This window comes from Mesorhizobium sp. WSM4841, assembly GCF_055811515.1.
On the sequence record NZ_JBVVQC010000008.1, the window covers coordinates 24,031 to 81,127 of the forward strand.

The following is a 57,097-nucleotide window of genomic DNA, read 5'->3' on the forward strand; positions in this document are numbered from 1 at the left end:
CGACGCGGAATCGGTGGAAGTGGGAGCCTCGGTCGTCACGGTCGAGGTCGGGCTCGACGCGGCTGTCTCCGTCGACGTGGAAGCCGTGGATGCCGTCGACGCGGAATCGGTGGAAGTGGGAGCCTCGGTCGTCACGGTCGAGGTCGGGCTCGACGCGGCTGTCTCCGTCGACGCGCGTGAGTTGTTCAACCTTTCCGAGTGTTTCCACTGCATTCCCTTGTCGGAATTCATCGACTTCATGTGTTTCTCCAGTTAAAATGTTAATCACTATAAGTATCTTGAAGGACACCCATCGACAATAAACGATAATTTATCGCCTTAACGAAACTCCGCTTATACAACCAGAAATTTCGTCTGGGGGTATAATGCTAACATTCATGACCAGAATACGGCGTGGATAGGGCTATACTGAGACTCTCCCGGGCGATCGGCCTGCGTTCAAACCTGCGCCTACGTCGGATTGCAAACGTCGCCTGGTATCTCGGATCACGCGTGACCTTACCCCCGAGCAGCAGGAGACAAGGTCATGCATGCTAGTCGGCCAACACAGCATGAGCGTTACCGACACAGTCCGGCACGGCTCGAAACAGGTGATCTACGAGGGCTATCCTGAACTCGGCTACAATTACCGCCTGACTGACCTGCAGGCTGCCATCGGCGTGAGCAACTGCAACGGCTTCTCGCACTCTTCACGCGGCGGAGGCAGCTTGCGGCGCAATATGGTGAGCGCCTTCGCGACATCGCCGAACTGGAAACGCCTGCCGAGCCTTGCTGGACTCGCAGCAACTGGCAAAGCTATTGTGTGAAATTCCCCCACTGGTTCGACCAGCGGGGCCATCTGCCCCCGGAAGGGAAAGGGCGCGGGCCTTGTCCTGCCCTATTGCGATACCGAGGCGATGCGGGAGCACCTCGCCGAGATCAGCCGGAGCGTCGACGACGGCGCGCATGCGGTGCTCATCCTCGATCAGGCCGGATGGCATGTGACTCCGAAACCGAAGGTGCCGGACAACATCACCCTGATGTTCCTGCCGCCGCGCTCACCGGAACTGAACCCAGTCGAAAACGTCTGGCAGTTCATGCGCGACAACTGGCTCTCCAACCGTATCTTCAAAGACTACGACGACATCGTCATCCATTGCTGCGCCGCAAGGAACAAGCTCGTCGACCAGCCGTGGAAGATCATGTCCATCGGACTCCGCGAATGGGCGCAACGGTCATGATCACCGCTCGTTGTGCTGCCCGCTTAGCAGCCCGAAGCCCGTCTCGAGAAACCATTTGCCTTTCGTCGAGTAGGCTTCCTCGTCGATCTGGGTGAGGACCGCCACCAGTTGGTCGCATTTCCACACCAGAACCCCGATTCTCCGCCCTCGACCGTTCCGATCCGCACTTCGCTGAACGAAAATCCAGAAGTAATTTTTGCTTTGCCCACTTTGATAAAGCCCTGAACTTCAAAATGGTAGTAACACTGGCGGGGTCCACCTCATGCGCCCCTGCGATGCCGTCTCCACCGCTCGCTACCATCGCCGGGGGATGATTTGAGCGTATGGTTCTTGATAGCGGAGCGTCATATCAGGGCGAAGCTTTGGCAAAAGCGAATCCACCAGCCCGAATGATGATATATTGTGAAACGGCTGAGTTGCCATCTTTTCGCTCCCCGACGGGGCATTGCCAGATGCGGGAGTAAGCATGCCATGGTTCATCGCCCAAACTGCAGCCTGTGTACGGTTGCGGACCCGGATCTTTCGGAGGATGGCCTTGACGTGTACCTTCACCGTAGCTTCGGCAATGTTGATCTCGCGCGCGATGGCTTTGTTAGACTCCCCTTCGATTAGGCGGCGTAGAATACAGTTTTCCCGATTTGACAAAATTGACGGTTCTTGATCCTCATGCTCCACGTTAATAACCACCTTTGTTAACTCATCAGCTGCCGCGTCAGGTTTCAGATCATGCCTTATTTCTTGAATAGCCGTTGAAGTTTCGGCAGGCAACACCGTCTGCCCTAGCATAACCAATTCGAGAGCTTTGATGAAGGTGTCGTAAGCAGCGACTTTTGTTAAATACCCGTCTGCCCCCGCACGAAAAGCTGAAACTATATCGGTCGATCGACAGTGATCGGCTAGCGCGACGGCATGGCTGGTCGGATAAATCGCTTTGAATTCTGCAATTTGTGCGAATTCAGTATCCGCATCAGTACCGCCGACATCTATGATGAGCAAGATGGACCGGTGCTGGGCTAGCGGCTTCTGCAGAAGATCGTGAACACAAGCCACAGAGAAAAGGACACGAAACTTTGCCGCATCCAGGATTCGACTAAGGCCTTCTCGGAGTAACTCGCTCGGCCCGACAAGTACTGTTACAAACGATTGTCTTGTCATCATTGCCTCTCGCTCCGGCGCGATTGAGGTACACGCGTCGAGTAGAGCACTCCACGCGCCAACCGCACTCGATGCCCTCGGTTTCCTCACTCCCTCCTTGGCGAGAACAGGGTGGGCAGTGTAACGTCTATTTATAAGCAGTCTCTAACATAGGTTGCTTTTTCGGTAAATTTCGCCGCAAACCGACGTCAAGCTAGAACCCCAGGGCGCGGCAATCTGCCTGAAGACGCAGGGATGGCACGGCTTAGCCATCTCAAACCGCTGGTAGTCGAACGACGATCCTGAGCTAGCGAGCCGCCGCCAGCCCGCGATTTGCCATCCCTGCTAGCTGCTAAATAATTCCCTGTTAGCGCGTACAGGGAATTTGGCGCTAAAGCATTGAATCTGCGCAGAGATTTCTTAGAGAAAATTGGGCCAGGCCCTCAAAAACCTAGAAATTCACTGTTTTTCGGCGCCTATCAGGGAAAATTGGACAGAGACTGGTTCGCCAGAGACTGCCACCACCACCATTGTCGCTCAATATCAATAATTTATGGCCGACGTCTATCTAAAGTGGGCCACTTGAGCTCCGCTATACCCGCCGTATTCAGATTGAATGTTGTCGCCTGACCACGATCCAAGGGCAGGAGAAGCGATCTTGTGCCTGTTTCTATCCTCTATTTTTGCTCCTGTTCGTCGGTCGGCCGACGACCCCAGCGGCGATCGGCTCGATGCGCTTTTCTGAGCGATCCAGACGGCCTGGGCGTGGACGATGCAAAGCGAGCGATACGGCGCGCCGGAACATCTCGATCCCCTCGAGGGATGGATCGCCGATCCATCCCTCCGCGAGATCCAGGAACCCGCCGGTCCGGCTTCAGCCTGAACCCGGCGCCTCATCGGCTCGGCGTCTACTCGGCTGCGCCGCTCTCGGAAGCCAGGGTCTGGCCGGCTTCAGGCCGCCTGCGCCGGAATGTCCTGCGCAGAGCAACGTAGAAGACCGGCGTCAGGAAGAGGCCGAACAACGTCACGCCCAGCATGCCGGAGAACACGGCCGTGCCGAGCGATTGGCGCATTTCCGCGCCAGGCCCGCTGGCGATCACTAGCGGCACCACGCCCAGGATGAAGGCGAATGCCGTCATCAGGATCGGCCGCAGCCGCAGCCGGCAGGCCTCGACAGCCGCCTCGACGGCGTCAAGGCCGCGCTCCTCACCTTGGCGCGCGAACTCGACGATCAGGATCGCGTTCTTCGCCGCCAGGCCGATGAGCACGATCAGCCCGATCTGCACGAGGATGTTGTTGTCGAGACCGCGGAAGGCGACGCCCAAGAGGGCGGCCAGCACGCTGAGCGGGACGATAAGCACGATGGCGAAGGGCGTAATCCAGCTTTCGTATAGCGCGGCGAGCACCAGAAAGACGAACAGAACCGACAGGCCGAAGATGAAGACCGCCGTGTTGCCGGTCTGCCGCTCCTGGAAGGCGAGTTCAGTCCATTCGAAGGAAGTGCCCTGCGGCAGCGATTCGGCTGCGATCCCCTCCATCAGGTCGAGCGCCGTGCCCGTGGCGACACCCGGCGCTGCATTGCCCTGAAGCGGCACGGAGACATACATGTTGTAGCGTTGCACGAGCGAGGGACCGGTGACGTCGCGGATCTCGATCAGTGTGCCGAGCGGCACCAGGTCGCCGGCCGCCGAGCGCACCTTCAGCTTCAATATGTCGTCGCGATCGATGCGGAAAGCCTGGTCGGCTTGCGCCCGCACTTGGTAGACGCGACCGAAGGCATTGAAATCGTTGACATAGGCGGTGCCTAGATTGATCGACAGCGTCTCGAAGATGTTGGGGATCGGCACGTTCAGCATGCGCGCCTTGTCGCGGTCGATCGCCAGGAAGAATTGCGGGCTGGAGGCCGAGAAGGTGGTGAAGACGCCCATCAACCCGGGCGTCTGGTTGGCCTTGCCGGCGATTTCGTTGGCCAGCGCCAGAATCGGCCGCATGTCGGCGCTGTTGCGCTCCTGGAGCATCATCTTGAAGCCGCCGGAGTTGCCGATGCCCCGCACTGGCGGCGGCGGCAGCGCGATGATGAAGGCCTCCTGGATGCTTTGCAGGCTGCCAAACAGCGTGCCGATGATCTTGTCGGAAGTATCGCCGCTCTCGAGCCGTTCCTCGAAGCTCTTGAATGGCGCGAAGATCACGCCGGAATTGCTGGCGTTGGTGAATGTCGCGCCGTTGAATCCTGCGAAGGCGACGGCGTTGGCGACACCCGGCGTCTCGCGGATGATATCCGACGCCTTCTGGATGACTGCGTCCGTTCGGGCGAGCGAAGAGCCCTCCGGCAATTGCACGACGACGATCGCATAACCCTGGTCCATGTTCGGGATGAAGCCGCGCGGCACCGTCTGCAGCATGTGATAGGTCGCGTAGAGCAGGCCTGCGAAGACGAGCAGCATGGCGGCAAGCGCCAGAGTCGTGCCGACCAGTCTGTGCACCAGCCACGCATAGCCGTCCGCCATCCTGTCGAACCCGTTGTTGAACCCGTTCGCCAGAGCGCGGCCGAACCTTGCCAGGAAGAAGTTCGAATGTTCCTCGATGTGCGGCTTGAAAAGCACGCCAGCGAGAGCCGGCGAAAGCGTCAGCGAGTTGAATGCGGAGATCGCGGTGGAGACCGCGATGGTGATGGCGAACTGCAGGTAGAACTGGCCGGAAATCCCGGGAATGAAAGCCGCCGGAACGAAGACGGAGATCAGCACCAGCGAGATCGCGAGGACCGCGTTTCCCACTTCATCCATGGTCTTGTGCGCAGCGGCGCGCGGAGCGAGCCCCAGCCGGATGTTCCGCTCGATATTTTCCACAACCACGATGGCGTCGTCGACAACGATGCCGACCGCCAGCACCAGCCCGAACAGAGTGAGCATGTTGAGCGAGAAGCCGAAGGCGAGCAGCACGGCAAGCGTGCCGATCAGCGAGACCGGTATCGCCACGATCGGCACGATCGCCATGCGCCACGACTGCAGGAACACGATGATGACGATCACCACCAGCAGGATCGCCTCGGCGATGGTGACATAGACCTCGTTGATAGATTCGGCGATGAACTCGGTCGGATTGTAGATGATCTCGTAGGCCAGCCCCTCCGGGAAATCCTCCGAAAGCTCCGCGATGGTCTCCTGGATTTCTTCCGCCGAGGCCAAGGCATTGGTGCCCGGCCGCTGGAAGATGCCGAGCGCCACCGCCGCCTTGTTGTTGAGATAGGAATTGGTGACGTAGTCCCTGGCGCCGAGCTCTATGCGCGCCACGTCCTGCAGGGAGATCAAGCGGCCGTCCTCAGTCGACTTGACGATGACGTAGCGGAAGTCGCGCGCGTCTTCGAAGCGCCCTTGCGTGGTGACCGTATACTGGAAGGCCGAGCCGTCGCCAATCGGCGGCGCGCCGATCGAGCCGCCCGACACCTGGACGTTCTGGTCGCGCAGCGCCTGGACTACGTCGCCTGCGGTCATGCCGTAGGCGGACAGCTTTTCCGGGTCGAGCCAGACGCGCAGCGAATATTCGCGCTCGCCGAAGATCTGCACGTCGCCGACGCCGTCCAGTCTCAGCAGGACGTCGCGCACGCGCGAACGCGCATAATTCGAGACGTAGAGCTGATCATATGTGTCGTCGGGCGACAGCATATGGATGACCATCATCAGGTCGGGCGAACTTTTCGCCGTGGTGATGCCGAGCCGGCGCACCTCTTCCGGCAGGCGCGCTTCGGCGATCGAGACGCGGTTCTGGACCAGCACCTGCGCCGCGTCGAGATCGGTGCCGGGGCGGAAGGTGATGGTGAGCGACATCGAGCCTTCGCCGGAGGAATAGGACGACATGTAGAGCATGTGCTCGACGCCGTTGATTTCCTGTTCGATCGGCGTCGCCACGGTCGCGGCGACCGTCTCGGCGTCGGCGCCCGGATAGGAGGCGCGCACCACGATGGTCGGTGGCGCGATTTCGGGATATTGCGCGACCGGAAGCTGCGTATAGGCGATGCCGCCGACGAGCACGAGCACGATCGACAGCACCACCGCGAAGATCGGGCGGTTGACGAAGAAATGGGCGAAGTTCATTGCGTCTGCCCTTCGGCTTCAACCTTGGGCGGCAACGTGGTCATCTCGGACTTGACGGTGACGCCCGGCCGCACTCGCACCAGCCCGTTGATTACCACGGTCTCTTCGCCGGTGAGGCCCTCGCGGATAACGCGATAGCCGTCGATGCGCGGGCCGGTGCGGACCGGCTTGGCCGAGATCAGGCCTGCCTCGTCGACAACGAAGACGATGCGGCGGTTCTGGTCGGCGCCGATCGCCTCGTCAGGCAGAAGCACGCCCGGATGCGGCAGCGAGCCGGGCACGTTGATGCGGCCGAACATGCCCGGCTGCAGCACGCCGTCCTTGTTGTCGAAGCGCGCCCTGGCCCGCATCGTGCCGGTAGCTTCGTCCAGACGGTTCTCGGCGAAGTCGAGCTTGCCCTTGAACGTCGCTTCATCACGGTCGGCGACACGGACGACAACATCGACGCCGCCGGCGCCCTCCTGCATGACGCCGCCGCGCTCGCGGGCGTCGCGCGCATAAGCGAAGTAGGTCCGCTCATCGATGTCGAAATAGAAGTCGATCGGGTCGATCGAGACGATGGTGGTCAGCACGGTCTGGTCGGCCTGCACCAGATTGCCCGGCGAGATGAGCCGGCGGTCGACCCGGCCGGAAAACGGCGCCTTGATCTCGGTGAATTCGAGATCGAGACTTGCGTTTTCAAGTGCCGCCTCCGCGCCGTCCAGTTGCGCTTGGGCGGCGAGATATTCGCGGCGGCGGTCGTCCAGTGTCGAAACCGGTATGTTGCCTTCGCGCGACAGGGTCTCGGCGCGCTCGAACTGCATCTTGCTGAATTCGACCAGGGTCTTGGCCGAGTCGACCTGCGCCTGCGCCTGGTTCAGCGCCGCCTTGAACGGCCGCTGGTCGATGGTGAACAGGAGGTCGCCCTGCTTGACCAGCGTACCGTCCTGGAAATGGACCTGGTCGAGATAGCCGCCGACGCGAGAGCGCAGCGAAACCTGGTCGACGGCTTCGAAACGGCCGACGAACTCATCGTCCTCGACGATATCGCGCACCAGCGGCTTGGCTACCGTGACGACGGGCGCGGGAGGCGCTTCCTGCGCCTGTGCGGCCGGGGCCGCGAGCAAGCCGATCGCCGCGAAGGCCGCGGCGGCGAGCCATTTTGCCGGGACGTTTCTGCTGGAGGGGGCGGCCAGAGAATCGTGGCGGAGGCGTGCAGTGTGAACCATGGTTACCCCTCGTAATCGGCCCTTCATGCGAAGTCCGTAACATCTAGGCAGCGGGTGTGCCGCACAAATCAATTTTTTGAACTGACCACCACAACCGACAGCTTGCTATAGAACAAACATCGAACATCATCAACCTTGACAAGGAAGCGGCTAACCGGGGAGCGCGAACGCACATCTCGCGTTTATCCGCTGCGTAGGCATCGCCATGCGCTCGAGCTAAAGCGGATCTGACGAGCCATTGCGCATCCCGACGTGCGGCGGTTCTGTCGGGAGGAACAGGGCCGCTCTCGCATAGAGGTCCGACCTGCTTCTCATTCTGCGGCTATAGGCGGCGATATAGGCTTCGATGAAATCGGCAGATTGGACATTTGCTACACTCCGAAAACGCTATTGCACCACCCGCATAGCACTGGGACGTGACAACCGCACGTCCGCACGTCTCTCCTGCAGTTTGGAAAAAAGATCGTCGATAAGCGGCGCATGTATGGCGCGAACGAGGGTGAGGTCGAACCGGTCAAGCACCTTATCGGAAGCGTGCTGCTGTGGCGTGACAATCGTGAAGGATGCACTCTGAAATTAGAGAAGTGACGCTACCGCGACCCCTCATGTGAGACTGAAACACCGGCAGGATTTCCTCGCTCACGCGTGAACCTGAGCGAGGCGTTCATCGCTATAGTGGGGCAGAAACATTAAAAAACATTGGAGCAGATTTGAACACTCGGCAGTCCCCCTGATTTCCAAGTACTTGATTTTTCATGGTTCCCAAACCTCCTCCGGGCCCACCAAAAGCTTTGATTCATTGATTTGCTAGATTTTCTTGTTTGCTTTGGCGCCACGATTTGGACTCGAACCCCTCGATCGACTCGGAGCTGCTGATCCGCATGCTGATCGTCGGCTACTGCTTCGGCATCCGCCCGGAGCGGCGGCTCGGTAGGAGGCGCATCTGAACCGGCCTTGCGGTGGCTTTTGCCAGCTCGGCCTGGAAGGCGATTTGCCGGACCATTCGACATTCTCGAAGGCGCATCATAGTCGCTTCCGCGATGCCGGCTGCGCGAGCTGCCAGAGGCCGTTGTCCGTCCATTGCGCCGCGGAAATTCTCTATCGTGGCCCTTCATTGGGCGCTCCACAGCGCTGCTGAGTCTGATATCCGAGTTTTGATGAACGAGAAGGGCCATTTCTCAGATAAAGCGCAACGACAAGTATCGGGTGTCTTTGCTGTGCAAATTTCTTGAGAGGCCGACGCGCCGGGTCTAGATAAGGTTTTCCATACGCTGTGTTCATTTTCCAGACTGTCGGGAGTACTCATGTCGTCGATCGCCGCCGCCCTGCCTGATTGCCTGCGCTCGGTCGAGCGCCCCGGCGACTTCTGCGTCGGTGGCCTGCGGGAAATCTTCATGCCGACGATCGACGTGGAGGGCGTGGGCAGGATCGCCTTCCCGCTTCCGGAGGCGCAGGCCGAGCGGCTGGTCGCCGTAGCCGAGGCCGCACCCCATGGACGCGGCGAGGAAGCGGTGCTCGATCGCGACGTGCGCAGAACCTGGCAGATCGACCCGCGCAGGATCCAGATCGGCGGGCGTAGTTGGGAGCCGACGCTGGCCGAGCTCGTCACCGACGCGGCCCGCGGCCTTGGCGTCGAAGAGCCGGTCGCGGCGGACTTCTACAAGCTTCTCGTCTATGACGCCGGCAGCTTCTTCCTTAATCACCGGGACACCGAAAAGACGCCCGGCATGTTCGCGACCCTGGTGATCGTGCTTCCCTCTGCTCATCGTGGCGGCGAGCTGGTCGTGCGGCACCTGGGTCGAGAGGTGATGTTCGATCTGCACCCCGAAGATCCGTCGGAAATTGGATTCGCCGCCTTCTATGCAGACTGCTTGCATGAAGTGCGCCCGGTCATCACCGGACATCGCCTGATCCTCGTCTATAATTTGCGCTTCCTCGGCAAGAGACGCTCGCTGCCGGCGCCCGACTATCGCGCGGTCGAGGCGCACGTCGCGGACCTGCTGCGCGGGTGGGCGGGCGTCGAGGACGAGCCCGACAAGCTGATCGTGCCGCTCGAGCATGCCTACACGCCGGCGGAGCTGTCGTTCGACGCCCTCAAGGGGGCCGATGCGGGCGTGGCGTCGGTGTTGATCGAGGCGGCAGCGGCGGCGGAGTGCGATCTCCATCTTGTCCTGGTATCGATCGAGGAGAGCGGCAGCGCCGAACACACCGGCAATTATCGCCGCAGGCGCTGGGATCGAGACGACGAGGGCGATGAAGAATTCGAAGTCGCCGAAGTTTTCGAGAGCTCGCTGACCCTGTCCGCATGGCGGCGTCCGGACGGCGGCGAGATCGGGTTTCAGGATTTTCCATTCGATGAGGAGGAGCTCTGTCCGCCCGATGCGTTCGAAGATCTTGCGCCGGACGAGCAGCATTTCCATGAGGCGACGGGCAACGAGGGCGCCTCTTTCGACCGTACGTATCGCCGCGCCGGTCTGGTGCTGTGGCCGCGCGCGCGGCGGCTCGCGGTGCTTAACCAAGCCGGCCTCGGGGCGACGCTGCCGTATCTCGAAGATCTGGCGAAGCACTGGGAGACGAGCGACATCGCCGTCAAGCGACAGGTGTGGGGGGAGGCTGATGAGCTTTCGGGACAGATGCTGCGCTCCTGGCCCCGTGAGACATGGCGCGGGGAGAGTGATACCGCCGCTGGTCGGATGCTCGACCTGCAGGTCCGGCTGGGCAACGCGGCGCGCATCGATGAGCTCCTTGCGGAGCTTTCTTCCAACGGCCATTACGCGGCGTCCGATAACGACGCCATCGTGCGAGCCGCCGCACTTCTTCCGCCACGGCGGGCCACGGACTTGCTGGTCGAGATCGTCAGACGCAATACCGCGGCCCATCTCGGCGCCTGCGGCGACTTGCTGCTGCGTTGCGTAGCGGCGCCGACCGAGTCCGTTGGCGACGCCGCGAAGATCGGCGCAGCTTTGATCGACGTCTTGCCGGGTGACCCGGCCAAACGTGCCAAGCTCGACCCCTGGACGCGACCTGCGTCCGTACGGCCTGGCTTCGTCGTCGATCTCCTGACGGCGACGAGCAAGATCGACGCCGGGCTCGCGGCGCGCGCGATCGAGAACTTGCTGGCCTGGCCCCGGACCTACACGCCGGACGCGGTGCTGGTCCCGGCGGCACTGGCCTTCGCCAAGCGGTCGCAGAGCATGGCATGGCCGGCCGTCGGCCGGCTGCGTGAGGCGGCTCTCGACCATCTGCGCGGTCGCATCGCGCTGCCGCTGGAGGCTCCACGGGACTGGTCGCGTACCAATCCGCTCAAATGCACATGCGACGACTGTCGCGCACTCGGCGCATTTCTGATTGCCCCTCATCAACAGCAATGGCGCCTAAGGGTGGCCCAGAACCGGCGGACCCACGTCGAGGAGAGCGTCCGAAACGCCGCGTGCGACCTTGACCTCGCCACCGAAAGGCGCGGCAGCCCGCACACGTTGATCGCGACCAAGAACCAGGCCAGTTACGAGCGACGCGCGAAACAGCGCCGGCAGGATCTGGAACATGTATCGGCGCTGGGGGGATGAAGGCTTACCTGCGTTTGCGGGAACAGCAAACCTGGCCACAGGGCGATGAGTCGGAAGAAACGGACTCCACTTGCAAGTCGAATCATCGAGGCTGCGGAGGCGGCGCTTGCCGCTCCGGATCAGTCTTCAGGGGAGGTTTCAAACCAGTCCGAACTGCTGCAGGCGCGGCGGTGAGCGCGGATCAACAGTCCGCATCTTGAATCTGTTGGCCAGAATCGCTATTTTGTTTGACAAGGAGATTTTTGATGCTGAAGTCGTCCCATGAAACTCAGCCGCCACCGGTTCAGGCAAATCTGCGGCGGCGAACGGTCATTGATACGGCGCGGCAGCTCGGGCTGCTTGAAGGCGAGAATGGCCGGATCGGCGGTCGGATTCGACGCGACCTCATAGCGGCTGCCAAGGAAAAGTCCGGCATTACCACCGATACAGAGCTACTGGAATACGCCTTGGCGAAGGTCGCGCTTGAGGACGACTTTGGGGTGAAGTTCGTCCGCCGGAAGGGCCGGGTCGCGAAAGAAATCGACCTTGAGTTTTGATCTGTCCCGTGCGCTGCGGCGGATCAAGCCGCAACGCACCACAGACACTATCCAACGCCGCTCGGCCGCCGATCTGCCTATTCTTCGGAAGCCGATTTCAGCTGGCCTTGAGCTGTTGCTCGATACCTGCGTCTATATCGACGTACTCCAAGGGCGCTCTCCCGTAAGCGTGGACGAACTGCTTGAGTCCCGGATTGTCAATCACTCCACCGTTTGCCTGGCTGAGCTGACGCACCTGTTCGGCCGCCTCGATCCGTTGCACCCGGCCACGAAGACCGTGTTACGCGAAATCCGGCGCACCCTAGAAGACATACCCGGCCACCGGCTCTTTTCCCCATCGGAGACCGCCATAGGCGAGGCCGGAATGCTAGCCGGCTTGGTGACGCGTCTGTCAGGCGCTGCCCGCGGCGAGAGCCCAGCCCTGCTGAACGATGCGAGCTTGTATCTCCAGGCGCTGGAACGCGGCTGCATCGTTCTCACACGCAATGTGCGCGACTTCGACTATTTCGATCAGCTTCTGCCAGTGGGTCGTGTTCTTTTCTACGAGCAGGGGTAGCCAATTTGACCCTATCGGTTGTCGATATGTGTTGCCAGCTGAGAAGTAGCTGAGAGTTTCGGTCTCGTGGCAAGCCGCGGAACTGTACGGCACAATACGGGAAGATTTCCAATTCTGGCCCACGAAAGTCAATGGAATCAATATTACGAGCACGTCCTCCGGGATCACGAAAATCTTTCAATATCAAGGCCTTATGGACAACTTCGCAACTTCGCCCTGAAGTGCGCCATTCGAAATTTAACTATGGCGTGAGCGGCTCGTGTTGCCTTGGCGGTGCAGCGAAACCGATCGACGCGACGCGCCCTTGCGGAACCGGAAGTCATGACCCGACGGCATGGCGAGCCTCTCGATCTTCGTGATGTCACTTCGTTGTGATGGCGTCTGGCGGGAACCGAGCGGTCCCCTAGCTTGGTTGTGATCCAAACAGAGCTTGATGGGACGATCACCATAGTTTGGTGACCACCATAGTAAAATCCGGAGGCATAGCATGGCGGAATCGAGCCGCAGTCACGGTACGGACGGATTCGCGAGATCGGGCATATCTCGTCGGACTTTCCTGAAGCACGGCGGCACGTCGGCCGTGGGGGCAGCGTTGATGGAAGCAGGGGCGGCGCAGGCAGCCGTTGATAGTTCCATGCAGGACGATGCCAACGAAGTGCTTGGCCCTGGTCCGATCCCAATCGATCTCACGATAAACGGACGACGAGTCCCGGTGCACGCGGAACCGGCCACCACGCTGGTTGATATCCTGCGCAATCACCTCGGCCTCACCGGCACCAAAATCGGCTGCGATCGTGGAGCCTGTTCTGCCTGCACGGTCTGGCTCGACGGTCAGCCCGCCAGCAGTTGCATGACGCTGGCGCTCGACGCCCGGGGCAGGAGCATCACCACGATCGAGGGACTGGCCGAGGGCGACAAGCTTCATCCGCTGCAGCAGGCGTTCGTTGAGCACGACGCCCTTCAATGCGGGTTCTGCACGCCCGGAATGGTTATGAGTTGCGCAGCGCTCATAAATCGCAAACCCGACGCCGGCATCGAAGACGTGAAGGCCGCGATAAGCGGCCACCTTTGCCGCTGCGGCACCTATCCGAACATCTTTGCGGCGGTGCTCGCGGTCGCAAACGAGAATCGAAGGAGGGGTACCTGATGGCTACCGACAACCAGGCACCGATCGATCAGCCTTCGTTGCGCCCCCAGTCCTTGCTCTACGGCATCGTCGGGCAGGAGACGAGGCAAGTCACCCGGCAGGTGCCTGCCGACGAACCGCCGCAGCTGCCGGTGAACGCTGAACTGCGCTCCATCGGCAAGCCGATCCGGCGGCTCGACGCGGTGCAGAAGGTGACAGGAACCGCGAAATATACATTCGATGTTCAGTTGCCGGGAATGCTGTATGCACGGCAGGTCGTCTGCCCTTGGCCGCATGCCAAGGTGATTTCGATCGATACCTCCGCCGCGGAGAGTTACCCCGGCGTCCGCGCGGTGCATGTGCTTGAGACTCTGTTGCAATCTGCCAGACTTCGCGATTCGGAAGCCGAGGCCAGCAACAAATATCCGATCGTCCGCTTCGCGGGCCAGACCGTTGCCGCCGTCGCGGCCGAGACGCAGCGGATCGCCGACCAAGCCGCGAAGCTCGTCAAGGTCGAATACGAGCGGTTGCCGCACGTAAGCGATCTCGTGGCTGCAATGGACGATGAGGCTCCGATTGTCTTTCCCGGACCGGTGGAGCAGCCGTCGACGGCCGGCGGCGGCGGTGCGCCGGAAGGCTTGCCGCAGAAGGGCAATGTGCGCGGCCCCAACTTCGGTATGCCTGGCATGACTCCCACGGGCGATATCGACCAGGGCCTGGCGGAGGCCGACGTCGTCATCGAGGCCGAATATCGCACTCAGGTTCAGACGCATGTGCCGATGGAAACACATGGCATCGTCGCGGATTGGCGGGACAACGAACTGACTATCTATGCCTCCACCCAGCACACGCACAGCGTGCGCGACGAGGCTGCGGAATATTTCGATCTGCCCAAGAGCAAGATCCGGGTGATCAGCGACTTCACCGGCGGCGGGTTCGGCGCCAAATATGGGATCAATAATTTCGGCCTCCTTGCCATTCATTTGTCGCAAAAGGCCGGCGCGCCGGTGCGCATGATGCTGGACCGCCGTGAAGAGCATGTTTCGGCGGGCAATCGTCCGAACAGCCTGCAGAGGGTGCGGATCGGCGCCAAACAAGATGGCACGCTCACGGCAATTGACGTCATAAGCTGGGGTACTGGTGGCATCGCGGGGGGTGCCGGCATTGGCTTCTGCTACAACGCGCTCTATCCGTGCCCGAACATGCGTACCGAGCAGTATGACGTATTCACGAACGCCGGTCCGTGCGCGGCTTTCCGGGCTCCTGGCCAGGTACAGGGAATCTTCTCGCTCGAGCAGGCGATGGACGAACTTGCGGATCGGCTGCAACTCGACCCGCTGATGCTGCGCGATCGCATCGACACAAAGCCCACCGACGACATGCTTGCCCGCGCACATGAACGCAAGATCGCGGCCGAGCGGTTCGGCTGGGACCGACGACGTCCGCCAAACTCCGACGCGGGCCCTGTCAAGCGCGGCATGGGAATGGCGCAGGCGCAGTGGGTGTATGTCGTCAGCCCTCCGACAACCGTCGAGGTAAGGATCGCCGATGACGGATCGGTTTCCGTCTACAACAGCGCACAGGATATCGGCACCGGGACCCGGACGGTGCTTGCCCAGGTCGTCGCCGAAGAGTTCGGCCTCGATGCCGAGAACATCGGTGTTTATATCGGCGACACGCGCTTTCCGTGGGGGCCGCCGTCCGGCGGCAGCCGGGTAACGGCGTCCGTGACTGCGCCGGCCCGCAATGCCGCATATGAGGCGGCACGCGATCTGGCGGCTCGCCTCGCGCCGCTTTTCGACGATGCCGATCCCGATGACATTTTTTTCGCTGACGGTAAAGTGGGCGTCCGCGGCAACGAGGGAGCCGCAAGGCCGCTCAAGGAAGCAGCCAAGGAAGCCAAGTTCGGCGAAATCTCAAAACTCGCCAAGCGCCACGACGATTATGAGGGTTTTGCGCTATCCGGCGAGACCTCCATCAGCCGCCACGGGCTGGGCGGCGTCCAGTTCGCCGAGGTGGCGGTCGACGTCGAGACCGGCGTCGTCAAGGTCGAGCGCGTCGTAGCTGCCAGCGATTGCGGCAGACCGATCAACCCGAAGCTGGTGGAGAGCCAGGTGATCGGCGGCATCATCCAGGGTGTCAGCTACGCGATTTACGAGGACCGCATCATGGACGCGGCGAGCGGCCATCAGCTCAACGCCAACGTTGATCAATACAAGATGGTCGGATCACGCGAGACTCCGGAGATCGAGGTGCTGCTCATCGAGCAGATCGGGGCGCAGTCGTCGACCGACGCGCGAGGCATCGCGGAGGCAAGCAATGTGGCGACCAGCGCCGCGATCGCCAATGCATTCTACAACGCCACCGGAAAGCGGATCCGCACTTTGCCGATGAATCCGGCAAATGTGCTGGCGGCGCTCAGCGCCTGAGATCGGCAAGAAGGAGTCCAGCATGGCCATGAACAGCTTCGAATGGGCCGATGCCACGACGGTCGAGCAGGCAGCCGATCTGCTTGCCGAAAGCACTGAGCAAAAACCCGTTATCGCCAAGGCAGGCGGGATTGACCTTCTCGACTTGATGAAGGAAGGGATTTTGGCGCCGGCGCGGCTTGTCAATCTGAAGACCATCCGCGGCCTCGACGAGATCGACACGGAAAACGGGCTGACGCTCGGTGCGCTGGTGACGCTCGATCGCATCGACAAGGATCCGCGGATCCACTCGCGCTACGTGGCGCTGTCGGACGCCGCCGCCCATGCGGCGACGCCGCAGGTCCGCAACGCCGCCACCATCGGCGGCAATCTGCTGCAGCGGCCGCGCTGCTGGTATTTTCGGCATGATCATTTCCATGGCGAAGGTGCCGATGAGATGGAGAGCAGCGGCGTTGACGAGAACCAGCATCATGCGATTTTCGACAATGACAAAAACGCGATGGTCCACGCCTCCACGCCGGCGACGGCGCTGGTCGCCTATAACGCGAGCGTCGAACTTGCCGGCGGCTCCAACGGCTCACGCGTCGTGAAGCTCTCGGATTTCTTGTTGCCACCCGAAATGCAACGCGCCAACGACACCAGGATCGAGTCTGGCGAAGTCATGACGCGCGTGACCATTCCGCCGTTGAGCGCCGGCGCGAAAGCCGCTTACCACAAGCAAACCGAGCGCGAGAGCTATGACTGGCCGATCTGCGATGTGGCAGTGGTTTTGACGACGGAGGGCCAGACCGTGCAAAATGCCTCGATCGTCATGGGATGGGTCGCGCCAACACCTCGTCGCGCGAGCGAAAGCGAACGTCTCCTCATTGGTAACAGGCTTACTGACGACTTGGCGCGACAGGCAGCCCATGCTGCCGTGGCGGATGCTACTCCGCTGCCTAAGAACGGCTACAAGGTGCCTGTCCTGGAGACCGTCGTTCGCCGCACGATCTTGGCTGCCGCCGCGGCGGGCTAGCTGTCTTGGGGTCGTCCAAAATGGGCTTGGAAACATCGCAGTTGCAGCACCCGGTGCCCATGGTCTGCCGACGGCTGCGCTCCAAGGGTGCGCCGGGAACGGGTTATGGGAGCGGCGTCAGCTTCGACGCAGGCTACAGTTCGACCGCGACGTTCTGGTGTACCGCCACCGCAGGCGTCGTCGGGCCCGATGATTCCTACGTCCATCCGCACGTATGCATAAGCGCCCGGATCTGCTTCCTGAGTCCATCGGAGCAGGATCAAGTTTCATGACATCAGCGGAGAAGGAAAGGCGACAACGAGCTGTCGTAGGCACACGCCGGCGACAAGCATTCCCAATATGCGGCGGCAGCCGCTAGATCTATTGGGTCACTCCCATCGACCATTCAGCATGGCGCCGCCAGAAAGTGAATTAACCACATTCGAAGAAGGCGAAGGGCGGCTGGGTTTGTCACCGATCCGTCTCGCGTACCATGTTACTGTTGGAATTGGGGGCATCCGCAGCACGTCCAGGCGCAAGGCAAGGAAGAGACAGGATGCCGACCTTAAGCAATGGCAGTGAGCTCATCGTATGGAATGAACCCGAGAATCCCAATCCGACCCCTGACTCGGTCCTTTTCAGCATCACGGAAACAGACGGCGACGTAATCGGACCGATAGGCGCAAAGCCGGATTTCCCTTTCGGTGGGATCGAACTGGCTTCGGTCGATGTCTTCGACGGCTTCTTCACCATCACCAGCTTCACCCATGAGGGCAGGACCGAAACCTGGACGACAGTGGAAACGCAGGTCTTCGACAACGAAGGCAATTTTCTTCGCACCGTGTCCGACCAGGCGGCCTTCCAGTCGGTCCAGATCGTCTCGATCAGCGCCGACAGCCCCGACGACCTCACGGTGACATGGATCGGGGCGAACGAATATTTCGGCGGCGAAAACACCCAATACGGTCAGCACCAGATCATCTTGAAAGGGGGCGTGCTTCAGTCCGACACCTTCGTTAATCACGCGCCCACCGTTGCCGACCTGGACTTGTCGATTTCGGAGGCGCAATCTCTCGATGACGTCAAGTTCAGCGCGACAGATGCCGACTACGATCTCTTGAACTTTATCGTCTTGGACGGGCCGGACAGCGGCACCCTGGAGCAGGAGACGAGTTTCGACGGTAACCACTACCCGTTTCACCAGGGTCATTATGGCACTACCCTGCACTATCATGCGGATTTTCTGAGCGGAAACCTGTTCGACTACACACCGAAGGCCGGCTTCATCGGCACCGACAGCTTTACGGTTTACGCTACGGACGGCCAGGGCAACAGCAATGTGGCGACGATTACGATCACCGCCACTCCGCCGGCCGAATCCATTACCCTGACCGACGCCAAAAACATCGCGAGCTACGCAAGCCATGATCATGCCGTGCTCGTCGCCGCGTTGGGCGGGGGCGATCGCATCAGCGGCACCCCGTTCAACGATACGCTCGACGGCGGTGCCGGCCACGATCAGCTGTTCGGCGGCGCCGGCGCGGACGACCTCATTGGAGGCGCGGGCACCGATTGGCTGAAGGGCGGCGCTGGCGATGACGAGATCAGCGGTGGTGAGGGCGCAGACGGCGTCCGCGGTGACACTGGCGACGACGTCCTCGACGGCGGCGCCGGCTCCGACGACATGCGAGGTGGTGCTGGCGACGACATCCTCAATGGCGGCGCCGGCCGCGACCGGCTGGCCGGCGAGGGGGGCAGGGATGTCTTCGTGTTCGACGCACTTGGGCCGGCGAACTACGACAGGATAGAAGAGTTCAATGCCCTCGACGATGTGTTCTGGCTGGACAGCTCCGCATTCGTCGGGCTGTCGGCCGGCTCGCTTTTCGCTGCGGTTTTCGTCGTCGGCAAGCACGCCATGGATGACAGCGACCACATCGTTTACGACGAGCAGACCGGCGATCTGCTGTTCGATGTGGACGGGGCAGGAGGAGCGGCGGCTGTCAAGTTTGCCGCCGTGGACCCGAGCACATTCCTCACAGTGGATGACTTCTTCGTGTTATAGGCGCGCATGGTGGGGCGCAGCTACACAGACCGGGCGTGATCGCGCCCATGCGAAGGATTTCCCTCCCCATCGCGCAGTAAGGGGCGTCAGGGCTCTTCCGAGCCCGTCATGACCCGACTGGCTGGTGTCTGCAACGGTGAGGCATGATTTCGACGAACGCGGCTATCTTTTCATCCGCATTGAGAAACCTTGCATTTGACGGATGCAGTGGTGCCACGCGGCAATCCATCGTCGTGAGCCAGCCGATGCTATTGTGCTAGTTTCGCCGCACTGCGGGTGGCTATATCATCCAAGACAGCATGAAGAAGCGTTCCGACTTCCTGTTCGGCCAGCCCGGGTGCAATTCCTGATTCGGATAGTTGAACGAGAATTGCCTTGGCGGTGTTGCGCCAGAAGGCGTTCGCGTCCTCCCCGTTCTTGGACTCCAGGACCAGGGCGATCCCTTCGACCAATTTCCGCCGCCGATGCAGCGGAAATGCGCTTATGTTTGAATCGCACATCGATCACCTCACCCCTTCAGTCGCGCGAATAAGCATTGGCGGGTTAGAAAATTTGGTTAACAGCGCTCTTTTTGACGGCGGTCAGCAATGGAACAAAGCGTCCGCTGGCCTCGATGGACGGTGCCGCGAATAGCGACTGGACGCAGCGGCATGGCGAGTTCGAGTCCCTGTTGAAGTATTACGGCCCAGGCCTGACGGCGCAGGAGTCCGGCATGAGTGCCAGCATGCGGCTCAGCTGGCGGCCGATCGACGCCTGAGGCTTACCGGATCGGCGTCTCGCCGCGAAACAGCGGCTGGTGCGCCCGCATCAAGGCGGCAATCCGGTCGGCGACTTTTCGTACCGGCGGCGAGTGACGTTCCTCGTGATGGGTGACGATCCATTGGTCGGTTTCCAGTTCGGGGATAGGCTGAGCGACGCGGACCAGCCGCGGATCGCTGTCACCGACGAAGCACGGAAAGATCGAAAGGCCGGCGCCGGCGGCCACAAGTTCGCGCACCGAATGGGTGTTGTTGCCGCGCACGGCGATGCGGTCGCCGTGATGGGCTTGCAGCCAGCGCGCCGAGGCAATGTCTGCTCCTTCGCCGGTGACGCCGACGAACAACCCGGCGGCGATGCCGTTGATCAGGTGGCGTCCGGAATAAATGGCGTGGGCGACCTTGCCGCTCTGACGGCCGGCCAGCCACTGCTCGGTCGGGCGCTCGCTGCGGATGCCGATGTCGGCGGCACGGCGGCCGATGTCGACGCGGTCGGTGGTGGTGACGAGCTCCACCCTTATGCCGTCATCGACCGTCCAGATCTCGCCGATATGGGCGGAAACGAAGGCTGAGGTCCATGGCCCGGCCGAGACGCGGACAATGCGGTCGGGCAGGTTTCCCTCGCGCCAGCGGGTCAGCGACTGCATTGCTGCCTCGACGTCTTCGGCGCGCCGCAGCAGTTCTTCACCGGCCGGGGTCAGCCGGTAGCCTGTCTGCTGACGCACGAACAGCGGTTCGCCGATCTGCTTTTCGAGCGCGGTGACGCGTCGTCCGAGGGTGGCTGCGCTGAGGCGCGTGGTTCCCGTCGCTGCGCTCAAGCCACCCAGCCGCGCAACATCGAGAAACAACCTCAGATCGTCCCAGTCGATATCCATTTTGCAGAAATGAAAAACTCCTTGCGACCGTGGCTGTAGCGCGAAGCGGGCATCACGCGCAAGCATGCAGGCATTGCAGGCGTTGGACAATCCTGCTTGGAGCGACAATGACAAGCGCCTCGGCTGGCCAAGATGCCAGCGCAATCCTTTCGATCGCGCAGCGCTTCGCGCAGATGCTTTGCGCTTTCGACCAACCCAAGCGCGGGCATTCTGCGCGCCAAAGGAGACGATCATGTTGTATAAACTTCGACACCGTTTCGCCCGCTGGCTTGCCTATCGCCAGACGCTTGCGAGCTTGAGGCAGGCCCCAGACAGCACACTGGCGGATGCTGGCATTTCTCGCGAAGAGATCCGCGAGCATGCCCGCCACGCCAGCCTGCGTCGTTGAGATAATGGAGGCCGGGCATGCAGATGATGGAGCTTTGGGATGGCCGCTCGGTACCGCGCATCGGGATCGGCACCTGGGCGGCAGGTGGCGCCGCGCGCTGGCGTGACGCCGCGACCATCTATGGCGAGGTCGACGACATCAGGTCGCAAGCCGCGCTGGCGACGGCCTATGACATCGGCGCGCGGTGTTCCGACACGGTTGCTGCCTATGGTGCCGGCAATGCCAAGCTGATCCTCGGGCCGGCGTTGAAGGGCAAGGACGAAGCCATCATCGTCACCAAGTCGGCTATTTTCGGCGATCCCGAAGAGTACTGATTTTGGCCCACGAGAAAGCCAATGAAATCAACGCTCCCGGCACACCCTCCGGCCCTACCAAATCCATCGATTAAATACTTGATTTTATTGTATCTTTTATCTCAAGCCCACGCATTGGGCTCGAATCCCTCTGAGGCATCGCCGAGATAAATGCGTCAGATGTTTTCCGGCGTGACTATTTCAAAAGGTATAGACCGCTGAAGGGTCGCGACCGGTGCTTGCGGTCCAATCACGTCAATCATCGTCTGCACAAGGAGGGCCGAGGTCGCCTCGAGTGGATGACAAAGCGCTGCGGTGATCATTCCCTCGGACAAGCCTTTTCGCGTCTCGGGGCCAATGTCACGGCAAACCAGCTTGATTCCCGCCCGCCTTTCGGCAGGGACCTCTCGCAGCGCACGGAGCACCCCGGTTATTCCACCACCGACGATCAGAATTCCTACAAGGTCATCAGTCGTCTTCAGGAGCTCGGCTACCATACGATAAGCTTCACTCGATTCCTCACGAGTAGGGCGACTTTCTTCCACTGCGAGCCGCGGAGCGTGTTCGCGCAAATACGAACGGAAGCTGGCGTCTGAGACGTCTTGGCATTGATACCGGTGATTGCCTATGAAAACCGCAATGCGCCCTGGACCTTGGGTGGTTTGCGCAACCAAGAATGCCGCTGTGCGTCCCAGCTTCCAGTTGTCCGTGCCCACGTACGCTGCCCGTTCCGGCGCGGATTGGTCAGTAATATAAGCAACAACGGGCTTCCCCATTTCCTTCAGTGAACGGATGGCCTGACCTATGATTGGGTGATCTGCGGCAACCACTGCGACTGCGTCGCAAGTGTCGCCAAGCGCGATGAGGCGGCTAGAGATAGTCTCCGGCGTCAGTAGATCGACAAACTCGACGACAGCCTCGACCACCTCGTCGCGACGATCGCGACAGGCTGCGATGATTTTCTTTCCGAACAGTTGGTAGAGTTCACGGGTAGATTGCTGCAGCAGGAAACCAAATCGGTGATGGGGCGACAGTTTCTTGGCCCGGTCGTCGATCGCCCCGATCCCATAGAACCCGATTTCTTCGGCTGCGCTTTGCACTCGTTGCACGGTTTTTGGGCGAACGGAGACAGTGCCGCTGAGGATTCTGTTCACGGTGGCCACTGATACGCCAGCGGCTTGAGCGAGGTCGCGAATCGTCGGTCGCCTCATAGAACCATCCCTCTTCTGTATCATCATGAGTGAGACATTATGATACAAATGCGACCTTAATACTATTTTTGTGTTCCGACGATATCAAGTCTCCGATATGAATCGCCTCCGCGTTGAGGCCAATCAGGTGAAGGCAGACCGGAATTGGTCGGCCAGGAGGCGCTGTTCAGATGGATGACCTTCAGTATGGAACGCGCGACAAACGCGGAAACTGGGTCCCGCACCGCCGCGCCGAGCCGGTGCCGATCTGGCATCGCCCGTTCAACGCCAAGAAGGTACTGGCTTGGATTCCCGAGTTTCTTTGGCCTTGGAATGCGTTCCACATGGCCACGGCAATCATCTGGGTCAACTTGCTCATTCCGAGCTGGGAGAACCTGGCAACCTTTTCGCTGCTCAACTACCTTTGGCTTTACGGCCTGAACGCAGGGGGCATTTTTCTCTTCTACGGGTTCTTTGAGCTGCGCTATTATTTCCAGCGCAAGCAAGAGAACCGCTTCAAGTATAATGCGAAATTCCCCTCCGAAGCGCCGTCCGACGTGTTCTGGTTTCAGAGCCAGAATATCGACAATTTCGGCCGATCGTTTTTCATCACCATACCGCTGTGGACCGTGGTCGAAATCGTGATGCTGTGGGCCTACGCCAATAGCTGGGCGGTCTGGCTGCCCTGGACGACGAATTGGCTTTACCTATCGTTCCTCGTCATCATCGCGCCGGCCGTGCACGAGATCTATTTCTTCTTCCTGCACCGCGCCATCCATTGGCCGCCGCTCTACAAATGGGTGCACTCGGTTCACCACAACTCGATCAACCCCAGTCCGTGGTCGTCGCTGTCCATGCATCCGGTGGAAGGGTTCCTCTACCATGCCGAAGCCTGGCTGCACCTGCTGATCCCATCCAACCCGGTCTGCGCGTATTTCACGCTGCATGGGGCCGGCTTCGGAGCGGTGAATGGCCATCTTGGGTTTGAGACCTTCGAACTCACCGACAAGGTCAAGCTCGATAGCCATTCCTACGTCCACTACCTGCACCACAAGTATTTCGAGGTGAACTACGGCGGTGACGGTCTGGTCCCTCTCGATAAGCTTTTCGGCACTTGGCACGACGGAAGCAAGGAGGCCGACGAGGCTATGAAGGCGCGCTTTCGCAAGAAGAAGGAAAAGCTCCGCGCCAAGCAGGAAGCTCCCGACGGCAGGGCCTCAGACATGCCGGCAGAGTAATCAACCGCCGCTGTTTCGCTTGCGTGCCCGGAGGAGGGGGAGCGGATCAGCCATGTTTTTTCAGACCCGCGGGGCGGGTCAATTTGGGAGGAAGACCATGAAACTTTTCAAGACGCTCGTGTCGGCAACGGTGCTTACCGCATTCAGCACCGGCGCGACGCTCGCCGCCGACATCTTCGTTATCGGCGGCAAGCCGGATGATCCATTCTGGTCAATCGTCAAGCGTGGTGCCGAAGACGCCGGTAAGGTGGTCGAAGCTCAAGGCGGTAAAGTCACCTGGCTCGGGCCGCAGAACTACGACAATCTGGGTGTGGACGCGGCCGAACTGATCCGCCAAGCCATCGACCAGAAGGCCGACGCCATTGTCGGTCCTGACTGGGTGCCGGAAGCCATGGATCCGGCGTTCAAGGCGGTTGTGGACGCTGGCATCCCGCTTGTCATCTACAATGCCGGCGGTTTGCAGGCGGCCGATCGCCTCGGCGCCATGAACTATGTCGGCTCGGACGACTACAAGGGCGGCGTCGCCGGCGGCGAGTATCTCGCCAAGGCCGGCAACAAGAAAGGCGTCTGCATCAACACACTGCCGGGTGCGGCCAATATCGAGGCCTATTGTGGTGGCTTCAAGGAGGGGATGAAGAATGGCGGCGGCGAGGCCGATGTGTTGCCGTTGCCAGCCACCTCTTTCGGCTCGGCAACAGCAGTAGCGCAGGCGGTGAAGGCCTATCTTCTGCAGCATCAAGACGTAACCGCTGTGTTCACCATCGGCAATGTCGACGCCAATTCGGCCATGAACGGCCTCACCCAGGCCGGCAAGGCCGGGCAGGTTCAGCTGTGCGGCATCAACTTTGACGAGACCATCCTGAACAACATCAGAGATGGGAAGCAGGCATGCGCGATCGACCAGCAGGGCTACTGGCAAGGCTATCTCGCCGTCTCGATCTTGAATGGCAAGGTAAACTACGGGTTGACCGTGCCGACGCGCGAGATCCTCACCGGTCCTGGTATCATCGACAAGAACACTGTCGAGCTGACCATTGCCGGCGTGAAGGCCGGCGCGCGCTAGGTGTCCTTACGGCCGCCAGCCTTGTGAGGCGGGCGGCCAGTTCATTCTACTTCCATAGCGACCGCCATCTTGGCGCTCGATAACTCGCGGATTACCCATGACGGCACATCCCGTGACATCAACCCCAACGCCGATGGCAAACCGCGGCCGTTCTGGACTGGCCCTAGGTCGTCTGGCGCGGCGGCCCGAGACGGGCTCGTTCCTGGGCATGGTCGCAGTCTTTCTGTTCTTCGCCATATTCGGAGGCAGTGGCTTTTTGTCAGCAGCCGGTACGGCCAGTTGGCTGAGCATCGCCTCCGAGATCGGCATCATCGCTCTGCCGATAGGGCTGCTGATGATCGCTGGTGAACTGGACATCTCGGTCGGCGCCGTGATTCCCGCGGCCTCTCTAACGGCCGCGATCGTATCCGGCTACTATGGCCTGCCTGATTGGCTCGGCATCACGGCCGCGCTTGGGCTCGGTCTCGCCATCGGCTTGATCAACGGCGTGTTCGTCACGCGAACCACGATCCCGTCCCTGATAATCACAATAGGAACGATGTTCGGCACAATGGGCCTGACGCTGGGCCTTACGGTGATGATCGCCGGCAGCACCGGTGTCTCGCTGGTACCCGACGAACTCACGAAGACGCTTCTCGGCCAATATCTCGGGGGCATGTTCCAAGTGACGATTCTCTGGTGGCTCGTCTACATCGCCGCCCTTCTCTGGCTCCTCCACATCTCGCCCGTGGGCAACTGGATCTATGCACTCGGGGGCGACAAGGAGAGCGCGCGCAACGCGGGCATCCCCACCAAGCGGCTTACCATCGGTCTATTCATGCTTTCGGGGTTTTCCGCCGCGTTCGTCGGAGTCAGCCAAGTGATGGTCTACCAGAGCGCTCAGGTTCTGGCTGGGCAGTCCTTCATCTTCAATTCGATCATGTGCGTGGTCATCGGGGGCGTTCTGCTTACCGGCGGGTTTGGGTCGGTCGTAGGTATCGTGTTCGGCACGATCACCTTCTCTATCGTAAACCAGGGCATCTACTTCACGAGTATCGATCCCAACATGGGAAGCGTCATCATCGGCGCGCTTCTCCTGATCGCCGTACTCACCAACGACACCTTTCGGCAGCTGGCGCTCAGCTACTCATCGAAGAAGGCTTGAGGGACCGCCATGACTGAGGCAATCAAATCCTTGTTGCGCCGCCCGGAAGCCGGCTCGATCCTCAGCCTGATCGGGGTGGTGCTGTTCTTCGTATTTTTCGGTGGCGTGGACCTGGGCACACTCCTTGGCGCGGCGAGCTGGGTGAATTTCGCCGCCAATCTCGGCATTGTCGCCATTCCGGTCGGTCTGCTGATGATCTCGGGTGAACTCGACATCTCCATCGGCGCATTGATCCCCGCGGGCTCTATGACCACCGCCATCCTTAGCGGCTACTATGACCTGCCCATCGCGGTGGGCATGGCCGGCGCCCTGGCGGTCGGTGTGGCGGTCGGCCTCGTCAATGGTTTGCTGACGATCCGCACCTCGGTGCCTTCGTTGATCATTACGCTCGCCACCCTGGTTGCGATGCAGGGCTTGGTGCTCAGTGGGTCCGTGTTGTTAACTGGCAACGCTAGCGTTGCCGTCACTGCTCCCGAATGGGCCAAATTCCTGTTCGGACAGCTTATCGGTGGAAGCCACCAGGTCATCATCGTCTGGTGGGTAGTGTTCGCTGTCATCATTGGCTTCGTGCTGCACAAGACCCGCTATGGCAACTGGCTGTTTGCAATGGGCGGCGATCGCGTCAGCGCCCGCAATGCAGGCATTCCGACAAACCGCATGACCATCGCACTGTTCGTGCTGTCCGCCGTCAGCGCCACATTCGTTGGCATGTGCCAAGCGATCCTGTTCAACTCGGCCCAGGTTTCCGGCGGAATGAACTTCATCTTCAACGCGATCGTGTCCGTGGTGGTCGGCGGCGTGCTGCTCACGGGAGGGTTCGGCTCGGTCATCGGCATCTTCGTCGGTACCATCACGTTCGCCATTGTCAGCCAGGGCATCTACTTCACCCAGATCGACCGGAACTGGTCGAACCTGATCATCGGCGTGATGCTTTTGACGGCGGTGCTGATGAATCAGGCATTCCGGGAACTGGCTCTGTCTTACTGGCGAGGTTCAAAACAAAGCGTGCCGAGGACACCCATACAGCACTGAGCAATGCGGTTGCAGTTGCGATCAGCGACTGCTTGGAAGAACGAAAGATGCGACAATTATGAGCGAAAAACCTGCCATTCTCGAACTGAAAAATGTCAACAAGTCTTTCGGCCCGATCGACGTGTTGCATAACATCTCGCTGCAAATTCGCCGGGGTGAGGTCTTGTGTCTCCTCGGCGACAACGGCGCCGGGAAGTCCACTCTCATCAAGGTGTTGGCAGGCGTCCATAAGCCGACCAGCGGCGAGATTCTGATGGACGGAAAGGCGGTCAGCTTCGACCGTCCGAGCGCTGCCCAGGAGCGGGGCATTGCCACCGTGCACCAGTTCGGCGGAACGTTCCCCTTGATGAGCATCGGCCGCTCCTTCTTCGTTGGGTTGGAGCCGACAAAGGGTTGGGGTCCGTTCAAGATCTACGACCGCAAGCGCGCCAACGAGATCGCGGTGAAAGCGGTGCGGGATTTCGGCATCACGCGTATCGACGACGGTGACCGGCTTGTTGGTGGCCTGTCAGGCGGGGAACGCCAGTCTTTGGCCATTGCCCGCGCCGTGCATTTCGGCGCTCGCGTTCTGATCCTCGATGAGCCGACAGCAGCGCTCGGCGTCAAGCAGGCAGCTCACGTGCTGCGCATCGTCAATGAAGCCAAGCGGCGCGGTCTCGCGGTCGTCTTCATCACCCACCAGGTGATGCACGCGATGGCGGTGGGAGACCATTTCGCCGTCCTCATTCGCGGTGCGATCGCCGCCGATTTCCGGAAGCGCGAGAAAACCCGCGAGGAGATCACCGACCTGATGGCCGGCGGTGAAACCATGGCTGACCTCGAGGCGGAAATCGAGCATGAATTGCATGCATGATCACAATGAGAATGCGCCGCCTCTCGAGCTGGGTGGACGGACGGCTCGATCGTTTTCCTCGGGAAACCTCTGCCTTCGACCGGCCCTGATGACCCTTGGCGCCACTAGCCATTTCACGTCAAACAAAGCAGAAGAAATATGACAATACGGATTGCGGTGATCGGTGCCGGTGTGATGGGCGCCGACCACGCCAGGATAGTGGCGGAAGACCTTCCCGGAGCAAGCCTTCAGCTGGTGTGCGACATGGATGAGGCGCGTGCCCGCACTGTTGCCGACACCTTTGGTGCGCTCGACATCTCCACCGATCCAGAAGGCGTTGCCGCGCGGAAGGACGTGGACGCAATCATCGTGGCGAGTCCCGATGCCACACATGCGCCGCTGTCGAAGGCCTGTATTGCCGCCGGCAAGCGTGTGTTGTGCGAAAAGCCCCTCTCGCAAGCGTCGGCTGACTGTATCGCGGTGATGGAGGCCGAACAGAAGTCGGGCGCGAAATTCGTCCAGCTTGGTTTCATGCGGCGCTACGATCGCTCATACGAAGAGATCAAGCGGGCGCTCGCAGTCGGCCGGCTTGGCCGGCCCCTGATGATGCACAATTTTCACCGCAATGTCGAAACGCCGGCTGCAGATTTCACCGGCGCTATGGCTATCACCAATTCGGCTCCACACGAGTTCGATGTCGTGCGCTATGTGCTCTCGACGGAATATGCGTCGATCTCGGCCTTCCAGCCGAAGCGCTCAGATGCCCAGGTCGCGCCTGTCTTCATGGTGCTGGAGACGGTCGATGGCCAACTCGTCAACATCGAGATCAACAACAATGCCGCCTATGGTTACGACGTCCGTGCCGAGCTGATCGGCGAGCGGGGGACCGTTGCGATGAACAACGTCGCCTACACTCGCATCGATTCTGCGCTTGCACAGAGCACGAGCTACGACGCCGACTGGCGGACCCGCTATGCCGATGCCTACCGTCGGCAGAACCGCGACTTCCTACGCTTCGCCATGACTGGTGAGTTCCCGGCAACCGCTGCGAATTGCTGGGACGGTTATTGCGCCGCCGTCGTTGCCGAGGCGGGCGTGAAGGCGTTGCACGAGGGCCGTCGCGTACCCGTCCAAATGATCGCAAAGCCGGAGTTTTACACGTGAAGCTGGGTTTCGTTTCAGACAGCCTCGGCAACCTGCCCTTCGAAACGATGCTGGATCATGCGAAGCGCATGGGTGTCTCCGGCGTCGAGGTAAACACCTGTGGCTGGTCCACCGCGCCGCATTTTCGGCTTTCGTCCATGCTGGGCAACAGGGAAGGCCAGAAGCGCTTCGTTGGCGCGTTCGAGGAGCGCGGGCTAGAAATCATCAGCCTCAACGCAAACGGCAACCCGCTACACCCGACCGACCCGGCCCAGGGCGAAGGGCTGAAAACCACTATTCGCGTCGCGGGCGAAATGGGCATCCGGACGGTCTGCACCATGAGCGGCCTCCCGGCCGGCAACGCTGCAGATACCATGCCCAACTGGGTCGTCTCGTCGTGGCCTCCGGAAACACAGGCCATTTTGAAATACCAGTGGGAAGAGAAGCTGATTCCCTTCTGGACCGAGATCGTGGCGTTGGCTGAAGAGAACGGCGTGGAGCGCATCGCGCTTGAACTCCACGGCAACCAGTGTGTCTTCAACGTGCCCTCGCTGCTGAAGTTGCGACAGACGGTCGGACCGGTCGTGGGGGCGAATCTGGACCCATCACATCTGTTCTGGATGGGTGCCGACCCGCTGGCGGCGGCCCAATCGTTGGGCGAGGCGGTTTATCACGTTCATGCCAAGGACACGATGCTCAACGCACCAGTGCAGGCGACGACATCTCTGCTGGAGAATGGCAGCCTGATGGATCTTCCGGCCCGGTCATGGAGCTACATCACGCTTGGCTTCGGCCATGGCGAGGAGTGGTGGCGGCAATTCTGCTATCGCCTCAAGATGGCCGGCTATGACGGCTGGCTTTCCATCGAGCATGAGGACGTGCTCCTGAGCTCGCTGGAGGGACTCGAAAAGTCCGTGGCGCTACTGCAGGGGGTCATGCCGTCCGCCCCCGCCGACTACAAACCGCAAGCCATCTGAAGGAAGGTTCCATGCCTTGGATCGACGCCTGTGCCGCCGACGACATCGAAGCCGAGGAAGCCAAGCGCTTCGATCATGGCGGTCGCACCTTTGCGATCTTTCGAAATGATGCGGACGAATATTTCTGCACCGACGGGCTTTGCACGCACGAGAGTATTCACCTCGCTGACGGTCTCGTAATGGGGAATACAGTGGAGTGTCCTAAACACGCATCCGTCTTCGACTTCACGACTGGGGACGTAGAGACCCCGCCAGCTTGCCAGAATCTCAAGACGTACAAGACGAAGGTCGAAAATGGCCGCATCATGATCGAGACCTGAGCCATATGGACCAGCCGTTCCAGCTTGCAGCCTGCGCCGAGATGCTCAGGCGCGACCGCCCGATTACTTGGCGCGCCGAAATGAATTGGCCATTCATCGCCAAAGCGCCGTTTGACATACAAGACTGCCTGATCCCCCGCGGAGGCTGATTATGGGCATGTATCACAACCGTCCTCATGTCGAGGACATCCGCAAGATGAAGAAGAGCGGACAGAAAATCTCCATGCTCTTCGTCAGCACCCCGGATGAGGCGGCTGCCGCAGCCGCCGCCGGCATCCATATGCTCTCCATCGAAGGTCGATATTTCGATCCGGAAATGCGCCAGGCAGCCGGCGATTGTTTCGTACAAGTCGGTTTGCCATATGGCAGCTATGGGAGTTTCGCGGGCCGCCCGCTCGCAACAGCGGAGGACTATCTGCGTGCGGCGTTCCACTTTGCCGGCATAGGCGGCGACGCGTTTTATTGTGCGGCGTCATACGACATCCAGAAGACGTTATGCGACAACTACATTCCTGTCGTTGGCCATATCGGCCTGGTGCCGTCTTATATCACCTGGACGGGTTGGCGCGCAGTCGGCAAGACTGCCGACGAAGCAGTGCGCATTTGGCGACACACCCAAAATCTGGAGCAAATAGGAGTCTTCGGCGCGGAGCTGGAAGTCGTCCCAGATCGCGTCGCGAAATTCCTTACCGAAAACTCCTCGCTTGTCATGCTAGGCATGGGCGCTGGCAAATATGCCGATGCGCAGTACCTCTTCACAGAAGATGTCTGCGGTTACGGCAAGAACCATAAACCGCGACACGGAAAAGTTTATCGAAACCTTGGCCCTGAGCTGGAGAAGATTCAGGACGAGCGCGTCGCAGCCTTTAAGGATTACAAGGCAGACGTCGATTCAGGCAGATATCCCGGTTACGAGCACACGGTTTCGATTGCGGATGCCGAGTTCGATATCTTCATGAAGATAGTCAAAGGTTGAGAACTATGTCTGTGGGCTCATCTTATCCCTCACGGACATGCGGTCGACAGCGCGTGCCAGTTGACAACCGACGAGCGCCATCGCTTGACGAGCTCAAAGCGCTGATTGCCAAAAGGGAACTGACACTTCCGGCGAAGTCGGAGGCTGTCGCCCGGGTGATGTTTGCGGAGCCGGATTACGTGGCTTTCGAAAATGCCGCCGCAATCGCGCGCCGCTGCCATGTATCACCCGCGACCGTGTCCCGACTTGCATCGCGTCTCGGGTTCGGGTCGTTTGAGGAAATGCAGAGCAGCTTCCGAAATCATATACTGCATCGATTCAAACTTCAGGAAGAACACGTGAAGGCGAACTGCTGAGAAGGACCATGGCATAAAAGTGGCGCTTGCCTGCTGCGCCAAACAGTCATGCCGGGACGCCCATTCATTCTCCAACGCCATGCCGGGTTAACCGACTTCTAACTCACTGCGATGCGCAGGCCGGTGTCATCGAAAAGATGCAGATGGCTGGTATCGAACTTCAGATCCACGGTGTCGCCGGAAGCCACCGGACACTGTCCTGCGACGACTGCCAGCATGGTCTGGCCGCCGCTTGTCTTGGTGTGGACGATCGTCTCGGAGCCGAGGGCTTCCACCAGCGCGACGCTGGCCGCAACATTTCCCTTGCCGGCGTCGGCGAGGCTGATGTGATGTGGCCGCAGCCCGAGCGTCACGTCGCCGTTGGCCGCGCTGACGTTCCCGTCGATCTCGAATCCAGCTGAACCGTCCAGCGTGAGGCTTGACCGGCCAGTGCCCCTGGGTGCCACCTTTACCGGCAGGAAGTTCATACGCGGTGCACCGATGAAACCGGCGACGAACAGATTGGCCGGATGATTGTAGAGGTCGAGCGGCGTGCCGATCTGTTCGATGCGACCGGCGCGCAGCACGACGATGCGGTCGGCAAGCGTCATCGCCTCGATCTGGTCGTGCGTGACATAGACCATCGTCGCCGACAGCCGCTCGTGCAGCGCGGCCAGTTCGGCGCGTGTCGAGATGCGCAGCTCGGCGTCGAGATTGGACAGCGGCTCGTCAAGCAGGAAAGCGGTTGGATTGCGCACGATGGCGCGGCCAATCGCGACGCGCTGGCGCTGGCCGCCGGAGAGCTGGCCGGGGCGCCGGTCGAGATACGGCGCGATTTCCAGCATCCGCGCGGCTTCGGCGATGCGCGCATCGATTTCGGCACGCGCCATACGGGCGTTCTCCAGTCCAAAGGCCAGGTTCTGGCGCACGCTCATGTGCGGGTAAAGCGCGTAGGATTGGAACACCATCGCCAATCCCCTGTCGGCGGCCGGAACGGTGGTCACGTCCGTGCCATCGATCGCGATGGCGCCGCCTGTCGGCCGATCAAGCCCGGCGATTAGCCGCAGCAGCGTGGACTTGCCGCAGCCGGACGGGCCGACGAAGACGATCAGCTCACCGTCAAGGATATTGAGATTTATGTCGTGCAGCACGCCGACCTTGCCGAAAGCCCTCGATACGCCGGTGAGTGTGATCTGGCTCATGGTAGCCTCTATTTCAGACCGGAGCCGGCAATGCCGGTGGTGATGAAGCGCTGAAGGAAAATGAACACCAGCACGACCGGGATCATGGTGACGACAGTCATGGCCAGGATGTAATGCCATTGCACATTGAGTTGGCCGGCATAGGTGTTGAGACCAACCTGCAGCGTATAGACCTCCTTGCGCGACAGGACGATCAGTGGCCAGAGGAAGTCGTTCCAGCGCCAGACCACGGAAAAGATCGCGAGTACCGCCAGCGCGGGGGCGGTCAGCGGCAGGATAATGCGCCAGTAGATTTGCCATTCCGACGCCTTGTCCATGCGCGCTGCATCGATCAGCTCGTCGGGGATCGTCAGCATGTACTGGCGCAGCATGAAGACGCCCGTGGGCGTCGCCACTGTGGGCAGGATCACGCCCCATAGCGAATTGAACAGTCCCATTGCCGAGATGACCGAATAGAGCGGCACCAGAATGACGGAAAGCGGCACCATTAGCGTCGCGACGATGAGCATCATCACAGCCGAACGTCCCCGAAAATTGTACTTCGACAGTGCGAACGCGGCCATCGAATTGGTCAGGAGCGTAATCAGGGTCGCGACCACGGTGACGAAGACCGAGTTGCGCAGATAGAGGAAGAAGTCAAAGGCGAGGAAAGGCTGGACATAATTGTCGAGCGCGAAGGCGATGCTGCGCTTGGGCGTACGGTTCTTGATGTTGACGCGTATGATCTCGCCCGGGTTGGCGGGATCGACCATCTGCGCGACGGTGCCGAGGCGGCGCACTTCGGCGAGCACGCGCACGCTGCCGTCGTCATTGCGCACTTCGAAGAGCTGCAGCGGCTTCTCGTAACCCTCCACGACAGCTTCGGCGGTGACATAGGGCAAAACAGTCGGCGGGAACTCCGCCAGCGCCCCAGGCGTCTTGAACGAGGAGTTGACCAGCCAGAGCGCCGGGCCGAACATGACAAGCAGCCCGCCGATCAGCCAGAACCAGGTGAAAACGTCGGTCCAGTGCCAGCCGGCGCCGCCGCGCCGGCGGAACAGAAATTCCGCAACCCTGCTCATCGCATTTTGCCCCGCTGCTCGTTGCGCCTTGCGATGCTCAGCTGGATCAAGGTCAGCACGACCAGCACCGCTCCCATGAGGATCGAGGCCGCGGAGGCGAGCCCCGGATTGCGCAGCATCGAGGCGAAGCCGACCTCATAGATGTACTGCGTGAGGAACAGCGTGCTGGTGCCGGGACCGCCGCCGGTCAGCACATAGACCTCGTCGAATATCTGCACGGCGCGGATGAGTGTCAGCACCAGCACGACCAGCAGGTTGGGCGCCAGCAAGGGCAGCGTTATGCGCCAGAAGACGCGCATCGGCCGCGTGCCGTCCATCTCGGCGGCCTCATAGAGGTCTTTCGGAATGGCCTGAAGGCCGGCGAGAAGGATCAGCGCATAGAAGCCGACATGGGCCCAGACCGACACCATGATCGTCGCCGTGAAGGCCCAGTTGCGCTCCACCAGCCAGTTGACCGGGGTTCCGCCCGCCTCGAACACCATCAGGTTGAGCAGTCCCTGCCGCTGCAGGATCCAGCGCCAGATGAGACCGACCACGACCGGCGACAAAAGCACCGGGAAGAAGAACACGGCGCGCCAGAAACTGCGCGCACGCAACTCACGGTTGAGCACGAGTGCGGTGACAAGCGCTACGGCGACCATCATCGCCACTTGCAGCACAACGAAGGCCAGGGTGTTCCAAACCGCGATCCAGAACAGGTCCTCGGTGCAGCTCTTCGGATCGAGATAGCTGCCGCAACTGAACAGCCGCCCATACTGATCGGCGCCGACGAAGGTGCGGTCGCCGAGGAACAGCGCCCCGCCACCGGTCATCGAATACAGGATGTTGATGACCAGCGGAAACAGCACGAAAATGCCGAACACCAGCATGTTCGGCGCCAGGAAGAACATGGCCATGCCATTGCTGCCCGTGCGCCGTTGCAACATGCGCAGTGGCGCATCGAAAACATTCGCAAGCCAGCCGACCGGCGCCAGGAGCATGGCGCCGGCGCGCGTTGCTATGCCATTTCGGACGTCTGCCATGACACTGCCGCGACGCTACTTCGATGCCTCGGCCACCTGTGCCTTGATGTCCTCGTCGATGCGGACGAAAGCCTCGTCGAGCTTCAGCTCGCCGGCCATGACCTGACTGATGCGGGTCACCAGCGCGCCATAGACCGGAGTTCCCCATTTCCATGCCGGCAGGGCGGCGGCATTCGGCGCGATCTTGCCCGACGCCTTCAGGAAGGCTTCGAGCGACGCCTTGACGTTCTCGTCGTCGGTCTTGTAATCGATCTTGCCGGCGAGAACGCCCTTGTGCGCGGGCAGGAACAGGGTGCGCTCGGTGAATTCGCGCATGATGTCCTCGCGGCCCAGGAAGTCCATCACCTTGCCGACTTCAGCGGCGTTCTTCGTGTATTTGACGGCGACCAGCGCAGCGCCGCCCGGCATGCCGGTGCAGGCGGCGGTGCCGCACGGCGAGCCCGTCACCACCCAGTCGAAGTTCTTGCCGATCTTGCCGGCGAGGTTGGCAACCTGCCAACTGCCCGAATAATAGTAGGCAATCTGCCCATTGATGAAGTCGTCGGCCCCGGCGCGATAGGTGGTGCCCGACGCCGACACCCAGATCTCCTTGTTCATGCGGCCGTCGGCAACCCAATTGACCAGCTTTTCGGCGAAGGCTTTCGTGCCGGCGTCGATCGGCGCCGGCAGTCGATCACCGCCGATGTAATTGGCGCCATAAGAAATGTTCGCCGCCGAGATACGATGGCCGCTGCGGTCGATGGCAAAGGCAGCATTGAGCTGCTGGCTCTGCTGCACCTTGCCGGCGGCATCGATCCATTCGTCCCAGGTTGCGGTGTCGGCCGGGATCGGCACGCCGGCCTGTTCGAAAAGCGTCTTGTTGACGAAGCCGCCGGTCAGCGTGATCTGGGTCATGAAGCCCGGAATGACCTTGGAACCGTCAGGGCGCATCCAGTCGAACTGGTCGCCGAAATTCGTCTGCCAGTATGCTGGATCGGCAACCACAGGCGTCAGGTCGAGCCAATGATCGGCGAGTTCCTTGATGTTGGTGACGCGGGCGATATCGGGACCGCGTCCTGCCTCGAGTTCGACCGGAAGCTGCTCCTGGACAACCTTGTAGGCGACATTGTCGAGAATGACGTTGATGTCCGGATTGTCTTTCATGAAGCGGTTGAGCAGGTCCTGTATCACCTCGCCCTCGACACCGTCCGAGTACCACATCACCCGAACGTCGCCTGCGAACGCGGTCGACGACAGAAGGCCAGCCGAAAGGCCCAGGATTATCGAATTCATTCTCATGGTTCACTCCTCCGCTTTTGCGGTCTTCACCGCTTGATTGTCGCTGTCCGAACTGCTTGTCGGGCTCCTTTGATCCGATCCTCACCTGGTTGCGATGGCGCCGGCTGTGAAGAACGTGGCTTCGCCCGTGACCTGCCAGTCGGCCGGATCGATGACACGATCCTCAGCCTCCATGCGGCCATCCGGATGGAACAGCACGTCGCCGTATTCCGGGTCATTGACATGCAGAAGGTCGTTTTTTCCATGGCCGAGCGCGAGCTGACAAAACTGCGCCTCGAATTCCTCCAGCGACCCATATTGCCGGCGCCGGCCCAAGCGGATGATCCATGCGGCTTGATGGCCCGGCACGCGCAGCTCGTTTCCAGCGGTCGGCCCGCGGCCGACGAGCTCGAAGGCGCTGTCGGCCTTCAGCATCGCGAACCCATCGCCGCCGCGCGCCGAAGCGATATTTTTCTTGACCCACGCTTCGTCGAACGCGCTCTGTGGGAACCAGGCATGGGTAAAGTCGGGTTGCTCGGCAGCGCAGCTGAACAGCACAACCGCCAAGTCGCGGTATTGATGCACGCGCGGCAGAGATCCGGAGCCGCCCCAGTAGGATGGCCGGCCATAGCCCGAATGAATCGTCTCGCCCGGATGGTTGATCCATATCTGCGCGTCGGGATTGCCGCCGAGGCGCAGGTGCAGCACCGTTTCCTGATAACCCCATTCGTTCCAGCGATAGGCTGCCGCGCTTCCCATGGCGAAATCGCGGGTCTTGTAGTGGTAGAGCTTGGCGATCCGGTTCTGGCCCTGCGCGAAGCACCATTCCTGCGCGTCGTCGCCCGCCATGCAAGCGATTCCGGTCAGTTCTTGCGGGACGTCGAGCCCATGGTCGCGCAGGCAGAGCGCAAGCTGCGGCAGGGCATGGAAGCGCATGCCGTAGAAACCTTTGCCCCACAGCATGCGTGCAATGCCGGAAAGTTCCAGCGAACGGGCGGCGCGCAGCGTGTGTTCGTAGGAGCGTCCCTGCGCGCCGGTAAGCATGCCCTGCTGAGCCGAGCGGGCGACGATCTCGAGCAGGCGGTTGATCGCAGCCCCAGCGCGCCGGCGGACGTCGGCATCTGGCCCAAGCGCGTATAGGATCGTCAACCCCTTGAGATCGATCGGGAAATAAGGGGCGGAGTTGAATTCCGCCATTTCCCATTCCTCGAAATGATCGAGCCAAGCGCGCACGCGCGCAAGGCCCACGGTCGACTGCTCCGCGCCGGTGCGCCCCGGGCGGACAAAGCGGGCATCGGGCAAGAGATGGCCGCCGAGATAAGCCGCGGTGTGAAACAGAAGCGCATGGTTTTCGGAGAAGTACCACTGCACGTCGTTACCCGGCTCATCCATCCAATAGCGGTAATTGAGGATCGCCTGGTCAATGCGGTGACGGAGATCGACCGCGATCGAGTCGCCATAGGCACGACGGCACCAGAGCAGTGGAACCAGGATGAAATCGGCGCAGTCGTGGCAATCTTCGATCGCCGGCAGTGCAGCAGCAATGATGGCGTCGGTTTCGGCGCCGCCGCGGCCGGTCGCCAGTCGCGCCAGCGCCCGCACGGTATCGGCCTCTGCGAAATTGGAGACCTGTTCCAGGGCTTCGCCGATCCTGTCGGCAAGGATCGCAGGGGCGCGGCCCTGACGCGCCGCATGACAGATCTCCACGCCGAAGACCCGCTGGGCAACAAAGCCTGAAGATGAGAGCGATACGGCAAAATGCCGGAAGTCGGCGGGAAGGTCTTCCGTGGCGGCAATAGCGATGCGTCTTGCCCCTGCTTCGATGCGGCGGCGGTAGATCACGGGCGCCTCGATCGACATGAAGTCGCCCTCGATCACGATCGCTACATCCACCGCAACCGGCAGCGCGACATCCGTCACCAGCGCCACTTCGCCGCCGGAATAAAATGGACGCTCGAAATGCATCGCGTCGAGAGCGGCTTCCATGGCCGCTGCGACGTCGCCTTTGACGGCCATGGGCAAGACCTGTTCGGCAGTTGGGCCCGACAGATAGTCGAGTTGGAAGAAGTAGCGTGCGTCACGCTCGGCGAGATCATCGAACCAGATGCTGATCTCGTTGGCGCCGGCGACGAGATCGACCTCGAAATCCTGAGAAGCCTCGAGATTGCGCCCGTAGGGCGCCATCCAGCCGGCTTCTATCCCGTTGACGAACAAAACGGCGCCGCCGCAGGTGCGCAGCCGCAGCCGCGCCCGGCCGTCCGAGCCTGCGTCGAGCACGGTATTTGCCCAGGTGGCGATCACGGTCGGGCGGAACCAGAAGCCCGACAGGTCGACGCGCGGCGAGCCGAACGGAAGCCAAACGCGGTCCGGCTCGAACACTCCCTGCGGCTTAGGCCGTTTCCCGCGGCGTTCGGCGGCAAACTCGGTTCGGCAGGGATATTCGTGCGGGATGAAATTCTTGTGCTTGGTCAGGAAGAAGAAGGGATCCATCTCCCCTTGCATCGGCTGATCTGCAACATCGTAGCGCTGCTCAGACGTCGTGCCGACGAGCCAGTAAACGACCGGGCCGCCGAATGCGAGCGGCCGGCGCAGCGTAAGATCGTGCGTGATCGGTTCCACGGTGTTCATCGCAGCGTCTCAACAGGCACGGGCGACACGTCGTTATAGGCCTGGTTCTCGCCCGTCATGCCCCAGACGAAGGCGTAGGGGCCGGTTCCGCTGCCCATATGGATCGACCAGGCCGGCGAGATGACACAGTCGCCATTGGCCACGATCAGATGGCGGGTATTGTCCGGCCGTCCCATCAGATGGACCACCCGATCTTCCGCCGCGAGATCGAAATAGAGATAGGCTTCCATGCGCCGCTCATGCAGGTGAGGGGGCATGGTGTTCCAGACGCTGCCCGGAGCGAGATCCGTGATGCCCATCAGCAGCAGACAGGAAGGCGCGACTTCCGGATGAATGTACATGCGCAGTGTGCGCTTGTTGGCGCGTCGCTCCTCGCCGAGTTCAAGCGGCTTCGCCTCGGATTTCGTGATCAGCCGATGCTTGATGTCTACGCCGGCCGGAACCGAGTTCATATAGAAACAGGCGGGGTGCGCGGCGCTGTCGCTTTCGAGCGTCACTTGTTTAGCGCCGCGCCCGACATAGAGCACATCGCGGTTGGCGAGTGCGAAGCGCTGCTGGTCGATGCTCACCGTTCCTGCGCCGCCGAGATTGGCGATGCCCATCTCGCGCGCGGTGAACAGATGAGGCGTGCCGACGTCCGCGCCATCGCCGAAACTCAGCGGCTCTCCGGTTGGGCACGCGCCGCCGACGATCATGCGGTCGACATGGGTGTAAGCGAAGGCGATGCGGCCGGGCTCGAACAGCCGCTCCACCAGAAACTCGGCGCGTAGCCGCTCCGTCCCGTAGCCATCGATATCGCCCGGACCGGCGCCGAAGAGAACGCGCATCGTCATGCCGCCGCCTCGGCAGCTTCGGCATGGATCATCCCCTCTGTGAGGCAGAGGATCGCCAGGGCCTGGCCGTAGCCGGTTGGCTGGATCGGGATGTCGCGGTAGAACTGGAGATCATGGCCCATGCGGGTGCCATAGGAAACGTTTCCGAGCACGCCGTTCTCGTCGATGCTGGCCAGCACCGCGTCGAGTGCGCGCCGGCCCGCTGGACCGCACGCCTTGGGCCCGAAGCCTAGGCGCGCAGCTTTCATGAGACCATAGCCGATGCCGGCGGTGGCCGACATCTCCTCATAGGAGGTCGTGTCATCGAGCAAAGTGTGCCATGCTCCCGATGGCGCCTGCAGGCGCAGCAGCGCTTCGATCTGCGCTTCCAGCACGCCGAGCAGATAGGCTTCGACTGGCTTGCCGACACCGCCATTTTCGATCAGGTCAAGGATGCCGACTGTGATCCAGGCGTTGCCGCGGGCCCAGAGAGCGCGGGCAAAATTATGTCGGCCGGCAAATGTCCAGCCATGGAACCACAAGCCTGTTTTCGGGTCGGCGAGATAGCGAGCATGGACGAGGAACTGGCGAACAGCCTCGTCGATGCAAGATTGCCGGCCGGCCGCGCGTCCGTGGAAAGCGAGGAACAGGCCAGCCATGAACAACGTGTCGTCCCACAATTCGTCGTCGTTGATCTTGTCTGAGACATTGTGCTGGAACCCGCCCTCGGGCGTGCGAGGCATATCGCGCAGCAGCCTTTCGGCCCATTGGCCGAGAGGCGTTTCCCAGCGCGGATCGCGTGTCTCGCCCCAGAGCAATGCCAGCGCCATCATCGGAGCGGTGGTGTTGATGTTCATCGGCGGCAGGCCCGCCCTCAAATGGCGCTCGTACCAGTCTTCGATTGTCTTTAGGAGTTTCGGGTCGCGATTGTGCCGCCAGAGGCAAACGAGGCCGTAGAGGCCCACGCCCTGCGGCCATTCCCAGGAATCGAAGCTGATGTAGTCGCCGGCCGTGCCGTCGAGGTTGGGCTCGTCGAAACGGCCGTCATGGCGCAGGCCAGTCATGCCGCGCACGAGCAGGTCGAGCTTTGAGCGCATATCTCTCATGGACGACGCCACTCCTCCCAAGTTTGCGCGATGTCGAGCAAATGGGTGCCACAGGTTTTTTTATTGCGCAATCTGAAATTTTTTTGCAGCATGAAGGTCTGGTGAGGAAACAGCCGATGGTCATGAAGGTCGAAAGCGGGAAGCGCGGCACGCCCAGCCGGCGCGTGCGGCTTGAAGACGTCGCTGCGCGCTGTGGCGTTTCCGTCAGCACGGCGTCGCGGGCGCTTGCCGGCGGCAAGGGCGTGCGCGGCGATCTTCGGTCGACGATCATCGAAACCGCCAGGAAGCTGAATTATACGATCCCCACTTCGATCGCCGGCCGCAAGGTGATCCTGGCCGCAAGCAACGCTGCGAGGATCGACTATGGCCGCAACCAGTTCACCTTCTATGTGCTCGACGGACTGAACGAGCGCGCAAAAACTCTCGGCGTCGAGCTGGTGTCGCGCTCGATCGCCGACGCCGGTGAGCAGATCGCGCTGCTCAATGAGGCCAGGCAGGACAAGAGCGTCGTCGGCTGCCTGTTTCTGACGCTTGACGACGAGGCGGTGCTGACGCTGACCGGCGGTTTCGGCAAGCCGATCGTGCTCATAAACGGCGACGACCCGGCGATGCACCATTCGAGCCTGACGCCATGCAACCGCTCGGCGGCGCATCTCGCGACGCAGCACCTGCTCGACCTCGGCCACCGGCGCATCCTGTTCCTGATGCGGCGCGGGCGGCGCACGATCGAGCGCCGCTTCGAGGGCTGGCAGGATGCACTGCGAGAGCGCGGCCTGGCGGCCGGCGACCTGGCTGTGGAGGTGGCCGATTGGCTGCCGGAGCTTGCAGCCGAAGCGATTGCGCGGCGCATCGAGGCGCGTGGCCTTGACTTCACAGCCGTGCTCGCCGCGGGCGACAGCCTCGCTATCGGCGCGATGATGGCGATCCGGGAGTCGGGTTACGAGGTGCCTGCCGATGTGTCGGTCATGGGCATGGATGACCTTCCGCAGGCGGCTTTCCAAAACCCGCCCCTCACGACGATGCATATTCCGATGCGCGAGATCGGCGCGGCGTCGCTCGACCTCCTGCTCGCCGATCTCGGCGGGGACCTGCCGCCGCGCCGTATCGAATTCGCCTGCCATATCGTGCAACGCCAGTCGACCGGCCCGGTTCGCGCCTGAGACGTATGGTTCACGCGGCTGCCCGGGCCAGGCCATCACTACATCGATGGGGTCACGTTCGAACCATCTTCGAAGCGTCCATAACCTCCGCCGAAGAAAAGCAGAGGCTCGCCGTCTCGCAAGGTCGCGGCGGTTACGCGGGCAACGACGATCAAATGGTCGCCGCCCTCATGCCCGGAGATCCGCACGCATTCGAACCGCGACAGGCAGCCACCCAGCAGCGGCACGCCGGCGTCGTTCAGGTCGTGCGGGAGGCCGTCGAAGGCTTGACCGACGCGAGCGAAGCGCTGGCTCAGCTCGATCTGCTCTGCGCCCAAAACATGAACCGCGAAATGCTCGCAACCTGCGAAGGCGGCAAAGCGCCTCGAATGCCTGCCGATCGACCAGAGCACGATCGGCGGGTCGAGGGACACCGATGCAAAGCTGTTCGCGGTGATGCCGACGGGACCATCAGGCGTCATCGTGGTGACGACGGTGATACCGGTCGCAAACCGGCCGAGCGCGTCGCGGAACTCGCGCTTGCGGTAGGGGCCGGGCACGAAGCTTTTCATCGGTTGCTGCTCGGGGTTGAGGAAGTGGTACATCAGGCGCCCTCCTGGCCAAGGGCTGCGGTGGAAGCTTCAATCTCGTTGAGCCGCATTCGCAGCATCATCATCGCCGCTCCCCGGTTCCGAGCGGAGTCGGCGGGGTGATTTCCGGCACCCGGCCATAGGCATGCGGCAGCGAGCAGGTGTTGATGTTCGGCAGCACGCGCTTGCCGAAGGACAAGGCCTCGTCGAGATGCGGATAGCCGGAGAAGATGAAGGCGCGGATGCCCATTTTCCGGTATTCCTCGATCTCGCACATGACTTGATCGGTCGAGCCGACGATCGCGGCGCCGCAACCGGAGCGTGCGCGGCCAACGCCGGTCCACAGATGCCGCTCGACATAGCCGTGTGCGTCGGCGCCGGCGCGGTTCTTTGCCTGGTGCGCGACGCCCAGGGATGTCGCGTCCAGTGCGCGGGCGCGGATAAGTCTGCCCTGCTCGTCGTCGAGTTTCGAAACCAGCTCCTCGGCATATTCGCGGGCTTCGGCTTCGGTGTCGCGCACAATCACGTGGACGCGCAGGCCATAATCCAATGTGCGGCCATGGGCGGCTGCACGCTCGTGAACTTCACGCATGCGGTGCGCCAACACGTCCTTCGCCTCCGGCCACATCAGATACACGTCACACTGTGCGCCGCAGAGTTCGAGCGCGTCGGGCGAATAGCCGCCGAAATAGAGCAGCGGCCCGCCATTCTGTTGGTAGGGCTTTGCCGGGTCGGCGGGTACTTTCCCGAACTGGTAGACTTCGCCCTGATGGTTGATTTCGTCGCGCGTCCAGGCCTGACGCAGGATCTCGATGACCTCGCGCGAACGCTGATAGCGGAAGCGGCTGTCGGCGAGTTCGCCGGGAAAGTCGGAAGAGATTACGTTGACCGTCAATCTACCCTTTAGCATGTGGTCGAGCGTTGCAAGCGTGCGCGCCAGCATGATCGGTTGCATTTCGCCGCAACGCACCGCCGCGAGAAGGTTGATCGAATGGGTTATCGGAGCGCAGCCCGCCACGAAGGACAGGGTATCCTGGCCAACCTGATAGGACGAGGGACAAAGGATATTGCGAAAGCCCAGTCCCTCGGCTGTCTTGACGACATCGGAGCAGTGCTCCCAACTCGACCGCAGCGCGCCATCCGGTACGCCGAGATAGCGGAAATCATCGGAGCACAAAGCGGAAAACCACGACACTTCAGCAGCGTCGAGATCAGCGGACGTCACCGGAACGACCGTCAATGTCCGCACTCCTTTCGTCAATTGCTGCCGCGACTGTCTTTTGCCTGTTGAATATCATTCGTTTTTGTGTAGATCAATAGTGTATCAATTTGGCGTTTGGAGATAATTTGAGCACGTCCAGAAACGCCTACGCGCTTCCGATGCATCAGCAGGTCAGTGAAATGCTCATCCGCGAGATCGCGGCTGGCCGGATGATCGAGGGCGAGAAGCTTCCGCCGGAGCGCGACATGGCTGCGGACCTCGGAATAGCGGTCGGTACATTGCGCAAGGCGCTCGGCGATCTCGAGCGCAAGGGCTTGCTCAGTCGCATCCAGGGCTCCGGCAACTACGTACGTTCGCAACCCGACGTGGCCAGCGTCTATTCCATGTTCCGGCTGGAACTCCTGGAGGGAGGCGGGCTGCCGACGGCGCGCGTTCTGTCAGTCGATCGGCTGGCGAAACCGAAGAACCTGCCGGTGTTCGGGTCGAGCGGCGAGGCCCATAGAATAAGGCGGCTGCGGAGCCTCGGCGGCAAGCCGGCGGCGCTGGAGGAGATCTGGCTCGACGGTTCCCGTGCGGAGACGGTTGCTATCGAAGAACTGTCGGATTCGCTCTATCTCTACTACCGCAAGGCGCTCGGCATCTGGATCTTGCGTGCAGAGGACCGCGTCGGGGTCGGCCAGGTGCCGGGATGGGCGCTGCCTGAATTCGGCCTCGCGCCGGGCGCCGCCGCCGGCTTCATCGAGCGCACCGGCTGGATGCAGGACGGCGCCAGCGCGGAGTTTTCCAGGACCTGGTTTGATCATGGCGTCGCGCGCTATGTCGCGCGGCTGCGATAGGGAACGGATATGGCGAAGCACATTTCCTACGGCATCATCGGCTGCGGCATGATGGGGCAGGAGCATCTTCGCAATATCGCGCTGCTGCCCGATGTCGGCGTCGCAGCGATCTACGAGCCCGACGCGACAATGCGCGCACGCGCGGCAGACCTTGCCCCGCAAGCGTCGATCGCCGGCTCGGTCGCGGAGGTGGCGGCCGATCCGCGCGTCGACTGCTTGCTCATCGCCAGTCCGAACTATGTCCATTTCGCGCAGCTCAAGGAAATCGCTGCTATCCGTGCGCTGCCCATCTTGGTCGAGAAGCCGCTTTTCACCGATCCGGTCGACGCAGCCGCGGTGAAGGCGTTCGCCGCGACCTATACCGCACCAGTCTGGGTCGCGATGGAATACCGCTATATGCCGCCGGTCGCTCGATTCATCGAGCAGGCGCGGAACGCCACCGGCGGCATCCGGATGCTGACAATCCGCGAACATCGCTACCCGTTCCTGGACAAGGTGGCCCACTGGAACCGCTTCAACCGTCGATCGGGAGGCACTTTCGTCGAAAAATGCTGCCATTTCTTCGATCTCATGCGGCTGATTCTGAAATCGGAACCGGTAAGAATCATGGCGTCGGCCGGACAGGAAGTGAACCATCTCAACGAACGTTATGATGGCGAGACACCCGATATCTGGGATTGCGGCTACGTCCTGGTCGATTTCGCCAACGGCGCGCGCGCCATGCTGGAACTATGCATGTATGCAGAGGGCAGCCGCTATCAGGAGGAGATCAGCGCCGTCGGTGCGCGCGGTAAAGTCGAATGCCTGGTGCCGGGTCCCGGCCGCTTCTGGCCAGCTCATCTCGGCGCGGCGCCGACGCCGCAGTTGATCGTCAGCCCGCGCTTTCCGCAGGGACCGTACACCGTCGAGATCTCGGTCGACCCACAATTGTTGACGGCCGGCGATCACAACGGCTCGACTTTCTATCAGCATCAGCGGTTCTGCGCCGCCCTACGAGGCGAAGGGCGGGTTGAGGTGACGTTGGATGACGGCTGGAAAGCTGTCGCCATGGGTATGGCCGCACAATTGTCGGCAAACCAGGGCACGGCCATTTCCAACCCACTCGATGCCTGCGAGAGCGCTCAGTGTGGCTGATGGTAGCTCACGTGACCGCTTGATCTTACTGACTAAGTGGTAGCGGAGACGGCTAAATCGCAAGATCCACGGCGTGAGCCGCCTAAAGCGCGTCGCGTTTGACCGGCCTCATGCGACGCGCTTTGCTTTAGGTTGTTGTTTTTATGCATGTCGTTGTCGCAAAACCGCTGCACACTTTTGCGCGACATGCATTAGTGGGATCAGTCAACCTTGCCTCCGATTGCCGCTATGGTTCGGACCAGCCTGTCCGCGACACAGGTCGATGCTCCAGCCGCCATGAGCATCTGCGGCAAGATCAACCATTCCAGCGTCCAGGCTGCACCAGAGCGCTCTTGCTCATGGATCAGCGCATGATGCATTCCCGACAATTGGACTGCGTTGTAGCGGGCAAGCGTCACCAGCATCTCGGCGTCGATGGGATTGCGCTTGTGCGCCATGGCGGACGATGAACCGCCGCCCGCCCGTTGCAGCTCGCCGCCTGCCTGCGCCATCAGCGCAATGTCCTGCCCGAACTTGCCGAGGCCGCCCGTCACAAGCGACAGCCAGTTGGCCAGCTCAGCGATGCGGTCGCGCTGGCTGTGCCATTGCGGCGCGTCGCCAAGGCTTAGCCGCCGGGCCAGCGCGGCACGGATGGCGGCGCCCTTGGCTGCGAACTTCTCGAGTGTCCCGACGGCGCCGCCGAACTGGATGACGAGAACCGATCCTCGCACCGATTGAAGCCGCTCGTGGTGGCGCACCAGCGGTTCGCGCCAGCTTGTGACGCGGTCGGCTACGGAAATCGGAATCGCTGCCTGCATTCGGGTTCGGGCCATCAGCGGGCGATCGCCAAACCGATGGCCGAGATCGGCGAAGGCGACCACCAGAGCCGAAAGCCGTGCTTCCAACAAGTCGATACAGGCGCGAATTCTCAGGATCATGGCCGTGTCGATCACGTCCTGGCTAGTCGCACCGAAATGCACATGCTCCGAATGCGGCTCTCCCACAGCATGCCTGATCTGCCGCACGAGCTCCGGCACCATGACGCCGTCGCGCGCCGTTCCGTCCCTCAGGGCCTGGATTTCCGGCCGGAAATTGTCGAGGACGCGGCCGATTGCGCTTGCTGCAGCCGCCGGGACGATGCCGAGTGCACCTTCTGCGTCGGCGAGCGCTTTCTCGAATTGCAGCATCGTCGCAAGTTCGGCCTCGACGCCGAGCAGCGTCGCCATCTTCTCATCGCCGAGAAGCCCGGACAGGAGGGGATTGTCGAATGCTGCGATCATATGTCGAAGAAGACCGTCTCGTTGATGCCCTGGAGATGAATGTCGAACTTATAGATGTCGCCATCGCGCGGCGCGACCAGCGTTGACACGCGCTCTCTTTGCTCAATGCGCATCAGGACGGGATCCTCGGCGTTGGCGGTTTCCTCGTCGCTGAAATACATGCGGGTGTGAAGGCCAATGTTGATCCCACGCGCGACGATCCAGACCGTCAAATGCGGCGCCATCTTGCGGCCGTCAGAAAAGGGCACGCGACCGGGTTTGATGGTTTCGAACATGCATTCGCCCGTCGTCATGTCGGTGGGCAGCCGGCCCCAGCCGGTAAAATTCGGGTCGGCGGAGCCGCGCAGATCCGAGGGCGAATTGTAGATGCCGGCGGCGTCCGCCTGCCAGATCTCCACAAGCGCGTCCTTCAGCGGCGAGCCCGCGCCGTCGATCACCCGGATGTTGACCCTGATGCGTTCGCCCCTGGTCTTGTCGTTGACCATCGCGGTGCCAAGGTCGCGTTCATAGACGCCCAAGATACCGGCAAAGTTGGGCGTCAGCCCTATATGGACGTAGGGTCCCGCGGTCTGCGAGGCGCTTTCCTTCAGCCGGCCGAGAGCCTGGACCATCAGTTGCCCTCGATGCGGTTTTCGAACAGCGTCGAGCGGCGGCCGCGCAGTACAATGTCGAATTTGTATGCCCGCGCATCCATCGGTATCGTTGCCTCCATGTCGAGCGCGGCGGTGAGGCCTTCAATGGCGCGGCGGTCGTTGATGGTCCGCACGATCGGGCACCTCCAGATCATCGGGTCGCCCTCGAAATACATCTGGGTGATCAAGCGCTGCGCGAAGCCGTGCCCGAAGATCGAGAAATGGATGTGAGCTGGACGCCAGTCGTTGGGTCCGTTGGGCCAGGGATATGGCCCCGGCTGGATCGTGCGGAAACAATAGGAGCCATCCTCGCCGGTGATGGTGCGGCCGCAGCCGCCGAAGTTCGGATCGAGTGGCGCGAGATAAGTCTCCTTCTTGTGTCGATAGCGTCCGCCGGCGTTGGCCTGCCATACCTCCAGCAATGCACCGGCGACGCCGATGCCGCGCTCGTCGAGCAGGTGGCCATAGACGAGGATGCGCGGCCCGATCGCGCTTTCGCCCGGCCCGGCAAAATTGTGTATGAGGTCATTGTCCAGTTCACCGAGAATATTGTGGCCGAAGACCGGCCCCGTAAGCTCCGACAGGGTGTTGTCGAGGGAAAGAAGCGGCCGTTGCGGCGAGCGCAGCACGGAAGTCTTGTAGGCCGGCGTGAAAGCCGGCGGATGCCAGTTGCGGTCGCGCTGAAAGAAGGCGCCGATTTCCGGCGTGCGATTGGCGGGAAAGCGCGAGTTGGTCATGATTTGCCGGCTTGAGCGTCCATTTCGTCGAACGTCTTCCTGGCGATCTTCATCGCATGATTTGCCGCCGGTACCCCGGCATAGATTGCCACATGCAGCAGCGCCTCGCGTATGTCGTCGCGCGTCGCCCCGGTATTGACGCTGGCGCGGATATGCATCGCAACCTCTTCGTCCTGCTTCAGCGCGGCGAGCAGCGCGATGGTGATCATAGAGCGCTCGCGCTTGGTGATGTTAGGCCGCGACCAGACGTGACTCCATGCCGCCTCCGTCATCAGTTCCTGGAAAGGAATGTCGAATTCGGTCTTGGCCGCCTCTGCGCGGTCGACATGGGCGTCACCCAGCACCGAACGGCGCGTCGCCATGCCTTCGACGTATCGGTCGCCGTCTTGTGGCTTGTTCATTTGCGCTCTCTTCGCATGTCGTTCAGGAAGCCACGGATCAGCCCGGCGAGCCTTTCCGGCTGCTCGACGCATGGGATGTGGCCCGCACCGGCGATGACCTCGAACCGTGCGGCGGGGATTGAGCGGGCCAGCGATTCCACCAGTTCAGGCGGCGTCGATCCGTCTTGATCACCGACAATGCAGAGTGTCGGCACGTTAATCGCGGCGGTCGTCGCGGTGAAATCGGCGTCGCGGATAGCCGCGCAGGCAGCAGCGTAGCCGGCCGGATCCTGGCGCGTCAGCATCGTTTTATATCCTGCCAGTTCCTCGCCGCGATTCTTATGGAAATCCGGTGTGAACCATTTTCGCATCACGTCGTCGGCAAAGCTCGCGATGCCCTCCGACAGGGCCGCGTTGATGCGCCCGTTCCACATCTCGGCCGTACCGATTTTCGCTGCCGTATCGCAAAGGATCAATCCCTCGATCAAATCCGACCGCGTCTTGTAAAGGCATTGCGCAATGACGCCGCCGATCGAAAGCCCGCAGATCACCGCGCGCTTTACGCCAAGATGGTCGAGCAGCCCTGCAAGGTCCGTCGCATGGGTCTCGATTGTTTGCGGCGCGCCACCCAGTTCGCTCAGGCCGTGTCCGCGCTTGTCAAACGCAACGAACGTACAGTCGTCGGCGAGCCTTCGCTCGACCTCGTTCCAGATGCGCATATCCGTGCCGAGCGAGTTCGCGAAGACGACCGTCGGCCTGCCCGCTGTGGGACGATGCCGGTAGTGGATCGTCGCGCCATTAATGCGAGCAAAGTTCATACCCGTCATACCTTTGGCATTCCTTTGGGCCGCATCAGCCGTTTTTGCGCGGCAATGCGGAATGGTGCGTTCGGCGCACCATATCCTGCATAAGCGCCGCGCCGTTCAACGAACTCGATAATGAACCCCTCTCCGAATGTCGGCGCATAGAGCTGGAAAAATTCGCCGTTGTCGTCGCGGTCATAAAGGATGTTGGCTGAGCGTAACCGATCGGCGACCTCCGGATCCAAACCGAAGCGCGCTTCTACGTCGTCGTAGTAGTTCATCGATATCTGAAGTGGTTCGAAGCCGTTGGCCTGCAGCTTCGCCGCCGTCGCAAAGATGTCATCCGTTGCGAGTGCCAGATGCTGGACGCCGGAACCAAAGGTTTCTGCGATGAAATGGCCCGCCAGGGTGCGGTGACTCTCGGCGCCGTTCAGCGTGAGGCGGAAGCGCTTGTCCAGACCTTCGATCACCTGGCTACGCACGAGGCCGGCCGGATCGACGATGTCGACCATGGGGGTCTTGGTCGTCCTGAAGATCGAGACATAGAACAGCAGCCAGCTCGGCATCTCCTCCTGTGCCATGGTCTGCCCGATATGATCGATGCGGGTGAGGCCGACGCCATTGCCGGAACTTGCCGGCATGACCGGCGTGAACTCTATATCCCAGACCTTTGCCAGGTCGGTCTTGGCATCGAGGAAGTAGATCAGTCCGCCGCCGACGCCGCGGATCGCCGGGATCGACAACTCGCCAGGCCCGACCCGCTGGTGAAAGATCTCCGCGCCCAGCGCCTCGGCGCGCGCGACCGTGGCGGCGGCGTCCTCGACCTTCAGGCCCATCGCGTATGCCGACGTGCCATGGACAACAAAGGAAGAATGGGCAAAGCCCTGCCGCTCGGTGTTGATGACAATATTGATCTCACCCTGGCGGTAGAGCGTGACGTCCTTCGAGACGTGCCGACCGGCCTCGACAAAGCCGAGCATGCGCAACAGCGATCCAAGCTGTCCAGCGTCCTGGCGATCGGCCGCGAACTCGATGAACTCGACCCCTCCAACGCCGATGCGGTCGGGCATGGGCGGGATAGCCATGTCAAGTGCCGGTTCTTCACGCCGCACCTGATCCATCAACCATACGAGCGAACGCCGCCCGTCGACGGAGATCGCCTTTGCCGACCCGCCACGGAACTGGTCGTTGAAAATCTCGAGCGACAGATAGCCGTCATAGCCGGTTGCCGCGACCGCCTGCATGAACTGTCGCACCGGCAGATCGCCTTCGCCTGGCATGTTGCGGAAGTGCCGGCTCCAATAGAGCAAGTCCATTTCGATTAGCGGCGCGTCGGCGAGTTGGACGATGAAGATCTTGTCAGCGGGTATCGAACGGATGGAGCCGAGTTCAATCCTGCGGGCCAGCGTGTGGAAGGAATCGAGAACCAGCCCGACGTTCGGATGGTCAGTCCTGCGCACGATTTCCCACGCATCGCGATGATCGTTGACGTGACGCCCCCAGGCCAATGCCTCGTAGCCGACGCGCAGACCGCGCTTGGCGGCGCGCTCGCCAAGCTCGTGAAAATCCATGGCCGCCCGGTCGATCCCGCCAAGCGAGACCGGCGACACCGACGAGCATACCAGCATCAGGTCGGTGCCGAGTTCCTGCATGACGTCGAACTTGCGCTCGGCACGATCAAAGGCGCGGTTGCGCTGGGGCTCCGGCAAACCCTCAAAATCCCTGAACGGCTGGAAGAGCGTTATGGTCAGACCTGCGTCACCAGCCATTCGGCCGACGTCGCGCGGTGAGCCGTCAAAGGCGAGGAAATCGTTCTCGAAGATTTCGACACCGTCGAAGCCAGCGGCGGAAATTGCCGCGAATTTCTCCGCCAGATCACCGGCGATCGACACCGTCGCGATCGAAGTCTTCAAACGCGCCTCCTCCCTGGTTTGTTGTGAACGAACCAGTTCGTACATAATTAGGGCAACGCTGGCAGCACCGCAAGTTTCGGCGCGCTCAGCGTTCTGCGGGAGCTTCGTCCTTCGCGACAAAACGCAACAGCATCTCCACGCTGTTGCGTTTGAGCCGCTCGAGTTGTGCCGGCGCGCCGAAGTCGCGTCCGAAGATCATCGAAAAGGTGGTGCGATTGGAAACGTTGAAGAAGCACAGCGCGCTTACCTGCCAATGGAGTTCGACCGCGTCGAGTCCCGGCCGGAAGACCCCCTCTTCGACACCGCGTGAATAGATGCGAGAGATATGGTCGATCGCAGTCACGTTCAGTTCGCGGATCGCATCCGATTGTTCGAGGTACTGGCCGTGATGGATGTTCTCGATCATCACCATGCGGATGAATTCCTCGTGTCGGTGATGGTGGTCGAACGTGAACTCCACTAGGCGTGCCAGAGCCGCCACGGGGGGCAGACCTTCGGTATCAAGTTGAGCCTCGCCCTCGCGCACCTGGCGATAGGCGTTCTCGAGCGCGCGCAGGTAGAGGCCTTCCTTGTCGCCGAAGTAGTAGTAGATCATGCGCTTGCTGAAGCGCGTGCGCGCTGCAATCTCGTCTATGCGTGCGCCCGACAAGCCGTTCAGGGCAAACTCCTTGGAGGCGATCTCCAGGATGTTGCGGCGCGTGCCCTCAGGGTCCTGGACACGCGTCGTGCTCGCGTCCGGCTTCGGCTTTCGTTCTTTCTTGATAACGGCCATGCAGTTTGAGTTCCCGCCCCGGCGCAGCCGGCATTTGACTAAACTAACCAGTTAGTACATCATTCGCAAATCGCGACGGACTCATTTACCGGCGCGTTTGGCGTGAACACAAGGGCGATCCAGGAATTGCCGCATTTGGGCTGGGAGGCGGCCCGCCACAGGGAGGAATTTCGGAGATGGACGACAGCCTTGTCGATCTCCTTTGCCGTCTTGCGGACGAGCATAAGGGCGCCGCCAGCGGCGACAGCGAAAAGGTCGTGATTGGCCTTGTCGGACGCGGTATTCAGTCCTCGCGCACTCCCGGCATGCACGAGCGTGAAGCCCGGCGCCTCGGCATCGGCTATTCGTACCTTTTGCTCGATTTCGACCGGCTCGGATTTCCCGACGCGGCGATCGGCGACTTGATCGCGGCGGCGGAAATTGCAGGCTTTCACGGCCTCAATGTCACTCATCCGTTTAAACAGGCTGTTATGCCCGTCCTGGATGCGCTGTCGCCCGCAGCGCGCGCAATAGGCGCGGTGAATACGGTCGTCTTCGCTGGCGGACGCAAGGAAGGCCACAACACCGACAGCTGGGGTTTCGCGGAGAGTTTTCGCGAAGCGATGACAGGCGCATCGATGGGCAGTGTCGCGATGTTTGGCGCCGGCGGAGCGGGCGCCGCAGTCGCAAACGCGCTGATGGAAATGGGCGTTGGCCGGCTGTTCGTCCTCGACAGCCAACCCAGTCGCGCCTCGGATCTTGCGTCGCGCATGGGCGCCTTGTTCGGCGGTCGCGTCGAGACGTGGCCGGACCCGGCCGCAGCCGTGTGCATGGCAAACGGCATCGTCAACACGACCCCGGTGGGCATGGCGAAATACCCCGGAACGCCGTTCGACACGGCTCTTCTGACAGCCGAAAAATGGGTCGCCGACATAATCTACTTTCCGACCGAAACAGAGTTGTTGGTCGCGGCCCGTACGATCGGCTGCAGAACGCTGCCGGGCATCGGCATGGCGATCTATCAGGCCGTCCGCGCGTTCGAACTCTTCACCGGGCGCAAGGCCGACCGCCGCGCCATGGCAGATCATTTCGAGGCCGCCGCATGAAGGCAATGACGCCTATAACCATATGAAGACCATAGGGAGGAAATCGACATGAAAGCTGAAATGAACCGACGCCTGTTTATGGTCGCCGTCGGCGCACTCGCCGCCGGGACCGCCGTTCCCGCCTTCGCGCAGGACAAACCGAAGCTGCGTTTCTCGGCCGTGTTCTCGGAACAGGACATCCGGGCCGAGATGATGAAAATGTTCGCCGACGCCATCAAGGACGACTTTGCCTTCGAGGGTTATTACGGCGGCAACCTGTTCAAGCAGGGCACCGAACTTGTCGCCATCCAGCGCGGCAATCTTGAGATGGGCAACGTTGCCCCGCAGGACATCTCCAAGCAGATTCCGGAGTGGTCTATCGTCACCGCCGGTTACCTGTTCCGTGACGCCGCGCACGTGAAGGCCTTCTTTGCCAGCGATGCCGGTGCGGAGCTGAAGAAGATGACCGAGGACCAGCTCGGCGTGAGGGTGCTTGGTCCCACCTATTTCGGCCTGCGCCAGGTCGGCCTGAAGCCAGACAAGGAAATCAAGACTCCCGCCGACATGGCCGGCATCAAGCTGCGCATGCCGGGTGGCGACGCCTGGCAATTCCTCGGCCAGGCGCTCGGCGCGAACCCTACGCCAATGGCATACGCCGAGGTCTATACCGGCCTGCAGACAGGCGCGATCGACGGGCAGGACAACCCTCTGCCCAACGTGGAGAACATGAAATTCTACGAGGTCATGTCGCAGATCGTACTTACCTCGCACCTTGTCGGATTCGACCTTCTCAGCATCTCGAAAAAGGTGTGGGATGAGATGGGGGCCGAGAAGCAGGCAAAAGTCCAGGCCGCGGCGGACAAGGCGATCGACTTCTCGACAGAGAAACACCTGACGCGCGAGAAGGAACTTGTTGAAACATTCAAGGGCAAGGGTTTGAAGATTTACGAGCCCGATGTCGCAGCATTTCGCAAGCATGTGCAGGAGCAATATCTTGCCTCCGACCTGGCCAAGGAATGGCCGGCCGGGATGGTCGACAAGATCAACGCGCTTTGACGCGACAAAACTCGCCAGCCGGTCCGCTTGTGACCGGCTGGCCCAAACTCGTTTAGCCAGACGCCTGCCAGGGAGGCATCATGAACCCGGGATTGAGAAAGGTCGGCGGCTGGCTCTACCGGCGCGCCGAGAACGCCATCGCCATCGCAATCGGCGCCATGTTCGCCGCGTTTCTGCTGCAGGTTGTTTTTCGCTATCTTCTCAACTGGCCGACGGGCTGGAGCAACGAGCTCACCGTCGTGCTCTGGATCTGGGTTGTGCTGTTCGGCGCAGCGTTCGTCGTTCGTGAAGAAGAGGAAATCCGTTTTGATCTCCTCTACGCCACAGTCGGTCCGGACATAAGGCGGGTCATGACGCTTGCCTTCGCAATCGCTCTCGTCGCGCTCTATGGCTGGTCCTTTCCGGCCGTCTTCGACTACGTGACCTTCATGAAGGTCGAGAGCACCGCCTACCTCAAGATACGCTTCGACTGGCTGTTCTCGATCTATCTCGTCTTCGTGGTCGCCGTGATCGCCCGCTACCTATGGCTGGCGTGGCGTGCTCTCCGCGGCGAAGCACCGGCGGAATTTGACCCCACGAAAGCGAGCTCCGGCGTATGAATCTCGCGAGTCCCTTTTCGCTGTCAGTCGTTGCGATCACAGCGCTGGCCTTGCTTGGCCTGCCGATCGGTCACTCGATGATCGCCGGGTCGATCCTCTATCTCTGGCTTGCAGGGCTCGACATGGGCACCTCCGCCGAGCAGCTCCTCAACGGGCTCTACACAAGCTACATTCTGCTTGCCGTACCGATGTTCATTCTCGCCGCGGAGTTGATGAACGCCGGAACAATGACCGACCGGCTGCTGCAATTCTGCAACGCCGTCGTCGGCCGTTTTCGCGGCGGCCTGGCGCAAGTCAACGTGCTGCAGTCGATCATCTTCGCCGGCATGTCCGGCTCGGCCATCGCCGACGCCGCGGGCACCGGCAAGATGATGCAGCAACTCATGACTAAGGATGGCAAGTACCCGGCGAGCTATGCCGCTGCGCTGACAGCCGTCACCTCCGTCATCGGCCCGATCATTCCTCCGTCAATTCCGCTGGTCATCTACGCGCTAATCTCGGATGCATCCATCGGCTACCTGTTCATTGCTGGTATCGTGCCGGGCCTTCTTCTCGCCCTGACGCAGATGATCATCGTCGCCATCGACGCGCGCCGGAAAAACTTTCCGGTCGAGAAGCCGGTGCCGCTCAGGGAACTTCCGGGGATCACCTTGCGCGCATTTCCGGCGCTGATGCTGCCGGTCGTTCTGCTGGTCGGCATAAGGGGCGGCGTGATGACCCCGACCGAGGCGGCGGCGGTCGCCGCCGGCTACGCGCTGCTCATCTCGGTCGCGATCTATCGCAGCGTGACGCCGGGTCAGCTCTACCATGCGCTTCTCAACAGCGCCCGCACCACCGCCTCGATCGGCATGCTCATCGCCGGCGCCCTGGTGTTCAACTACGTCGTCACGGTTGAGAACATTCCGCAGTCCCTGTCGGTGATCCTGCAGTCCTGGGATCTTTCGCCGATGGGTTTCCTGATCCTCGTCAACATCCTGCTGCTGATCCTGGGCTGCGTGCTGGAGGGGACGACTATCCTGCTGGTGATCGTGCCGGTGTTGATTCCGACGGCGAAGGCGCTCGGCGTCGACATGGTGCATTTCGGCGTAATGGTCGTCGTCAACATCATGCTCGGGCTCGTCACCCCGCCCTACGGGTTGCTGCTGTTCATCATGACTCGTATCGCAGAGGTATCGCTGCGCGACCTGGTGCACGACGTAATGCCGTTTCTCTACGCCATGATTGCCGCCCTGATGCTGATCACCTTCTTCCCATCGCTGGTGCTGTGGCTGCCGCGCCTGCTGGGCTATCAAGGAATAGGACCATGACCAAGCCAATCTTCGTGCTCAACGGCCCAAATCTCAACCGGCTCGGCATGCGCGAGCCGGAGATCTATGGGAGGACGACACTCGCAGAAATCGAGGGGATGTGCCGTGACGCCGCCGGCGACCATCCGATCCGTTTTCACCAGTCGAACATTGAGGGCGAAATCGTCAACTGGGTGCATGAGGCGATCGACGACGGCGCGGGCATTCTGATCAATCCCGCGGGTTTGAGCTTCATTTCGATCCCGGTGCTCGATGCGCTCAAAATGTTTCCAGGCCCGATCGTCGAACTGCATATCTCGAACATCCATCGCCGCGAGGAGATCTATCATCGGTCGCTGGTATCGAAGGTCGCCACCGGCGTGATCGCGGGGCTCGGCGCCGAGGGGTATCCGCTCGCGATCCGCTGGCTCATGGACCAGGTCGACCGATAGTGTATCGCCATGCCTGAACCCTGTATCATCGCCGTTGCGATCACCGGCTCGCTGCCGCGCAAGGAAGACAATCCTGCGGTGCCAATCAGCGTGGCCGAACAGATCGAGTCGACCCAGGAAGCCTTTGAAGCAGGTGCGTCGCTGGTGCACATCCACGTGCGCAATGACGATCAGAGTTCATCGTCTGAACCAACGCGCTTCGCTTCCGTTCAGGCGGGGGTGCGTAGGCACTGCCCCGGGATGATCGTCCAGTTCTCGACCGGCGGGCGCGGTCGTGATCCTGCCGCGCGTGGCTCGGCGCTTTATCTGAAGCCGGACATGGCCTCGCTCTCGACCGGTTCGGTCAACTTCCCATCCATAGTCTACGAGAACCATCCCGCCCTGATCGGTGATCTCGCAGCCGCGATGAAGGCAAATGGCGTGCTGCCGGAGATCGAGATCTTCGACCTGTCGCACCTTCACACTGCCAGGCGGCTGGCCGACGGGGGACTTATAGGTGAGCGCCCGCACATCCAGTTTGTCATGGGCGTGCAAAACGCACTGCCTGCGGAGGAGAGATTGCTCGACGTGCTCCTCAGGGAAGCGAAACTCCTGTTTCCACAATCCACCTGGACAGCGGCCGGAATAGGCCGCAACCAGACGATCGTAATGC

At 61.4% G+C, this 57,097-nt stretch carries 51 protein-coding genes and 4 pseudogenes (1 of these 55 cut by a window edge); 33 read left to right on the top strand and 22 right to left on the bottom strand.

Features of this window, described 5'->3' with window-relative positions; all coding sequences use genetic code 11:
- The 3 genes and pseudogenes from AC0L14_RS11835 to AC0L14_RS11845 all read left to right on the top strand — a co-directional run.
- Window positions 1-256: hypothetical protein (locus AC0L14_RS11835; RefSeq protein WP_473749551.1), on the top strand; the 256-nt coding region annotated here is incomplete at its 5' end.
- 244 nt (window positions 257-500) lie between these two features.
- A pseudogene (locus AC0L14_RS11840) lies at window positions 501-832 on the top strand (DegT/DnrJ/EryC1/StrS family aminotransferase); the annotation flags it as partial.
- Window positions 831-1,220: pseudogene (locus tag AC0L14_RS11845) on the top strand (transposase); the annotation flags it as partial. The pseudogenes AC0L14_RS11840 and AC0L14_RS11845, both read left to right, overlap by 2 nt.
- A 294-nt stretch (window positions 1,221-1,514) precedes the next feature.
- Here the strand turns inward: AC0L14_RS11845 and AC0L14_RS11850 are convergent.
- The 3 genes from AC0L14_RS11850 to AC0L14_RS11860 all read right to left on the bottom strand — a co-directional run bounded on the left by AC0L14_RS11850 (window position 1,515) and on the right by AC0L14_RS11860 (window position 7,653).
- Window positions 1,515-2,378, bottom strand: a complete 864-nt coding sequence (locus tag AC0L14_RS11850) for a LuxR C-terminal-related transcriptional regulator (protein ID WP_473749552.1) — start codon at window positions 2,376-2,378, stop codon at window positions 1,515-1,517.
- An 884-nt stretch (window positions 2,379-3,262) separates the two neighbouring features.
- Window positions 3,263-6,445 carry an efflux RND transporter permease subunit gene (locus AC0L14_RS11855; protein WP_473749553.1) on the bottom strand — a complete coding sequence of 1,061 codons (3,183 nt, stop codon included), beginning with the start codon at window positions 6,443-6,445 and terminating at the stop codon, window positions 3,263-3,265.
- Window positions 6,442-7,653, bottom strand: coding sequence for an efflux RND transporter periplasmic adaptor subunit (locus AC0L14_RS11860; RefSeq protein WP_245319633.1), 1,212 nt, complete (start codon window positions 7,651-7,653; stop codon window positions 6,442-6,444). Before AC0L14_RS11860 ends, AC0L14_RS11855 begins: the two co-directional genes overlap by 4 nt.
- A gap of 851 nt (window positions 7,654-8,504) precedes the next feature.
- On the opposite strand from AC0L14_RS11860, the pseudogene AC0L14_RS11865 reads away from it, so the two are divergent.
- From AC0L14_RS11865 to AC0L14_RS11900, 8 genes and pseudogenes are all read left to right on the top strand, one after another.
- Window positions 8,505-8,698: pseudogene (locus AC0L14_RS11865) on the top strand (transposase); the annotation flags it as partial.
- A 259-nt stretch (window positions 8,699-8,957) separates the two neighbouring features.
- Window positions 8,958-11,219 carry a 2OG-Fe(II) oxygenase gene (locus tag AC0L14_RS11870; RefSeq protein WP_473749554.1) on the top strand — a complete coding sequence of 754 codons (2,262 nt, stop codon included), beginning with the start codon at window positions 8,958-8,960 and terminating at the stop codon, window positions 11,217-11,219.
- Between the two features lie 245 nt (window positions 11,220-11,464).
- On the top strand, window positions 11,465-11,755 hold the full coding sequence (locus AC0L14_RS11875; RefSeq protein WP_473485400.1) for a hypothetical protein: 291 nt from the start codon (window positions 11,465-11,467) through the stop codon (window positions 11,753-11,755).
- Window positions 11,745-12,311 carry a type II toxin-antitoxin system VapC family toxin gene (locus AC0L14_RS11880; RefSeq protein ID WP_473485401.1) on the top strand — a complete coding sequence of 189 codons (567 nt, stop codon included), beginning with the start codon at window positions 11,745-11,747 and terminating at the stop codon, window positions 12,309-12,311. The genes AC0L14_RS11875 and AC0L14_RS11880 overlap by 11 nt, the downstream gene beginning before the upstream one ends.
- A gap of 487 nt (window positions 12,312-12,798) precedes the next feature.
- Complete coding sequence (locus AC0L14_RS11885; protein WP_473749555.1) at window positions 12,799-13,458, top strand: 2Fe-2S iron-sulfur cluster-binding protein; 660 nt, start codon at window positions 12,799-12,801, stop codon at window positions 13,456-13,458.
- The gene (locus AC0L14_RS11890; protein WP_473749557.1) at window positions 13,458-15,866 is read left to right on the top strand and encodes a xanthine dehydrogenase family protein molybdopterin-binding subunit; all 2,409 of its coding nucleotides are present in this window, start codon (window positions 13,458-13,460) and stop codon (window positions 15,864-15,866) included. Before AC0L14_RS11885 ends, AC0L14_RS11890 begins: the two co-directional genes overlap by 1 nt.
- Window positions 15,867-15,888: 22 nt before the next feature.
- Window positions 15,889-16,881, top strand: coding sequence for an FAD binding domain-containing protein (locus AC0L14_RS11895; protein ID WP_473749558.1), 993 nt, complete (start codon window positions 15,889-15,891; stop codon window positions 16,879-16,881).
- A gap of 775 nt (window positions 16,882-17,656) precedes the next feature.
- Window positions 17,657-18,922 carry an Ig-like domain-containing protein gene (locus tag AC0L14_RS11900; RefSeq protein ID WP_473749560.1) on the top strand — a complete coding sequence of 422 codons (1,266 nt, stop codon included), beginning with the start codon at window positions 17,657-17,659 and terminating at the stop codon, window positions 18,920-18,922.
- A gap of 248 nt (window positions 18,923-19,170) precedes the next feature.
- Here the strand turns inward: AC0L14_RS11900 and AC0L14_RS11905 are convergent, their stop codons facing one another.
- Window positions 19,171-19,422 carry a DUF6074 family protein gene (locus tag AC0L14_RS11905; RefSeq protein ID WP_023797634.1) on the bottom strand — a complete coding sequence of 84 codons (252 nt, stop codon included), beginning with the start codon at window positions 19,420-19,422 and terminating at the stop codon, window positions 19,171-19,173.
- A 71-nt stretch (window positions 19,423-19,493) separates the two neighbouring features.
- Between AC0L14_RS11905 and AC0L14_RS11910 the strand changes: the two genes are divergently transcribed.
- Window positions 19,494-19,679 carry a hypothetical protein gene (locus AC0L14_RS11910; protein ID WP_473749562.1) on the top strand — a complete coding sequence of 62 codons (186 nt, stop codon included), beginning with the start codon at window positions 19,494-19,496 and terminating at the stop codon, window positions 19,677-19,679.
- Window positions 19,680-19,682: 3 nt separating this feature from the next.
- Here the strand turns inward: AC0L14_RS11910 and AC0L14_RS11915 are convergent, their stop codons facing one another.
- Window positions 19,683-20,552: a LysR family transcriptional regulator gene (locus tag AC0L14_RS11915; protein WP_473749564.1), complete on the bottom strand. Its 870-nt coding sequence runs from the start codon at window positions 20,550-20,552 to the stop codon at window positions 19,683-19,685.
- 232 nt (window positions 20,553-20,784) lie between these two features.
- On the opposite strand from AC0L14_RS11915, the gene AC0L14_RS11920 reads away from it, so the two are divergent.
- Together AC0L14_RS11920 and AC0L14_RS11925 are read left to right on the top strand one after the other, a co-directional pair.
- On the top strand, window positions 20,785-20,940 hold the full coding sequence (locus tag AC0L14_RS11920) for a YjiS-like domain-containing protein (protein WP_143747964.1): 156 nt from the start codon (window positions 20,785-20,787) through the stop codon (window positions 20,938-20,940).
- 17 nt (window positions 20,941-20,957) lie between these two features.
- A complete protein-coding gene (locus AC0L14_RS11925) occupies window positions 20,958-21,254 on the top strand; it encodes an aldo/keto reductase (protein WP_473749565.1) in 297 nt (98 codons plus the stop codon).
- 155 nt (window positions 21,255-21,409) lie between these two features.
- On the opposite strand, the gene AC0L14_RS11930 is transcribed toward AC0L14_RS11925, so the two are convergent.
- A complete protein-coding gene (locus AC0L14_RS11930) occupies window positions 21,410-22,444 on the bottom strand; it encodes a LacI family DNA-binding transcriptional regulator (protein WP_473749566.1) in 1,035 nt (344 codons plus the stop codon).
- 170 nt (window positions 22,445-22,614) lie between these two features.
- Here AC0L14_RS11930 and AC0L14_RS11935 point away from each other — a divergent pair, with 170 nt between their 5' ends.
- The 10 genes and pseudogenes from AC0L14_RS11935 to AC0L14_RS11980 all read left to right on the top strand — a co-directional run bounded on the left by AC0L14_RS11935 (window position 22,615) and on the right by AC0L14_RS11980 (window position 31,148).
- Window positions 22,615-23,661, top strand: a complete 1,047-nt coding sequence (locus AC0L14_RS11935; protein WP_473749568.1) for a sterol desaturase family protein — start codon at window positions 22,615-22,617, stop codon at window positions 23,659-23,661.
- 97 nt (window positions 23,662-23,758) lie between these two features.
- Window positions 23,759-24,724, top strand: a complete 966-nt coding sequence (locus tag AC0L14_RS11940) for a sugar ABC transporter substrate-binding protein (RefSeq protein WP_473749569.1) — start codon at window positions 23,759-23,761, stop codon at window positions 24,722-24,724.
- Window positions 24,725-24,857: 133 nt separating this feature from the next.
- Entirely contained in the window at window positions 24,858-25,868 is a 1,011-nt protein-coding gene (locus AC0L14_RS11945; protein WP_167378642.1) for an ABC transporter permease, read from the top strand.
- Window positions 25,869-25,877: 9 nt separating this feature from the next.
- Window positions 25,878-26,900, top strand: coding sequence for an ABC transporter permease (locus tag AC0L14_RS11950; RefSeq protein WP_473749571.1), 1,023 nt, complete (start codon window positions 25,878-25,880; stop codon window positions 26,898-26,900).
- 58 nt (window positions 26,901-26,958) lie between these two features.
- Window positions 26,959-27,753, top strand: coding sequence for an ATP-binding cassette domain-containing protein (locus AC0L14_RS11955; RefSeq protein WP_287219718.1), 795 nt, complete (start codon window positions 26,959-26,961; stop codon window positions 27,751-27,753).
- Between the two features lie 138 nt (window positions 27,754-27,891).
- Window positions 27,892-28,896 carry a Gfo/Idh/MocA family oxidoreductase gene (locus tag AC0L14_RS11960; RefSeq protein WP_473749572.1) on the top strand — a complete coding sequence of 335 codons (1,005 nt, stop codon included), beginning with the start codon at window positions 27,892-27,894 and terminating at the stop codon, window positions 28,894-28,896.
- A complete protein-coding gene (locus tag AC0L14_RS11965; RefSeq protein ID WP_473749573.1) occupies window positions 28,893-29,852 on the top strand; it encodes a sugar phosphate isomerase/epimerase family protein in 960 nt (319 codons plus the stop codon). The genes AC0L14_RS11960 and AC0L14_RS11965 overlap by 4 nt, the downstream gene beginning before the upstream one ends.
- Window positions 29,853-29,863: 11 nt before the next feature.
- Entirely contained in the window at window positions 29,864-30,172 is a 309-nt protein-coding gene (locus AC0L14_RS11970; RefSeq protein WP_091597756.1) for a MocE family 2Fe-2S type ferredoxin, read from the top strand.
- Window positions 30,173-30,177: 5 nt separating this feature from the next.
- Window positions 30,178-30,264 (top strand): annotated as a pseudogene (locus AC0L14_RS11975) (hydroxypyruvate isomerase); the annotation flags it as partial.
- A gap of 59 nt (window positions 30,265-30,323) precedes the next feature.
- Window positions 30,324-31,148, top strand: coding sequence for a 3-methyl-2-oxobutanoate hydroxymethyltransferase (locus AC0L14_RS11980; RefSeq protein WP_473749574.1), 825 nt, complete (start codon window positions 30,324-30,326; stop codon window positions 31,146-31,148).
- Between the two features lie 454 nt (window positions 31,149-31,602).
- On the opposite strand, the gene AC0L14_RS11985 is transcribed toward AC0L14_RS11980, so the two are convergent.
- The 7 genes from AC0L14_RS11985 to bglB all read right to left on the bottom strand — a co-directional run bounded on the left by AC0L14_RS11985 (window position 31,603) and on the right by bglB (window position 40,571).
- Window positions 31,603-32,685, bottom strand: coding sequence for an ABC transporter ATP-binding protein (locus AC0L14_RS11985; protein ID WP_473749575.1), 1,083 nt, complete (start codon window positions 32,683-32,685; stop codon window positions 31,603-31,605).
- Between the two features lie 8 nt (window positions 32,686-32,693).
- Window positions 32,694-33,746 (bottom strand): carbohydrate ABC transporter permease, encoded by a 1,053-nt coding sequence (locus tag AC0L14_RS11990; protein ID WP_473749576.1) that lies wholly within the window; start codon window positions 33,744-33,746, stop codon window positions 32,694-32,696.
- The gene (locus AC0L14_RS11995; RefSeq protein WP_473749578.1) at window positions 33,743-34,768 is read right to left on the bottom strand and encodes a carbohydrate ABC transporter permease; all 1,026 of its coding nucleotides are present in this window, start codon (window positions 34,766-34,768) and stop codon (window positions 33,743-33,745) included. The genes AC0L14_RS11990 and AC0L14_RS11995 overlap by 4 nt, the downstream gene beginning before the upstream one ends.
- A gap of 15 nt (window positions 34,769-34,783) precedes the next feature.
- The gene (locus AC0L14_RS12000) at window positions 34,784-36,046 is read right to left on the bottom strand and encodes an ABC transporter substrate-binding protein (protein WP_473749579.1); all 1,263 of its coding nucleotides are present in this window, start codon (window positions 36,044-36,046) and stop codon (window positions 34,784-34,786) included.
- A gap of 81 nt (window positions 36,047-36,127) precedes the next feature.
- A complete protein-coding gene (locus AC0L14_RS12005) occupies window positions 36,128-38,653 on the bottom strand; it encodes a hypothetical protein (RefSeq protein ID WP_473749580.1) in 2,526 nt (841 codons plus the stop codon).
- Window positions 38,650-39,486, bottom strand: coding sequence for a 5-dehydro-4-deoxy-D-glucuronate isomerase (kduI, locus tag AC0L14_RS12010; RefSeq protein WP_473749581.1), 837 nt, complete (start codon window positions 39,484-39,486; stop codon window positions 38,650-38,652). Before kduI ends, AC0L14_RS12005 begins: the two co-directional genes overlap by 4 nt.
- The gene (gene bglB / locus AC0L14_RS12015; protein WP_473749583.1) at window positions 39,483-40,571 is read right to left on the bottom strand and encodes a beta-galactosidase BglB; all 1,089 of its coding nucleotides are present in this window, start codon (window positions 40,569-40,571) and stop codon (window positions 39,483-39,485) included. The genes kduI and bglB overlap by 4 nt, the downstream gene beginning before the upstream one ends.
- A gap of 116 nt (window positions 40,572-40,687) precedes the next feature.
- On the opposite strand from bglB, the gene AC0L14_RS12020 reads away from it, so the two are divergent.
- Window positions 40,688-41,731, top strand: coding sequence for a LacI family DNA-binding transcriptional regulator (locus AC0L14_RS12020; RefSeq protein WP_473749584.1), 1,044 nt, complete (start codon window positions 40,688-40,690; stop codon window positions 41,729-41,731).
- 38 nt (window positions 41,732-41,769) lie between these two features.
- Here AC0L14_RS12020 and AC0L14_RS12025 read toward each other — a convergent pair whose 3' ends face one another.
- Together AC0L14_RS12025 and AC0L14_RS12030 are read right to left on the bottom strand one after the other, a co-directional pair.
- Window positions 41,770-42,315 carry a flavin reductase family protein gene (locus tag AC0L14_RS12025; RefSeq protein ID WP_473749585.1) on the bottom strand — a complete coding sequence of 182 codons (546 nt, stop codon included), beginning with the start codon at window positions 42,313-42,315 and terminating at the stop codon, window positions 41,770-41,772.
- Between the two features lie 67 nt (window positions 42,316-42,382).
- Entirely contained in the window at window positions 42,383-43,540 is a 1,158-nt protein-coding gene (locus AC0L14_RS12030; protein WP_473749587.1) for an LLM class flavin-dependent oxidoreductase, read from the bottom strand.
- Window positions 43,541-43,680: 140 nt separating this feature from the next.
- On the opposite strand from AC0L14_RS12030, the gene AC0L14_RS12035 reads away from it, so the two are divergent.
- Window positions 43,681-44,358, top strand: a complete 678-nt coding sequence (locus AC0L14_RS12035) for a GntR family transcriptional regulator (protein ID WP_473749721.1) — start codon at window positions 43,681-43,683, stop codon at window positions 44,356-44,358.
- A 9-nt stretch (window positions 44,359-44,367) separates the two neighbouring features.
- Window positions 44,368-45,492: a Gfo/Idh/MocA family protein gene (locus AC0L14_RS12040; protein ID WP_473749588.1), complete on the top strand. Its 1,125-nt coding sequence runs from the start codon at window positions 44,368-44,370 to the stop codon at window positions 45,490-45,492.
- Between the two features lie 200 nt (window positions 45,493-45,692).
- Here the strand turns inward: AC0L14_RS12040 and AC0L14_RS12045 are convergent, their stop codons facing one another.
- From AC0L14_RS12045 to AC0L14_RS12075, 7 genes are all read right to left on the bottom strand, one after another.
- Window positions 45,693-46,751 (bottom strand): 3-carboxy-cis,cis-muconate cycloisomerase, encoded by a 1,059-nt coding sequence (locus AC0L14_RS12045; protein WP_473749589.1) that lies wholly within the window; start codon window positions 46,749-46,751, stop codon window positions 45,693-45,695.
- The gene (pcaG, locus tag AC0L14_RS12050) at window positions 46,748-47,362 is read right to left on the bottom strand and encodes a protocatechuate 3,4-dioxygenase subunit alpha (protein ID WP_473749590.1); all 615 of its coding nucleotides are present in this window, start codon (window positions 47,360-47,362) and stop codon (window positions 46,748-46,750) included. The genes AC0L14_RS12045 and pcaG overlap by 4 nt, the downstream gene beginning before the upstream one ends.
- Window positions 47,362-48,120 carry a protocatechuate 3,4-dioxygenase subunit beta gene (gene pcaH / locus AC0L14_RS12055; RefSeq protein ID WP_473749592.1) on the bottom strand — a complete coding sequence of 253 codons (759 nt, stop codon included), beginning with the start codon at window positions 48,118-48,120 and terminating at the stop codon, window positions 47,362-47,364. The genes pcaG and pcaH overlap by 1 nt, the downstream gene beginning before the upstream one ends.
- Window positions 48,117-48,521, bottom strand: a complete 405-nt coding sequence (pcaC, locus tag AC0L14_RS12060; protein WP_473749593.1) for a 4-carboxymuconolactone decarboxylase — start codon at window positions 48,519-48,521, stop codon at window positions 48,117-48,119. Before pcaC ends, pcaH begins: the two co-directional genes overlap by 4 nt.
- Complete coding sequence (pcaD, locus tag AC0L14_RS12065) at window positions 48,518-49,318, bottom strand: 3-oxoadipate enol-lactonase (protein ID WP_473749722.1); 801 nt, start codon at window positions 49,316-49,318, stop codon at window positions 48,518-48,520. Before pcaD ends, pcaC begins: the two co-directional genes overlap by 4 nt.
- A 5-nt stretch (window positions 49,319-49,323) precedes the next feature.
- Window positions 49,324-51,216, bottom strand: a complete 1,893-nt coding sequence (locus tag AC0L14_RS12070; protein WP_473749594.1) for a bifunctional sugar phosphate isomerase/epimerase/4-hydroxyphenylpyruvate dioxygenase family protein — start codon at window positions 51,214-51,216, stop codon at window positions 49,324-49,326.
- A gap of 85 nt (window positions 51,217-51,301) precedes the next feature.
- Window positions 51,302-51,988: a TetR/AcrR family transcriptional regulator gene (locus AC0L14_RS12075; protein ID WP_473637885.1), complete on the bottom strand. Its 687-nt coding sequence runs from the start codon at window positions 51,986-51,988 to the stop codon at window positions 51,302-51,304.
- Between the two features lie 176 nt (window positions 51,989-52,164).
- On the opposite strand from AC0L14_RS12075, the gene AC0L14_RS12080 reads away from it, so the two are divergent.
- The 6 genes from AC0L14_RS12080 to AC0L14_RS12105 all read left to right on the top strand — a co-directional run.
- Window positions 52,165-53,073 (top strand): shikimate dehydrogenase, encoded by a 909-nt coding sequence (locus AC0L14_RS12080; RefSeq protein WP_473485445.1) that lies wholly within the window; start codon window positions 52,165-52,167, stop codon window positions 53,071-53,073.
- A 48-nt stretch (window positions 53,074-53,121) separates the two neighbouring features.
- A complete protein-coding gene (dctP, locus tag AC0L14_RS12085; RefSeq protein ID WP_473485446.1) occupies window positions 53,122-54,108 on the top strand; it encodes a TRAP transporter substrate-binding protein DctP in 987 nt (328 codons plus the stop codon).
- Window positions 54,109-54,188: 80 nt separating this feature from the next.
- Window positions 54,189-54,707: a TRAP transporter small permease gene (locus AC0L14_RS12090; protein WP_473485447.1), complete on the top strand. Its 519-nt coding sequence runs from the start codon at window positions 54,189-54,191 to the stop codon at window positions 54,705-54,707.
- The gene (locus AC0L14_RS12095; RefSeq protein ID WP_473485448.1) at window positions 54,704-56,014 is read left to right on the top strand and encodes a TRAP transporter large permease; all 1,311 of its coding nucleotides are present in this window, start codon (window positions 54,704-54,706) and stop codon (window positions 56,012-56,014) included. The genes AC0L14_RS12090 and AC0L14_RS12095 overlap by 4 nt, the downstream gene beginning before the upstream one ends.
- Window positions 56,011-56,445, top strand: a complete 435-nt coding sequence (locus AC0L14_RS12100; RefSeq protein ID WP_473485449.1) for a type II 3-dehydroquinate dehydratase — start codon at window positions 56,011-56,013, stop codon at window positions 56,443-56,445. Before AC0L14_RS12095 ends, AC0L14_RS12100 begins: the two co-directional genes overlap by 4 nt.
- Before the next feature lie 9 nt (window positions 56,446-56,454).
- Window positions 56,455-57,097 carry the 5' portion of a 3-oxoadipate:acetyl-CoA acetyltransferase gene (locus tag AC0L14_RS12105; RefSeq protein WP_473749595.1) on the top strand. It continues 194 nt past the right edge of the window, so the window shows 643 of its 837 coding nt (coding positions 1-643); its start codon is at window positions 56,455-56,457; its stop codon lies beyond the right edge, outside the window.

Bases quoted from the DNA above. Each gene is read 5' to 3' on its own strand.
- AC0L14_RS11850 (WP_473749552.1), bottom strand. From the start codon at position 2,378: ATGATGACAAGACAATCGTTTGTAACAGTACTTGTCGGGCCGAGCGAG.
- AC0L14_RS11855 (WP_473749553.1), bottom strand. From the start codon at position 6,445: ATGAACTTCGCCCATTTCTTCGTCAACCGCCCGATCTTCGCGGTGGTG.
- AC0L14_RS11860 (WP_245319633.1), bottom strand. From the start codon at position 7,653: ATGGTTCACACTGCACGCCTCCGCCACGATTCTCTGGCCGCCCCCTCC.
- AC0L14_RS11870 (WP_473749554.1), top strand. From the start codon at position 8,958: ATGTCGTCGATCGCCGCCGCCCTGCCTGATTGCCTGCGCTCGGTCGAG.
- AC0L14_RS11875 (WP_473485400.1), top strand. From the start codon at position 11,465: ATGCTGAAGTCGTCCCATGAAACTCAGCCGCCACCGGTTCAGGCAAAT.
- AC0L14_RS11885 (WP_473749555.1), top strand. From the start codon at position 12,799: ATGGCGGAATCGAGCCGCAGTCACGGTACGGACGGATTCGCGAGATCG.
- AC0L14_RS11890 (WP_473749557.1), top strand. From the start codon at position 13,458: ATGGCTACCGACAACCAGGCACCGATCGATCAGCCTTCGTTGCGCCCC.
- AC0L14_RS11895 (WP_473749558.1), top strand. From the start codon at position 15,889: ATGGCCATGAACAGCTTCGAATGGGCCGATGCCACGACGGTCGAGCAG.
- AC0L14_RS11905 (WP_023797634.1), bottom strand. From the start codon at position 19,422: ATGTGCGATTCAAACATAAGCGCATTTCCGCTGCATCGGCGGCGGAAA.
- AC0L14_RS11915 (WP_473749564.1), bottom strand. From the start codon at position 20,552: ATGGATATCGACTGGGACGATCTGAGGTTGTTTCTCGATGTTGCGCGG.
- AC0L14_RS11920 (WP_143747964.1), top strand. From the start codon at position 20,785: ATGTTGTATAAACTTCGACACCGTTTCGCCCGCTGGCTTGCCTATCGC.
- AC0L14_RS11925 (WP_473749565.1), top strand. From the start codon at position 20,958: ATGCAGATGATGGAGCTTTGGGATGGCCGCTCGGTACCGCGCATCGGG.
- AC0L14_RS11930 (WP_473749566.1), bottom strand. From the start codon at position 22,444: ATGAGGCGACCGACGATTCGCGACCTCGCTCAAGCCGCTGGCGTATCA.
- AC0L14_RS11935 (WP_473749568.1), top strand. From the start codon at position 22,615: ATGGATGACCTTCAGTATGGAACGCGCGACAAACGCGGAAACTGGGTC.
- AC0L14_RS11940 (WP_473749569.1), top strand. From the start codon at position 23,759: ATGAAACTTTTCAAGACGCTCGTGTCGGCAACGGTGCTTACCGCATTC.
- AC0L14_RS11945 (WP_167378642.1), top strand. From the start codon at position 24,858: ATGGCAAACCGCGGCCGTTCTGGACTGGCCCTAGGTCGTCTGGCGCGG.
- AC0L14_RS11950 (WP_473749571.1), top strand. From the start codon at position 25,878: ATGACTGAGGCAATCAAATCCTTGTTGCGCCGCCCGGAAGCCGGCTCG.
- AC0L14_RS11955 (WP_287219718.1), top strand. From the start codon at position 26,959: ATGAGCGAAAAACCTGCCATTCTCGAACTGAAAAATGTCAACAAGTCT.
- AC0L14_RS11960 (WP_473749572.1), top strand. From the start codon at position 27,892: ATGACAATACGGATTGCGGTGATCGGTGCCGGTGTGATGGGCGCCGAC.
- AC0L14_RS11970 (WP_091597756.1), top strand. From the start codon at position 29,864: ATGCCTTGGATCGACGCCTGTGCCGCCGACGACATCGAAGCCGAGGAA.
- AC0L14_RS11980 (WP_473749574.1), top strand. From the start codon at position 30,324: ATGGGCATGTATCACAACCGTCCTCATGTCGAGGACATCCGCAAGATG.
- AC0L14_RS11985 (WP_473749575.1), bottom strand. From the start codon at position 32,685: ATGAGCCAGATCACACTCACCGGCGTATCGAGGGCTTTCGGCAAGGTC.
- AC0L14_RS11990 (WP_473749576.1), bottom strand. From the start codon at position 33,746: ATGAGCAGGGTTGCGGAATTTCTGTTCCGCCGGCGCGGCGGCGCCGGC.
- AC0L14_RS11995 (WP_473749578.1), bottom strand. From the start codon at position 34,768: ATGGCAGACGTCCGAAATGGCATAGCAACGCGCGCCGGCGCCATGCTC.
- AC0L14_RS12000 (WP_473749579.1), bottom strand. From the start codon at position 36,046: ATGAGAATGAATTCGATAATCCTGGGCCTTTCGGCTGGCCTTCTGTCG.
- AC0L14_RS12005 (WP_473749580.1), bottom strand. From the start codon at position 38,653: ATGAACACCGTGGAACCGATCACGCACGATCTTACGCTGCGCCGGCCG.
- kduI (WP_473749581.1), bottom strand. From the start codon at position 39,486: ATGACGATGCGCGTTCTCTTCGGCGCCGGTCCGGGCGATATCGATGGC.
- bglB (WP_473749583.1), bottom strand. From the start codon at position 40,571: ATGAGAGATATGCGCTCAAAGCTCGACCTGCTCGTGCGCGGCATGACT.
- AC0L14_RS12020 (WP_473749584.1), top strand. From the start codon at position 40,688: ATGGTCATGAAGGTCGAAAGCGGGAAGCGCGGCACGCCCAGCCGGCGC.
- AC0L14_RS12025 (WP_473749585.1), bottom strand. From the start codon at position 42,315: ATGTACCACTTCCTCAACCCCGAGCAGCAACCGATGAAAAGCTTCGTG.
- AC0L14_RS12035 (WP_473749721.1), top strand. From the start codon at position 43,681: ATGCATCAGCAGGTCAGTGAAATGCTCATCCGCGAGATCGCGGCTGGC.
- AC0L14_RS12040 (WP_473749588.1), top strand. From the start codon at position 44,368: ATGGCGAAGCACATTTCCTACGGCATCATCGGCTGCGGCATGATGGGG.
- AC0L14_RS12045 (WP_473749589.1), bottom strand. From the start codon at position 46,751: ATGATCGCAGCATTCGACAATCCCCTCCTGTCCGGGCTTCTCGGCGAT.
- pcaG (WP_473749590.1), bottom strand. From the start codon at position 47,362: ATGGTCCAGGCTCTCGGCCGGCTGAAGGAAAGCGCCTCGCAGACCGCG.
- pcaH (WP_473749592.1), bottom strand. From the start codon at position 48,120: ATGACCAACTCGCGCTTTCCCGCCAATCGCACGCCGGAAATCGGCGCC.
- pcaC (WP_473749593.1), bottom strand. From the start codon at position 48,521: ATGAACAAGCCACAAGACGGCGACCGATACGTCGAAGGCATGGCGACG.
- pcaD (WP_473749722.1), bottom strand. From the start codon at position 49,318: ATGAACTTTGCTCGCATTAATGGCGCGACGATCCACTACCGGCATCGT.
- AC0L14_RS12075 (WP_473637885.1), bottom strand. From the start codon at position 51,988: ATGGCCGTTATCAAGAAAGAACGAAAGCCGAAGCCGGACGCGAGCACG.
- AC0L14_RS12080 (WP_473485445.1), top strand. From the start codon at position 52,165: ATGGACGACAGCCTTGTCGATCTCCTTTGCCGTCTTGCGGACGAGCAT.
- dctP (WP_473485446.1), top strand. From the start codon at position 53,122: ATGAAAGCTGAAATGAACCGACGCCTGTTTATGGTCGCCGTCGGCGCA.
- AC0L14_RS12090 (WP_473485447.1), top strand. From the start codon at position 54,189: ATGAACCCGGGATTGAGAAAGGTCGGCGGCTGGCTCTACCGGCGCGCC.
- AC0L14_RS12095 (WP_473485448.1), top strand. From the start codon at position 54,704: ATGAATCTCGCGAGTCCCTTTTCGCTGTCAGTCGTTGCGATCACAGCG.
- AC0L14_RS12100 (WP_473485449.1), top strand. From the start codon at position 56,011: ATGACCAAGCCAATCTTCGTGCTCAACGGCCCAAATCTCAACCGGCTC.